Annotated in this window: 56 protein-coding genes, 3 tRNA genes and 1 riboswitch (2 of these 60 cut by a window edge); of the genes, 31 read left to right on the top strand and 28 right to left on the bottom strand. The window is 71.9% G+C overall.

Translation table 11 applies throughout. From position 1 onward, the window contains the following. Positions 1-170, bottom strand: partial view of a PTS transporter subunit EIIC gene (locus tag ACFZCD_RS24025; RefSeq protein WP_391834816.1) — the beginning only. 1042 nt of this gene lie to the left of the window's left edge; the window shows 170 of its 1212 coding nt (coding positions 1-170); it begins with the start codon at positions 168-170; the stop codon falls past the left edge of the window. Positions 171-577: 407 nt separating this feature from the next. Then, the gene (locus ACFZCD_RS24030; protein WP_391834133.1) at positions 578-1903 is read right to left on the bottom strand and encodes a PTS transporter subunit EIIC; all 1326 of its coding nucleotides are present in this window, start codon (positions 1901-1903) and stop codon (positions 578-580) included. 196 nt (positions 1904-2099) lie between these two features. On the opposite strand from ACFZCD_RS24030, the gene ACFZCD_RS24035 reads away from it, so the two are divergent. From ACFZCD_RS24035 to rdgB, 4 genes are all read left to right on the top strand, one after another. Beyond that, on the top strand, positions 2100-2339 hold the full coding sequence (locus ACFZCD_RS24035; protein ID WP_391834135.1) for a glucose PTS transporter subunit EIIB: 240 nt from the start codon (positions 2100-2102) through the stop codon (positions 2337-2339). 96 nt (positions 2340-2435) lie between these two features. Further along, positions 2436-3167, top strand: a complete 732-nt coding sequence (rph, locus tag ACFZCD_RS24040; protein ID WP_391834137.1) for a ribonuclease PH — start codon at positions 2436-2438, stop codon at positions 3165-3167. Positions 3168-3269: 102 nt separating this feature from the next. After that, complete coding sequence (locus ACFZCD_RS24045) at positions 3270-3650, top strand: hypothetical protein (RefSeq protein WP_391834139.1); 381 nt, start codon at positions 3270-3272, stop codon at positions 3648-3650. A 28-nt stretch (positions 3651-3678) separates the two neighbouring features. Continuing rightward, complete coding sequence (gene rdgB / locus ACFZCD_RS24050; protein WP_391834141.1) at positions 3679-4281, top strand: RdgB/HAM1 family non-canonical purine NTP pyrophosphatase; 603 nt, start codon at positions 3679-3681, stop codon at positions 4279-4281. An 85-nt stretch (positions 4282-4366) separates the two neighbouring features. Here rdgB and ACFZCD_RS24055 read toward each other — a convergent pair. Both ACFZCD_RS24055 and ACFZCD_RS24060 read right to left on the bottom strand, forming a co-directional pair. Next, a tRNA-Leu gene (locus tag ACFZCD_RS24055) sits at positions 4367-4450 on the bottom strand. A 70-nt stretch (positions 4451-4520) separates the two neighbouring features. After that, the gene (locus tag ACFZCD_RS24060) at positions 4521-6038 is read right to left on the bottom strand and encodes an MFS transporter (RefSeq protein WP_391834143.1); all 1518 of its coding nucleotides are present in this window, start codon (positions 6036-6038) and stop codon (positions 4521-4523) included. 246 nt (positions 6039-6284) lie between these two features. Here ACFZCD_RS24060 and ACFZCD_RS24065 point away from each other — a divergent pair, with 246 nt between their 5' ends. Continuing rightward, entirely contained in the window at positions 6285-6815 is a 531-nt protein-coding gene (locus ACFZCD_RS24065) for a hypothetical protein (protein ID WP_391834145.1), read from the top strand. Further along, a complete protein-coding gene (locus ACFZCD_RS24070; protein ID WP_391834147.1) occupies positions 6815-8056 on the top strand; it encodes a sensor histidine kinase in 1242 nt (413 codons plus the stop codon). Before ACFZCD_RS24065 ends, ACFZCD_RS24070 begins: the two co-directional genes overlap by 1 nt. Positions 8057-8165: 109 nt before the next feature. Here the strand turns inward: ACFZCD_RS24070 and bcp are convergent, their stop codons facing one another. Beyond that, complete coding sequence (gene bcp / locus ACFZCD_RS24075; protein ID WP_391834149.1) at positions 8166-8633, bottom strand: thioredoxin-dependent thiol peroxidase; 468 nt, start codon at positions 8631-8633, stop codon at positions 8166-8168. A gap of 177 nt (positions 8634-8810) precedes the next feature. On the opposite strand from bcp, the gene ACFZCD_RS24080 reads away from it, so the two are divergent. The 3 genes from ACFZCD_RS24080 to ACFZCD_RS24090 all read left to right on the top strand — a co-directional run bounded on the left by ACFZCD_RS24080 (position 8811) and on the right by ACFZCD_RS24090 (position 10053). Next, a complete protein-coding gene (locus ACFZCD_RS24080) occupies positions 8811-9131 on the top strand; it encodes a DUF3618 domain-containing protein (protein WP_391834151.1) in 321 nt (106 codons plus the stop codon). 161 nt (positions 9132-9292) lie between these two features. Beyond that, on the top strand, positions 9293-9595 hold the full coding sequence (locus ACFZCD_RS24085) for a co-chaperone GroES (RefSeq protein WP_058046871.1): 303 nt from the start codon (positions 9293-9295) through the stop codon (positions 9593-9595). Between the two features lie 42 nt (positions 9596-9637). Continuing rightward, positions 9638-9701, top strand: a riboswitch (guanidine-III (ykkC-III) riboswitch). Positions 9702-9732: 31 nt separating this feature from the next. Continuing rightward, the gene (locus ACFZCD_RS24090; RefSeq protein WP_391834153.1) at positions 9733-10053 is read left to right on the top strand and encodes a DMT family transporter; all 321 of its coding nucleotides are present in this window, start codon (positions 9733-9735) and stop codon (positions 10051-10053) included. 19 nt (positions 10054-10072) lie between these two features. On the opposite strand, the gene ACFZCD_RS24095 is transcribed toward ACFZCD_RS24090, so the two are convergent. Then, a complete protein-coding gene (locus ACFZCD_RS24095) occupies positions 10073-12475 on the bottom strand; it encodes a transglycosylase domain-containing protein (RefSeq protein WP_391834155.1) in 2403 nt (800 codons plus the stop codon). Between the two features lie 357 nt (positions 12476-12832). Here ACFZCD_RS24095 and ACFZCD_RS24100 point away from each other — a divergent pair, with 357 nt between their 5' ends. Next, entirely contained in the window at positions 12833-13507 is a 675-nt protein-coding gene (locus ACFZCD_RS24100) for a DUF1707 domain-containing protein (RefSeq protein ID WP_391834157.1), read from the top strand. 61 nt (positions 13508-13568) lie between these two features. Here the strand turns inward: ACFZCD_RS24100 and ACFZCD_RS24105 are convergent, their stop codons facing one another. Then, positions 13569-14894: an SGNH/GDSL hydrolase family protein gene (locus ACFZCD_RS24105; RefSeq protein ID WP_391834159.1), complete on the bottom strand. Its 1326-nt coding sequence runs from the start codon at positions 14892-14894 to the stop codon at positions 13569-13571. Between the two features lie 449 nt (positions 14895-15343). On the opposite strand from ACFZCD_RS24105, the gene ACFZCD_RS24110 reads away from it, so the two are divergent. The 6 genes from ACFZCD_RS24110 to ACFZCD_RS24135 all read left to right on the top strand — a co-directional run bounded on the left by ACFZCD_RS24110 (position 15344) and on the right by ACFZCD_RS24135 (position 21395). Next, positions 15344-16624 carry a DUF445 domain-containing protein gene (locus tag ACFZCD_RS24110; RefSeq protein ID WP_391834161.1) on the top strand — a complete coding sequence of 427 codons (1281 nt, stop codon included), beginning with the start codon at positions 15344-15346 and terminating at the stop codon, positions 16622-16624. A gap of 56 nt (positions 16625-16680) precedes the next feature. Next, a complete protein-coding gene (locus ACFZCD_RS24115; protein WP_391834163.1) occupies positions 16681-16878 on the top strand; it encodes a DUF3311 domain-containing protein in 198 nt (65 codons plus the stop codon). A gap of 41 nt (positions 16879-16919) precedes the next feature. Continuing rightward, positions 16920-18401, top strand: a complete 1482-nt coding sequence (locus tag ACFZCD_RS24120) for a sodium:solute symporter (RefSeq protein WP_391834818.1) — start codon at positions 16920-16922, stop codon at positions 18399-18401. A gap of 114 nt (positions 18402-18515) precedes the next feature. Beyond that, on the top strand, positions 18516-19025 hold the full coding sequence (locus ACFZCD_RS24125; protein WP_391834165.1) for an RICIN domain-containing protein: 510 nt from the start codon (positions 18516-18518) through the stop codon (positions 19023-19025). Positions 19026-19291: 266 nt separating this feature from the next. Then, on the top strand, positions 19292-20404 hold the full coding sequence (locus ACFZCD_RS24130) for an amidase domain-containing protein (protein ID WP_391834167.1): 1113 nt from the start codon (positions 19292-19294) through the stop codon (positions 20402-20404). A gap of 133 nt (positions 20405-20537) precedes the next feature. Further along, the gene (locus tag ACFZCD_RS24135) at positions 20538-21395 is read left to right on the top strand and encodes a fumarylacetoacetate hydrolase family protein (RefSeq protein WP_391834169.1); all 858 of its coding nucleotides are present in this window, start codon (positions 20538-20540) and stop codon (positions 21393-21395) included. Here ACFZCD_RS24135 and ACFZCD_RS24140 read toward each other — a convergent pair. Then, complete coding sequence (locus ACFZCD_RS24140; RefSeq protein WP_391834171.1) at positions 21382-21615, bottom strand: DUF397 domain-containing protein; 234 nt, start codon at positions 21613-21615, stop codon at positions 21382-21384. The two genes, ACFZCD_RS24135 and ACFZCD_RS24140, sit on opposite strands and share 14 nt — an antisense overlap. Before the next feature lie 13 nt (positions 21616-21628). Beyond that, on the bottom strand, positions 21629-22495 hold the full coding sequence (locus tag ACFZCD_RS24145; RefSeq protein ID WP_391834173.1) for a helix-turn-helix domain-containing protein: 867 nt from the start codon (positions 22493-22495) through the stop codon (positions 21629-21631). Positions 22496-22698: 203 nt separating this feature from the next. Here ACFZCD_RS24145 and ACFZCD_RS24150 point away from each other — a divergent pair, with 203 nt between their 5' ends. From ACFZCD_RS24150 to ACFZCD_RS24160, 3 genes are all read left to right on the top strand, one after another. Next, positions 22699-23046, top strand: coding sequence for a hypothetical protein (locus tag ACFZCD_RS24150; RefSeq protein WP_391834175.1), 348 nt, complete (start codon positions 22699-22701; stop codon positions 23044-23046). Beyond that, positions 23043-23279 carry a DUF6255 family natural product biosynthesis protein gene (locus ACFZCD_RS24155; RefSeq protein ID WP_391834177.1) on the top strand — a complete coding sequence of 79 codons (237 nt, stop codon included), beginning with the start codon at positions 23043-23045 and terminating at the stop codon, positions 23277-23279. Before ACFZCD_RS24150 ends, ACFZCD_RS24155 begins: the two co-directional genes overlap by 4 nt. 955 nt (positions 23280-24234) lie before the next feature. Beyond that, the gene (locus tag ACFZCD_RS24160) at positions 24235-25173 is read left to right on the top strand and encodes a MerR family transcriptional regulator (RefSeq protein ID WP_391834179.1); all 939 of its coding nucleotides are present in this window, start codon (positions 24235-24237) and stop codon (positions 25171-25173) included. A 146-nt stretch (positions 25174-25319) separates the two neighbouring features. Here the strand turns inward: ACFZCD_RS24160 and ACFZCD_RS24165 are convergent, their stop codons facing one another. The 6 genes from ACFZCD_RS24165 to ACFZCD_RS24190 all read right to left on the bottom strand — a co-directional run bounded on the left by ACFZCD_RS24165 (position 25320) and on the right by ACFZCD_RS24190 (position 31017). After that, the gene (locus ACFZCD_RS24165) at positions 25320-26195 is read right to left on the bottom strand and encodes a GyrI-like domain-containing protein (RefSeq protein ID WP_391834181.1); all 876 of its coding nucleotides are present in this window, start codon (positions 26193-26195) and stop codon (positions 25320-25322) included. Positions 26196-26305: 110 nt separating this feature from the next. Next, positions 26306-27094, bottom strand: coding sequence for an ABC transporter permease (locus tag ACFZCD_RS24170; RefSeq protein ID WP_391834183.1), 789 nt, complete (start codon positions 27092-27094; stop codon positions 26306-26308). Beyond that, positions 27091-28095: an ATP-binding cassette domain-containing protein gene (locus ACFZCD_RS24175; RefSeq protein ID WP_391834185.1), complete on the bottom strand. Its 1005-nt coding sequence runs from the start codon at positions 28093-28095 to the stop codon at positions 27091-27093. Before ACFZCD_RS24175 ends, ACFZCD_RS24170 begins: the two co-directional genes overlap by 4 nt. A gap of 115 nt (positions 28096-28210) precedes the next feature. Beyond that, complete coding sequence (locus ACFZCD_RS24180) at positions 28211-29056, bottom strand: DUF4097 domain-containing protein (RefSeq protein ID WP_391834188.1); 846 nt, start codon at positions 29054-29056, stop codon at positions 28211-28213. A gap of 89 nt (positions 29057-29145) precedes the next feature. Continuing rightward, positions 29146-29664 (bottom strand): hypothetical protein, encoded by a 519-nt coding sequence (locus ACFZCD_RS24185; RefSeq protein WP_391834190.1) that lies wholly within the window; start codon positions 29662-29664, stop codon positions 29146-29148. Positions 29665-29931: 267 nt separating this feature from the next. Beyond that, complete coding sequence (locus tag ACFZCD_RS24190; protein WP_391834192.1) at positions 29932-31017, bottom strand: PucR family transcriptional regulator; 1086 nt, start codon at positions 31015-31017, stop codon at positions 29932-29934. 272 nt (positions 31018-31289) lie between these two features. Between ACFZCD_RS24190 and ACFZCD_RS24195 the strand changes: the two genes are divergently transcribed. After that, entirely contained in the window at positions 31290-31793 is a 504-nt protein-coding gene (locus ACFZCD_RS24195) for a hypothetical protein (protein ID WP_391834194.1), read from the top strand. Positions 31794-31923: 130 nt separating this feature from the next. Next, on the top strand, positions 31924-33087 hold the full coding sequence (locus ACFZCD_RS24200; protein WP_391834196.1) for an AAA family ATPase: 1164 nt from the start codon (positions 31924-31926) through the stop codon (positions 33085-33087). Between the two features lie 78 nt (positions 33088-33165). Here ACFZCD_RS24200 and ACFZCD_RS24205 read toward each other — a convergent pair whose 3' ends face one another. Next, positions 33166-34287 carry a Gfo/Idh/MocA family oxidoreductase gene (locus tag ACFZCD_RS24205; protein ID WP_391834820.1) on the bottom strand — a complete coding sequence of 374 codons (1122 nt, stop codon included), beginning with the start codon at positions 34285-34287 and terminating at the stop codon, positions 33166-33168. 134 nt (positions 34288-34421) lie between these two features. Here ACFZCD_RS24205 and ACFZCD_RS24210 point away from each other — a divergent pair, with 134 nt between their 5' ends. Beyond that, positions 34422-35534: an ROK family protein gene (locus ACFZCD_RS24210; RefSeq protein WP_391834822.1), complete on the top strand. Its 1113-nt coding sequence runs from the start codon at positions 34422-34424 to the stop codon at positions 35532-35534. On the opposite strand, the gene ACFZCD_RS24215 is transcribed toward ACFZCD_RS24210, so the two are convergent. After that, positions 35500-35940, bottom strand: coding sequence for a hypothetical protein (locus ACFZCD_RS24215; RefSeq protein ID WP_391834198.1), 441 nt, complete (start codon positions 35938-35940; stop codon positions 35500-35502). The two genes, ACFZCD_RS24210 and ACFZCD_RS24215, sit on opposite strands and share 35 nt — an antisense overlap. A 2-nt stretch (positions 35941-35942) precedes the next feature. Further along, positions 35943-36149: a DUF5988 family protein gene (locus ACFZCD_RS24220; protein ID WP_391834200.1), complete on the bottom strand. Its 207-nt coding sequence runs from the start codon at positions 36147-36149 to the stop codon at positions 35943-35945. A 201-nt stretch (positions 36150-36350) separates the two neighbouring features. Here ACFZCD_RS24220 and ACFZCD_RS24225 point away from each other — a divergent pair, with 201 nt between their 5' ends. The 5 genes from ACFZCD_RS24225 (at position 36351) to ACFZCD_RS24245 (ending at position 40791) form a co-directional block, all read left to right on the top strand. Next, positions 36351-37151 (top strand): hypothetical protein, encoded by an 801-nt coding sequence (locus ACFZCD_RS24225; RefSeq protein ID WP_391834202.1) that lies wholly within the window; start codon positions 36351-36353, stop codon positions 37149-37151. A 119-nt stretch (positions 37152-37270) separates the two neighbouring features. Beyond that, positions 37271-38050, top strand: a complete 780-nt coding sequence (locus tag ACFZCD_RS24230; RefSeq protein WP_391834204.1) for an HAD-IIA family hydrolase — start codon at positions 37271-37273, stop codon at positions 38048-38050. A gap of 195 nt (positions 38051-38245) precedes the next feature. Beyond that, positions 38246-38893, top strand: coding sequence for a hypothetical protein (locus ACFZCD_RS24235; RefSeq protein ID WP_391834206.1), 648 nt, complete (start codon positions 38246-38248; stop codon positions 38891-38893). Between the two features lie 19 nt (positions 38894-38912). Continuing rightward, on the top strand, positions 38913-39590 hold the full coding sequence (locus ACFZCD_RS24240; protein WP_391834208.1) for a class F sortase: 678 nt from the start codon (positions 38913-38915) through the stop codon (positions 39588-39590). A 151-nt stretch (positions 39591-39741) separates the two neighbouring features. Then, on the top strand, positions 39742-40791 hold the full coding sequence (locus ACFZCD_RS24245; protein ID WP_391834210.1) for a glycoside hydrolase family 6 protein: 1050 nt from the start codon (positions 39742-39744) through the stop codon (positions 40789-40791). A 24-nt stretch (positions 40792-40815) separates the two neighbouring features. Here ACFZCD_RS24245 and ACFZCD_RS24250 read toward each other — a convergent pair whose 3' ends face one another. From ACFZCD_RS24250 to ACFZCD_RS24260, 3 genes are all read right to left on the bottom strand, one after another. Next, positions 40816-42771 carry a galactose oxidase-like domain-containing protein gene (locus tag ACFZCD_RS24250; RefSeq protein WP_391834212.1) on the bottom strand — a complete coding sequence of 652 codons (1956 nt, stop codon included), beginning with the start codon at positions 42769-42771 and terminating at the stop codon, positions 40816-40818. Continuing rightward, positions 42768-44708 (bottom strand): glycosyltransferase family 2 protein, encoded by a 1941-nt coding sequence (locus tag ACFZCD_RS24255; protein ID WP_391834214.1) that lies wholly within the window; start codon positions 44706-44708, stop codon positions 42768-42770. Before ACFZCD_RS24255 ends, ACFZCD_RS24250 begins: the two co-directional genes overlap by 4 nt. 304 nt (positions 44709-45012) lie before the next feature. Then, a tRNA-Lys gene (locus tag ACFZCD_RS24260) sits at positions 45013-45086 on the bottom strand. Positions 45087-45347: 261 nt separating this feature from the next. Here ACFZCD_RS24260 and ACFZCD_RS24265 point away from each other — a divergent pair. The 3 genes from ACFZCD_RS24265 (at position 45348) to ACFZCD_RS24275 (ending at position 47321) form a co-directional block, all read left to right on the top strand. Next, entirely contained in the window at positions 45348-45854 is a 507-nt protein-coding gene (locus ACFZCD_RS24265; RefSeq protein ID WP_391834824.1) for a C40 family peptidase, read from the top strand. A gap of 149 nt (positions 45855-46003) precedes the next feature. After that, positions 46004-46660, top strand: coding sequence for a nucleoside/nucleotide kinase family protein (locus ACFZCD_RS24270; protein ID WP_391834216.1), 657 nt, complete (start codon positions 46004-46006; stop codon positions 46658-46660). A gap of 70 nt (positions 46661-46730) precedes the next feature. Beyond that, positions 46731-47321 (top strand): lytic polysaccharide monooxygenase, encoded by a 591-nt coding sequence (locus ACFZCD_RS24275; protein ID WP_391834217.1) that lies wholly within the window; start codon positions 46731-46733, stop codon positions 47319-47321. An 87-nt stretch (positions 47322-47408) separates the two neighbouring features. Here ACFZCD_RS24275 and ACFZCD_RS24280 read toward each other — a convergent pair whose 3' ends face one another. The 6 genes from ACFZCD_RS24280 to ACFZCD_RS24305 form a co-directional block, all read right to left on the bottom strand. Continuing rightward, complete coding sequence (locus ACFZCD_RS24280) at positions 47409-48248, bottom strand: cytochrome c biogenesis CcdA family protein (protein ID WP_391834218.1); 840 nt, start codon at positions 48246-48248, stop codon at positions 47409-47411. A 9-nt stretch (positions 48249-48257) separates the two neighbouring features. Continuing rightward, on the bottom strand, positions 48258-49094 hold the full coding sequence (locus ACFZCD_RS24285; protein WP_391834220.1) for a DsbA family protein: 837 nt from the start codon (positions 49092-49094) through the stop codon (positions 48258-48260). A 76-nt stretch (positions 49095-49170) separates the two neighbouring features. Further along, positions 49171-49629: a hypothetical protein gene (locus ACFZCD_RS24290; RefSeq protein ID WP_391834221.1), complete on the bottom strand. Its 459-nt coding sequence runs from the start codon at positions 49627-49629 to the stop codon at positions 49171-49173. Between the two features lie 55 nt (positions 49630-49684). Continuing rightward, a complete protein-coding gene (locus tag ACFZCD_RS24295; protein ID WP_391834223.1) occupies positions 49685-50146 on the bottom strand; it encodes a hypothetical protein in 462 nt (153 codons plus the stop codon). Positions 50147-50301: 155 nt separating this feature from the next. Continuing rightward, a tRNA-Lys gene (locus ACFZCD_RS24300) sits at positions 50302-50375 on the bottom strand. A 114-nt stretch (positions 50376-50489) separates the two neighbouring features. After that, positions 50490-51248 carry an IclR family transcriptional regulator gene (locus ACFZCD_RS24305; RefSeq protein WP_391834225.1) on the bottom strand — a complete coding sequence of 253 codons (759 nt, stop codon included), beginning with the start codon at positions 51246-51248 and terminating at the stop codon, positions 50490-50492. Positions 51249-51546: 298 nt separating this feature from the next. On the opposite strand from ACFZCD_RS24305, the gene ACFZCD_RS24310 reads away from it, so the two are divergent. Continuing rightward, positions 51547-52638 carry an LLM class flavin-dependent oxidoreductase gene (locus ACFZCD_RS24310; protein ID WP_391834227.1) on the top strand — a complete coding sequence of 364 codons (1092 nt, stop codon included), beginning with the start codon at positions 51547-51549 and terminating at the stop codon, positions 52636-52638. 93 nt (positions 52639-52731) lie between these two features. Here the strand turns inward: ACFZCD_RS24310 and ACFZCD_RS24315 are convergent, their stop codons facing one another. Next, positions 52732-53866 carry the 3' portion of a putative bifunctional diguanylate cyclase/phosphodiesterase gene (locus tag ACFZCD_RS24315; RefSeq protein WP_391834229.1) on the bottom strand. The gene runs 638 nt beyond the window's last position, so the window shows 1135 of its 1773 coding nt (coding positions 639-1773); the start codon falls outside the window, past its right edge; its stop codon occupies positions 52732-52734.

Genomic DNA, 53866 nt, shown 5'->3' on the forward strand with positions numbered 1-53866 from the left:
AGGATGGCGCCGCCGCCGGCCGACATGAATTCGGCGATCTTGTTGAGGAAGGCCGGGAAGGAGGCCCTGCCCAGCATGTCGTCCTGGCCGAGGCGGACCATCAGCGCGGCGGCGGGGAGCACCGCGACGGGCAGCATCAGGCTGCGGCCGATGCGCTGGGCGATCGCCATGGCGCCGGAGCCGGGCTTCTTCTTCTCCGCCGGAGCCGCGTCCTTCTTCTTCGCGGGCTTGGCCGAGGCCTTCTCCGCGGCCTTCTCCGGGGTCTTCTCGGCGGGCTTGTCCGCGGGCTTGTCCGTGGTCTCGGCCGTGGTCTTCTCGTCCGCGGGCTTCTTCTCCGGCGAAGCGGCGTCGTCAGGCGCCGCCTTTGCCGCCTTGGCGCTCTTACTCATCGGATTCCTCCAGGTGAGGCGGGCGCTCGGGGGAAGGGGGACGGCCCGCTTTTGGTCTACACCACTGAGTGGTTTAGACCATGTTGTAGCACGTGAGTCCGGGATAAAGGAATCCGTGCTTCCCGGTGGCTTCCGACACAGCGGAAAGCCCCCGGGCGAACCGCCCGGGGGCCCGTGACAGGGAGCGATTAGTCCTTCACGTTCCCGCGCTCGATCTCCTCCGCGAGCTCTTCGGGCTCACGCCCCGGAGTCGCCAGGTCGAACTTCGTAATCGCGAACCGGAAAATCACGTAGTAGAGGACGGCGAAGCACAGCCCGATCGGAATGATCAGCCACGGCTTCGTCGCCAGCCCCCAGTTGATCACGTAGTCGATCAGGCCCGCCGAGAAGCTGAACCCGTCGTGCACCCCCAGCGCCCAGCTCACCGCCATCGACACGCCCGTGAGCAGCGCGTGCACCACGTACAGCGCCGGCGCGATGAAGAGGAACGAGTACTCGATCGGCTCCGTGATGCCCGTGACGAACGACGTCAGGCCCACCGACAGCATCATGCCCGCGATCTCCTTGCGCCGGTGCGGCTTCGCACAGTGCGCGATGGCCAGTGCCGCCGCCGGCAGCGCGAACATCATGATCGGGAAGAACCCCGTCGTGAACTGGCCCGCGTGCGGGTCACCCGCCAGGAAGCGGTTGATGTCGCCGTGCACCACCGTGCCGTCCGGCTTCGTGTAGTCGCCGAACTGGAACCACATGAAGGTGTTCAGGAACTGGTGGAGACCCACCACCAGCAGCGCACGGTTCGCGACGCCGAAGACGCCCGCACCCCCCGACCCCAGGTCCGACAGCCACTTGCTGAAGCTCGTCAGCGCGTCACCGACCGGCGGCCACACGAACAGGCAGACCACGGCGAAGAGCAGCGCGACGAATGACATCAGGATCGGCACGAGTCGGCGCCCGTTGAAGAAGCCCAGCCAGTCCACCAGCCGCACCCGGTGGAAGCGCATCCAGAACCACGCGCTCAGCAGACCGATCACGATCCCGCCGAACACCCCCGGATTCTGGAAGCTCGCCGGGGACAGCTGCCCGCCCATCGTGACGCACACCCCGCTCCACAGCCCCGCCCCGCCGAACACCGACTCGCGCGGGCAGTTCTCCGGGAACTGGTGCAGCACGGAGAAGTAGACGAGGAAGGCGACGACCGCGGCCAGGGCCGTCGAGCCGTCCGCCTTCTTCGCCATCCCGATCGCCACGCCCACGCAGAACAGCAGCGGCAGACCGAGCGCCGAGTCCAGCAGCGCGCCGCCCGCGCCCGCGAAGACCTTCGCCACGTCCGTCCAGCCCAGCCCGTCCTTGCCGAAGACGTCCGGCTGGCCGAGCCGGTTCAGGATGCCCGCCGCCGGGAGCACCGCGATCGGCAGCTGGAGGCTGCGGCCCATCTTCTGCAGGTTCGAGAAGAGGACCTGCCAGCGGTCCCGCCATCCGCTCCGGCGCCCTGCCGCCGCGGCGTCCGTGCTCATCTGCGTCCTCCCGGCCGCCGCCCGGGCGGCGGTCCACTCGGTGCTTGCCGCATACTGGTGTAGACCACTCATGCGGGGTGGTGCGTGTCGCCATCATTAGCCGGATGGCGGACCACCGCCCGCATAGTTGGGCTGAACGTGGTTTAGCGTGGGCAAGCCGGTCGGTGGTACCGCCGAAGGGCCGAAACAACCAGGAGTGCACATGGCCAGCAAGGCTGAGAAGATCGTCGCCGGCCTCGGCGGCATCGACAACATCGAGGAGATCGAGGGCTGCATCACCCGTCTCCGCACCGAGGTCGCCGACCCGGAGCTCGTCGACGAGGCCGCCCTCAAGGCCGCCGGTGCCCACGGCGTCGTGAAGATGGGCACCGCCATCCAGGTCGTCATCGGCACCGACGCCGACCCCATCGCCGGCGAGATCGAAGACATGATGTGAGCCACTGAGGCTCCCCCCCGAAGGGCCCCGACCCGGATCCAGTGCGAACCGGAACGGGGCCCTTCGCGCACTCCGCGAGACAGTAGGCTCATCACCATGTCTCGCATCGACGGCCGCACGCCCGACCAGCTCCGCCCCGTGACCATCCAGCGCGGCTGGAGCAAGCACGCCGAAGGATCCGTCCTCATCTCCTTCGGCGACACCAAGGTCTTCTGCACCGCCAGCGTCACCGAGGGCGTCCCCCGCTGGCGCAAGGGCACCGGCGAGGGCTGGGTCACCGCCGAGTACTCGATGCTGCCCCGCTCCACCAACACCCGCGGCGACCGCGAGTCCGTCCGCGGCAAGATCGGCGGCCGCACCCACGAGATCTCCCGCCTCATCGGCCGCTCCCTGCGCGCCGTGATCGACTTCAAGGCCCTCGGCGAGAACACCATCGTCCTCGACTGCGACGTCCTCCAGGCCGACGGCGGCACCCGCACCGCCGCCATCACCGGCGCCTACGTCGCCCTCGCCGACGCCATCACCTGGGCCCAGGGCAAGAAGCTCGTCAAGCACGGCCGCAAGCCGCTCACCGGCACCGTCTCCGCCGTCAGCGTCGGCATCGTCGACGGCGTCCCCCTCCTCGACCTCTGCTACGAGGAGGACGTCCGCGCCGAGACCGACATGAACGTCGTCTGCACCGGCGACGGCCGCTTCGTCGAGGTCCAGGGCACCGCCGAGGCCGAGCCCTTCGCCCGCCACGAGCTCGACGCCCTCCTCGACCTCGCCGTCACCGGCTGCACCGCCCTCGACGCCGCCCAGCGAGAGGCCCTCGCGGCGACGCTGTAAGGCCGGCAGGCAACCACCGGAGGGATCACACGCGTTCCTACGGGCGTACGGACGGGACGGCCCGGACGTACGCCCGTAGCCGTCTCAAGGGGAGGGGACCCCATGCCCGCACGCAAGACGACCCTGCTGGTGGCCGCCGCCGCACTCGCCCTGCCGCTCGCCACTGCCTGCTCCACCGCCCAGAAGGCCGTGGACTGCGCCCGCGTGGGCATCGAGATATCGAACGACGTCGACGACCTCCAGCGCAGCGTCACCGACACGGCGAGCGACACCGGCAACGCGAGCAGAATCCTCGACAACCTCGACAAGGACACGAAGAAGCTCAAGGACAAGAGCAGCAACGTCGACGTCGGCAAGGCCCTCGACCACCTCGGAACGGCCATCGGGAACGTCCGCGACGCCCTCCGCGACGACAAGACCCCGGACCTGACGCCGCTGACGGACGCGGCCGGGGAACTCTCGAAGGTGTGCACGTCGAAGTAGACCGGGAGCGGGCCGGGATAATCACCCCATGAAGCGTCTGATCCTCGCCACCCGCAACGCCAACAAGGTCACCGAGCTCCGCGCCATCCTGGAGGACGCCGGCCTCGACGTCGAACTCGTCGGCGCCGACGCCTACCCCGAGATCCCGGACGTCAAGGAGACCGGCGTCACCTTCGCCGAGAACGCCCTCCTCAAGGCCCACGCCCTCGCCCGCGCCACCGGCTTCCCCGCCGTCGCCGACGACTCCGGCCTGTGCGTCGACGTCCTCGGCGGCGCCCCCGGCATCTTCTCCGCCCGCTGGGCCGGCCGCCACGGCAACGACAAGGCCAACCTGGACCTCCTCCTGGCCCAGCTCGGCGACATCGCCGACGACCACCGCACCGCCCACTTCGCCTGCGCCGCGGCCCTGGCCCTCCCCGACGGCACGGAACGCGTCGTCGAGGGCCGCCTGGAAGGCACCCTCCGCCACGAACCGGCGGGCGGCGGCGGCTTCGGCTACGACCCGATCCTGCAGCCCCTGGGCGAGACCCGCACCTGCGCCGAACTGACCCCGGCCGAAAAGAACGCGATCAGCCACCGCGGCAAGGCCTTCCGCGCGCTGGTCCCGGTGGTCCGGGAGCTGCTGGGCTGAGCGCACACACCGGCCCGGGCGCACGCGCCGGCCGAGCGCACGCGAAGGGCCGCCCCGCCGGAACGGGACGGCCCTTCAACGTCTGTGCGGCCGGAGGGACTCGAACCCTCACGGGTGTTACCCCACTGGGACCTAAACCCAGCGTGACTGCCAATTCCACCACGGCCGCGAGGTGCTGACCATGGTATCGGGCCCGCCGCCGGCGCTGTAGGCGGATCGGGCCGGCCGGCCGCCGGGCGTCAGAACTTCGGTTCGGGGGACTGGGACGTCACGATTTCTTCCGCCTCCTCGCGGGTCGCCACCGCCGGCGGGGAGCCCTCCAGGGGCTGCCGGGCCGTCTCGCGCATGAAGGCGATGGCGATCACGCCGACCAGGGCCGCGCCCGCCGTGTAGAACGCCGGGGTCATGTCGCTGCCCGTGGCGTGGATCAGGGCCGTGATCACCAGGGGGGTGGTGCCGCCGAAGAGGGAGGTGGAGAGGTTGTAGCCGATGGCGAGGGAGCCGTAGCGGACGGGGGTGGGGAAGAGGGCGGGGAGGACCGCGGACATCGTGCCCAGGAGGCAGACCAGCGGGAGGCCCAGCATCAGCATGCCGCCGAGGACCGCGGGCAGGCTGCCCTGCTTGAGGAGCAGGAACGCCGGGGCCGAGAGGGCCACGAAGCCGCCCATGCCCGCCATCAGCAGGGGCTTGCGGCCCACCCGGTCGCTCAGCCGTCCCACGCGGGTGATCACGACCATCAGCAGCGCCATCGTGGCGATGAGGATCAGCAGACCGTGCGTGTCGTCGTAGCCGAGCTGGTCGGTCAGGTACGTCGGCATGTAGGAGAGCAGCATGTAGTCGGTGATGCCGTACGCGCCGGCCAGGACCACGCAGAGCAGCAGCCTCGCCCACTGGGTGGTGAAGATCTGCTTGAGCTCCGTCCCGGTGTGCTCTTCCTCCTCCAGCTTCTGGAAGGCCGGGGTGTCCTCCAGCCGCAGCCGCAGGTACAGGCCGACGAGTCCGAGCGGGCCGGCGACGAGGAAGGGCACGCGCCAGCCCCAGTCGGTCATCGCCGTGCTGCTCAGGGCGGAGTTCATCGCGGTGACGAGGCCGGCCGCGCCGATGTAGCCCGCGAGGGTGCCGCATTCGAGGAAGCTGCCGAAGTAGCCGCGGCGCTTGTCGGGCGCGTACTCGGCGATGAAGGTCGCGGCGCCCCCGTACTCCCCGCCCGTCGAGAAGCCCTGCAGCATCCGGAAGCAGATCAGCAGCACCGGTGACCAGAAACCGATGGCCGCGTACGACGGGATCAGGCCGATGGCGAAGGTGCCGGAGGCCATCAGCACCATCGTCAGGGCCAGGACGCGCTTGCGCCCGACCCGGTCGCCGAGCGGGCCGAAGAACATGCCGCCCAGGGGGCGGACGAGGAAGGCGACGGCGAAGGTGGCGAGGGACGACAGCAGCCGCACCGTGTCGTCGCCCGAGGGAAAGAAAACGTCCCCGAGGGTGACGGCGAGGTAGCTGTAGATGCCGAAGTCGAACCACTCCATGGCGTTGCCGAGGGCGGCCGCCTTGACGGCCCGTCTCACGGTGCGTTCGTCCGTGACGGTGATGTCCGTGCGCCGCAGGCGGGGGTTGCGGCGGCGGGCGACGGCCCGGAAGAGGGCGGGGTGGCGTCTGACGGCGGCCGGGTCGTGGCCGTTGCCGTTCCCGTTCCCCTGCCCGTTCCCGTTCCCCGTGCCGTTTCCGGTCTCGGCCTCGGTGCTGCTGCCGTTCGGCACGGCTCGGCCCCCTCACGCTTCGGCGGTGACGTGTGTACGCGCCTGCGTCTGCACGCTGTGCCGCGGCTCAAACCGGTGGGGCCCCCGATAGGGATATTGGTCACGCCGGGCGGACGGTGGGCGGCGGAAGCTGATATAGGCATGAAGGGAACGCGCGGCCCGATTTCACCGTCCCTCACAGCAGGGGAAGCACAGCCGGGCCCCGGACGACCTGCAGGACCCGCAAGACACCAGAGAGAGAGGCCGATGGCCGACCGTGTGGCGCCTCGCCGGCCCGGCATGCGCACCGTCCTGGCGATCTTCGCGGCGGTGACGGTACTGGTGATCGGCGGCGTGTGGTTCAGCGCGGCCGGGGACCGCTCGGACACGGTGGCCAACGCCCCCAAGACGGCGGCGGCGCAGAAGTCGCACCCGGCCCGGGACCCGCAGGAGGCGAAGGCCGACGACACGGCGGCGCCGCGGGAGCTGCCGGGCGTGCGGGAGTGCGGGGTCGGCAAGCCGGTCGTGGAGCCGAAGATCATCACGCTGAACTGCTCGAACGCGGGCGTGGTGGCCAGCGACATCAAGTGGGACTCCTTCACGGCCGACGGTGCGGACGGCTCCGGCACGGTGCTGGTCTCGGGCACGGCCGGCGGTTCGCCCGCCTCCTTCCCGGCGCGGCTGCGGCTCTACGACGTCACGAAGGTCGACGGGATGATGGCCTTCACGGGCATCGAGGTCAGTTACACGGGTGCCACTCCCCATGCGAAGGCGAAAGAGGTGTACACGATCGCGTGATGGGTATCCGTGGCCGGATCGCCCTCGCGATCTCCTTCGTCACCGCGCTCGCCGTCGTGGTGCTGGGACTGGCCGTGCACCACATCTCGGCGGCGGAGCGCGACCGGCAGGCCCAGGCCTACCAGGACGACCTGCTGAGTTCTGCCCTGCAGATCTACCAGCGCGACAGCACGCTCGCGCTGGGGGCCCAACTGGACGACGCCGCGTTGCCGTTGCCGCTGGCGAAGGCGGTGGAGCGGGGCCGTTCGGGCACGTTCATCAGCGGCGGGGAGGATCCGCGGGTGTGGGCGGCCACGGCCGTCGGCGGTGACAAGGTGCTGTCGGTGTCGGCGCCGTACCCGAGCCGGGACCCGCTGATGACGGCGCTGGACAAGGCGCTGGTGGTGGCGGGTGCGGCGACGGTGGCGCTGATGGCGGTCGTCGCGTGGTTCGTGGCGCAGAGCCTGTCGCGGCGGTTGCGGCTCAGTGCGGCCGCGGCGCGGCGGATCGCGGCGGGTGAGCCGCCGGACGCGGAGGCGCTGGCGGCGGGCGGCCGGGACGAGGTCGCGGAGCTGGGCCGCTCGGTGCACCACATGGCGACGTCGCTGGCGGCGCGGGTGGAGGCGGAGCGCGAGTTCACGGCGGACGTGGCGCACGAGTTGCGGACGCCGGTCGCGGGCCTGGTGGCGTCGGCGGAGCTGCTGCCGCACCCGCGCGCGGTGGAGATGGTGCGCGAGCGCGCGCAGACGATGCGGTCGCTGGTGGAGGACCTGCTGGAGGTCTCCCGGCTGGACTCGGGTGTGGAGCGGGCGCAGCTGGACCCGGTGGAGCTGCCGTCGCTGGTGCGGGGGATCGTCAAGCGGGCGCAGGGCCAGCGCGGTGTGGACGACGTTGCGGTCGAGGTGGTCGGCGAGGGCCGGATCGTGGCGACGGACGCGCGTCGGGTGGAGCGCATTTTGGTGAACATCCTGGCCAACGCGGCGAAGCACGGGAAGCCGCCGATCGAGGTCACGGTGGAGGGCACCCGGATCGTGGTGCGGGATCACGGTGACGGTTATCCGCCGGATCTGGTGGACCAGGGGCCGCGCCGGTTCCGTACGGCGGCTCCGGAGCGGGGCACGGGTCATGGCCTGGGGCTGACGATCGCCGTGGGCCAGGCGGTGGTGCTGGGGGCGCGGCTGGAGTTCGGCGAGGCGGAGGGCGGCGGCGCGCGGGCGGTCCTGGACCTGCCCGAGGCGGAGTCTCCTGCGGAGGGCGAGTAACGGGTTCCCGTGCGGGGCGTGTGCTCCCTGCGGGTTCGTTGCGCCTGCGGCGGGCGTCCTCAAACGCCGGACGGGCTGACTTTTTCGAGAGCCCGTCCGGCGTGCGGGGCTACAGGCCCAGGTCCTTGATGATCTTGGCGACGTGCCCGGTGGCCTTGACGTTGTAGAGCGCGCGCTCGACCTTGCCGTCCTCGTCCACGATCACCGTCGAGCGGATCACGCCGGTGACGGTCTTCCCGTACAGCTTCTTCTCGCCGTACGCCCCGTACGCCTCCAGCACCTTCTTCTCGGGGTCGCCGACGAGGGTGACCTTGAGGCTCTCCTTCTCGCGGAACTTCGCGAGCTTCTCCGGCTTGTCGGGGGAGACGCCGATGACGTCGTAGCCGTGGCCGGTGAGGAAGTCGAGGTTGTCGGTGAAGTCGCAGGCCTGCTTGGTGCAGCCCGGGGTGAGGGCGGCGGGGTAGAAGTAGACGATCACCTTGCGGCCCTTGCGGTCCGCGAGCGAGACCGGGTTGCCGTCGGCGTCGGGAAGGGTGAAGGCGGGGGCGGTGTCGCCGGGCTGCAGTCGCTCGCTCATGGCTCTCCTCGGGGCGGTGGCTGGTCGGTGGCCACCGGTCGGCTTCCGGTGCCGAGCGTAGCCACCGGTACGGGTCGCCGGGCCGATCGGGGGTGCCGCGGGGCACGGGGTCCGGTGAGCTGACAGACTGTCGTCATCACTCATCATCACTCTTATCGAGACGACGGAGGCAGCGCGGTGTCGGATGCCAGGACCCCTGCGCAGATCGAGGCGGACATCGCCCGCAGGCGGAGCGAGCTCGCCGTGACGCTCGACGAGATCGGCGTGCGCATGCACCCGAGCACGATCATGGGCGACGCGAAGGCGAAGGTGGCCGCGAAGGTGGACCACACCGCGGGCCGCGCCTGCGCCGCCGCGCACCGGCTGGTGTCGGATGTGAAGGAGCGCTTCACGACGGAGGAGGGCGCGCCGCGGCTGGAGCGGATCGTGCCGGTGGCCATGGTCGCGGTGGGTGTGATCGGGCTGATCGCGGTGTCCTCGCGCAAGCGCGGCGCCTAGAGCGGGAGCCGCCCGGGACCCGGCGCGGGGCCCGTGCGGAACGCGGCGCGGGTCGCAGGTCACATCCACGGATCCGCGATCTGTGGCCGCGGGCCCGTGCGCGGGCGGGTACGGTCGTCTGCGTGAGTACGAACCCCACCCACGACAAGCTGCCCATCCGGATGCTGCACGACCGCGTGCTGGTCCGGACCGACATCCCCGAGGGCGAGCGCCGGTCCTCCGGCGGCATCGTCATCCCCGCGACGGCGGCCGTGGGCCGCCGGCTGGCCTGGGCCGAGGTCGTGGCGGTCGGGCAGAGCGTCCGGACGGTGGAGCCGGGCGACCGGGTGCTGTACGACCCCGAGGACCGCGCGGAGGTGGAGGTCCGGGGCGTGGCGTACGTGCTGATGCGCGAGCGCGACCTGCACGCGGTGGCGGCGGAGCGGCTGGAGGGGTCCGAGGACTCCACGGGGCTCTACCTCTGAGTTTGCCGCGTCAGCGTTTGCTGTCTCTGCTGCTGTCTCTGCGTTTGCTACGGTCGTAGGTACCCGACGAGACGCGCCGTACCGGGTCAGGACAAGACGACGCACCCCTGGAAGCTCTTCTCCACGGAGGTGCCGTCATGGCATGGGTCCTGCTCGTCGTCGCCGGTCTGCTCGAGGTCGGCTGGTCGATCGGCATGAAGTTCACCGAGGGGTTCACGCGGCTGTGGCCGAGCGTGTTCACCGTCGCGGGCATCGCCGCCAGCATGCTGCTGCTGTCGCAGGCGGCGAAGTCGCTGCCCATCGGTACGGCCTACGGGGTGTGGGTGGGCATCGGCGCGGCCGGCGCGGCCGTCCTGGGCATGGTGGTCCTGGGCGAGCCGGCGACGGCGGCGCGGATCTTCTTCGTCGTGCTGCTGCTGGTGGCGGTGGTGGGCCTGAAGGCGACCTCGGGCCACTGACGGCCCCGCCACCGCCCGCTCAGTAGTCGCCCAGCAGGTCCCGTTCCAGCCCGCCCCCGCGCCCGTCCTTCGGCTCGTTCGGGAGGAACGTGGGAAGCCCCGGGATCGACGGCGGCCCCGTGGGCGGCCTGGGCGGGAAGCCCGTTGGCGGTCCCGTCGGCGGCAGCGGCGGGATCGACGGCTCCGGCGGCCCGGTGGGCGGCGGCGGGACCGACGGCGGCGCGGACGTCGTGGGCGGCGCCGGGATCGTCGGCTCCATCGTGGGCAGCCGGGCCCCGCTCTCCAGCTCCAGGTCGAAGTCCTTGACGGAGGTGCCGGAGAGCGCGGCGGAGGTGTAGGCGGCCCAGATGTCGGCGGGGAACCCGCCGCCGTTGATCCGGGCCTGCCCGGCCGCCCCGTAGAGCGACTTGTGCTCGCCGGTCTCGGAGTCCTGCCCCATCACGGCGACGACGGTCGCGAGGTCGGGGGTGAAGCCGGCGAACCAGGCCGCCTTGTCGTCCTCCGCCGTGCCCGTCTTGCCCGCCGCCGGCCGCCCCGCGGCCTGCGCGCCCCGCCCGGTGCCGTTGTCGACGACGCTCTCCAGGACCGAGGTGGTGGTGTCGGCGGCCGTGCGCGTGACGGCCTGCTTGACCTCCTTGTTCGGCAGCGGAACGACCTCGGCGCCCTTGGTGACCCGGTCGACGAGGGTGAACGCGCCGTGCCGCCCGTGGTTGGCGAGCGTCGCGTACGCCTGGGTCATGTCCAGGACGCTGGCGTTGGCGACGCCGAGCGCGATGGAGGGGGTCGCCGTCAGGTCGGGGGTGTTCTCGGGGATGCCGAGGGCGACGGCGGTGTCCTTGACCTTGGCCGGGCCGACGTCCTGGGCCATCTGCGCGTACACGGCGTTGACGGACAGGTCGGTGGCCTTGGTGACGGTGATCTGCCCGTAGGAGACGTCGTCCTCGTTGGCGGGCGCGTAGCCGACGGGCCCGTTCGGCCCCTGCACGGGGCGCTTGTTCGTGCCGTCGTAGAGCGTGTTGGGGGTGATGGTGCGCCCGTCCTGCGTGGAGGCGTCGTTGGCGACGGCCGAGGTGAAGACGAACGGCTTGAAGGTGGAGCCGACCTGGAAGTCGCGGCGGGTGGCGTTGTTGACGAACTGCTTGGTGTAGTCGATGCCGCCGTAGAGGGCGACGACCCGGCCCGTCCGCGGGTCGATGGAGGCGCCGCCGGCCCGTACGTACCGGTCGACCGCGCGGTCGTCGCTGAGCTCGTCCATCAGCTGCTTCTGCACGGCGCTGACGAACGCGTCCTGCTTCTTCTTCTCGACGGTGGTGGTGATGCGGTAGCCGCCGCGGGCGAGCGTCTGCTCGTCGACGATCTTGTTGCTGGTGAGGTAGTCCTTGACGGCCTCGACCAGATAGCCGCGCTGGCCGGACATGCCGAGCCGGGCCCGTGCCTTGCCGGGGGCGGGGAACTTCATGGCGTCGCGCTCGGGCTTGGCCAGCCAGTTCTTCTTGACCATGCCGTCGAGGACGTAGTTCCAGCGGGCGGTGGCGCGCGCCTGGTTCTCGGGGTGGGCGCCGACGTCGTAGAGGCTGGGGGCGTTGAGGAGCGTGGCCAGGTAGGCGCCCTCGGCGGTGTTGAGCTTGTCGGAGTCCTTTCCGTAGTACGCCTGCGCGGCGGCCTGGATTCCGTATGCATTGCGGCCGAAGTAACTGGTGTTCAAATAGCCTTCGAGGATGTCGTCCTTGCTCTCCTCGCGGTCCAGCTTGATGGCGATGAAGAATTCCTTCACCTTGCGGCTGATCGTCTGTTCCTGGCCCAGGTAGTAATTCTTGACGTACTGCTGGGTGATGGTGGAGCCGGACTGCTTTCCCTTGCCGGTGACCGTGTTCCAGGCGGCGCGCAGCATCGCCTCGGGGTTCACGGCGGATTCGGAGTAGAAGTCGCGGTCCTCGGCGGCGAGCACGGCGTGCTGCACGTCCCGGGGCACCTTGCTGAGCGGCACGCTCTCGCGGTTGACCTCGCCGTCGCGGGCCAGCTGGCTGCCGTCGGCGTAGAGGAAGACGTTGCTCTCGGCGACCGCGGCCTGGTTGGCGGCGGGGATCTGCACGAGCATGTAGCCGGCGATGAGGGCGCCCGCGACGAGCAGGACGACGAGGAGGACGCCGCCGACCAGCATGCGCCAGGTGGGCAGGAAGCGGCGCCAGCCGGTGCGGCGGGGGTGGCGGCCGTTGCCGTTCCCGCCCGGCCCGCGCCCCGGTGCGCTCTGCCCGCCGTCCTGTCCGCCGTCGGCCCCGCCGCCGGGCCGGCCGGGCCGTCCGGGATCGCCCGGCCTGCTGCCGTTCCCGCCGCGACCCGGGCCGTTGCCTGCCCTCGGCGCCCAGCCCGCCGGTGCACCCCGGCCGCCCCCGGCGGCCCGCTGTGCGTGCTCGTCGCTCATGTCTGTAGGGACTCCTCGGCCGCCGCCGTTGGTTCAGTCACGGCGGCGCGGTCTCGTGTCGGGCGGTCCGCTGTGCTCCGTGCACGTCGTGCACCCCGTCGAACACTGTCGCATCATGCGTTCCGCGCCAATGGCGCGTACCGCACACCGGCCCGTCCCGGCTCGGCCGTCCGGTCGCGGGCCGCCCACTCCGGCGGGTGAAAAACCCGTGGTCGGCGCTTTTCTGGTTCAACGACGGGATGCGGTACGAGATGCGCCCGTGCGGGGCCGTTGCGGTGAATGTCCTCTATCGGTGTCCTTTCCGGCTCTTGCCGGTCAATGGGCTGAATCGATAATTCCGCTCGCTACGCTGTTCGTATGATGAGCGAACTTCCAGAAATGCGCGCCTCGGACGCCGAGCGGGAGCGGGTCGCGGAGGCCCTGCGCGAGGGGGTCGCCGAGGGGCGGCTGACCATGGAGGAGTTCGAGGAGCGCCTGGAAGCGGCCTACAAGGCCCGCACGCACGGAGAGCTGGAGCCGCTCGTACGGGACCTGCCGGCGCCCGGCGGCCACGCGGCCGTCTCCCTCACCAAGCGGGCGGGCGAGTCCGCACCGGCCGGGCGGGACTGGGCCGGCCGGATCGGAGGCCCCGCCGGCGGCACGGTGGCCGTCGGCGTCATGGGCGGCTTCCAGCGCAAGGGCGCCTGGACCGTGCCCCGCCGCTTCACCGCCTTCGCCTTCTGGGGCGGCGGCGAGATCGACCTGCGCGACGCGCGCTTCGAGGACGGCGAGATCGTCATCCACTGCATCGCCGTCATGGGCGGCATACAGGTCGTCGTCCCGCCGGACCTCGACGTGCACGTCGGCGGCATCGGCATCATGGGCGGCTTCGACGACAAGGCCTCCGGCCCCGGAACGCCCGGCTCCCCGCGGGTCCGGGTGACCGGCTTCGCCTTCTGGGGCGGGGTGGGCGTGGACCGCAAGGTGAGCAGGGAGGAACGGAAGCGGCTCCGCGAGGAGCGGCGCGAGGACCGCCGCAAGTCGCTGGGGTAGGCCCGGCCCGTTCCACGCGAGGTACGGCACCGCCGGCCGGGCCCGCGCGTCCCCCGGAGGGTCAGAGCGCCGCCGCCGCCTCGCCCTTGAGCGTTTCCAGGTCCAGCGCCCGGGCCATCGCCTCGTACCCCGCGTCGGTCGGATGCAGGTGGTCCCCCGAGTCGTACGCCGGGAGGAGCCGCTCCGGGTCCGCCGGGTCCCGCAGGGTCCGGTCGAAGTCCACGACCGAGTCGAAGACGCCGCCCGCGCGGATGATCTGGTTCACGCCCTGCCGCGTCACCTGCTGCCGCTCCACCACGCCCTTGTGCCCGGCGATGGGCGTCAGCGTCGAGCCGACCACGCGCAGGCCGCGCGCGTGCGCGCGCTGCACCATGTCGCGCAGCCCGCTGATGATCTGCTGCGGGTTGTCCACCTGCGGCTTGCGCAGGATGTCGTTGATGCCGAGCGCGATGACGACGACCCGGGCGCCCGTACGGCCGAGCACGTCGCGGTCGAAGCGCGAGAGGCCGCTGAGGTTGTTGGCGAGCGGCGGTCCCGAGTTGCTCAGGAGTATGCGGTTGCCGCTGATGCCCTCGTTGAGGACGCCGTAGCGCGGCGCACCGGGCTCCGTGCGCAGCCGGGCGGCCAGGAAGTCCGTCCAGCGGTGGTTGGCGCCGACGGACGAGGTGATGCCGTCGGTGATGGAGTCACCGAGGGCGACGACGGCGCCGTGCGCCTCCTGGGACCACACGTCGACGGCCGAGACGTAGCGCCAGTACGGCGTCTGCGTCGTGTACGCCGTGCCGAGCGGCTCCTCGGTGTGGTCGCCGCGGGCGATGAAGGAGGTCTGCCGGGCGTGCGGGTGGTAGGTGACCGGCCCGGACGGCGTCGGCGAGTACGTGGTGACGAGCAGGTCGGCCCCCGCCGGGACGGCCACCCGCACCGGGTCGCTGAGCAGCGAGCCGCCCGCCGGGATCGTGGCCGTGGGCTGCCCGGCGAAGCTCAGGCGCTGCATGGTGCCGGGCGCGGCGGTGGGGGAGCCGGGCGCCGCGGCGACGGCGAGCGAGGCGTGGGTGACCGCGAGCGGCAGGGCGCCGTACAGGTTGGAAAGCTGGATGCGGGCACCCGTGCCGCCGACGCTGGTGTGGACCACGTTGCGGATCGACATGCCCGCGAAGCCCTTGGCGGTGTTCGGCTCGGCGGCCGCCGGTGCCGTGGCCCAGGAGCCCACCCATCCCCCGGACGCGGCGGGTTCGGCGGAGCCGCGGTTCTCGTGCGAGCCGGTCACGGCCCGCCCGTCGTGACCGTCGACCCCGACGAATATCGCGGTCGAGACGATGATCACCACAGCCGCCAGCGCGGCGAGTACGGCGTAGGCCGTACCGCGGGGCAGGGGTGGCCTGTTCATTGCGGGTGTCTCCTGGAAGAGGCGGAGGGGTCAGCTCCGGGTGCGGAACCGGGGACGGAAACAGCGACTGATCAGCAACAGCGCCCTCGCGGTCCGATCGCCGTTCCATGATCCCACGGTGCTCTCGGGGTGCGCCCGCGGGGAGGAGCGCCCGTTGGTCCGGGGGGTCACGCAACGTGTCACATGCGACTTGTCAGACGCGGGGAACTCCCGGTCCGTTCCAGGAGTAGGCCGGGTAAGGAGATTGCACGGGAAATCGGCTGGAACGGGTGGTGCGGATGAATCGGTCGCCTGATGGCGGGGCGCGCGGCGGGCCGGAGGACGCCCCGGGGAACGGCCCCGGGGGCGGGCCTCGTGGCCGGGGTGACGGGCCTCGTGAGCCGGGGAGCGGGTTTCGTGAGGCGCCTCGCGGCGCGCCGGGTGGCGGTGGGGGTACCGCCGAACGGGTGATGCCCGCTCCGCCGGCCGGTCTCACCTACAGCGCGGCCGACGAGGAGAAGCGCCGCGGCGTCCGCCGGATGAAGACCCTGGCCACCGGCCTCCTGCTCGGAGTCGCACTGGTGTACGGACTGGCGAAGTGGTGCCAGTCGGCGGGCGCGGGGGCCTGGGCCGGCTACGTGGCCGCCGCCGCCGAGGCCGGCATGGTCGGCGCCCTCGCCGACTGGTTCGCCGTCACCGCCCTCTTCCGGCGCCCGATGGGCCTGCCCATCCCGCACACCGCCATCATCCCCACCAAGAAGGACCAGCTCGGGCAGAGCCTCGGCGACTTCGTCGGCGAGAACTTCCTCTCCGGCGCCGTCGTCCGGCTCCGGCTGCGCGCCGTCGGCATCGCCTCCCGCCTCGGCGCCTGGCTCTCCCGCCCCGAGCACGCCGACCGCGTCACCGCCGAGCTGGCCACGGCCGTGCGCGGCGCGCTCACCGTCCTGCGGGACTCCGACGTCCAGGCCGTCGTCGGCGAGGCCATCACCCGGCGCGCCGACGCCGCCGAAATCGCGCCCGGCATCGGCGCCATGCTGCAGAAGGTCGTCGCGGACGGCGGGCACCGGCGCGTCGTGGACCTCGTCTGCGTCCGGGCGCACGACTGGCTCGTCACCCACGGCGACTCCGTGATGGGCGCCGTGACCGGGGGCGCGCCCGGGTGGACGCCGCGGTTCGTCGACCGCAAGGTCGGCGAACGGGTGTACAAGGAGCTCCTGCGGTTCGCCGCCGAGATGCGGGACATGCCCGACCACCCGGCGCGGGGCGCCGTCGACCGCTTCCTCGCGGACTTCGCCCGCGACCTGCAGTCGGACGCGGACACCCGGGCGCGGGTCGAGCGGCTGAAGTCCGACCTGCTGGCACGGGGCGAGGTCCAGGACGTCATCGCGTCGGTGTGGGCACCGGTCCGCGCCATGATCGTCGCCGCGGCCGAGGACGAGCGGAGCGAGCTGCGGCTGCGGGTGCGGGCGGGCATCCTCTCGCTGGGGTCGCGGATGGCGGGCGACGACCGGCTGCGGCAGAAGATCGACGGGTGGCTGGAGGACGCGGCGGTCTACGTCGTGACGACGTACCGGGACGAGATCACGTCGCTGATCACCGACACCATCGCCGGCTGGGACGCGGAGCACACGACGAAGAAGATCGAGGCCCACATCGGCCGGGACCTCCAGTTCATCAGGATCAACGGAACGGTGGTGGGGGCGCTGGCGGGGCTGTGCATTTATGGAGTGACGCGGGGGGTGGGGGGCTGAGCCACTCCGTGCGGGGGAGGCGCCGGGGCCCGCAGCGGCCCGGTTAGGGTCGGGCCGTGCTGAAACGTCCCACCTTGCTGTGGTTGCTCGCCCCGTACGTCCTCTTCCTCGGCTCTCTGCCGCTCGCCGACCGCGTGCGGCCGACGGTCATGGGCCTGCCCTTCCTCTTCTTCTGGCTGCTGCTGGCCACGCTGCTGACACCCGCCGCCGTCTTCCTCGCCTGGCGCGGCGACCGCAAGCGAGGGCGCGTGTGAACGGCAACGCGGCGGTCGCGACGACCGTCTTCGGCGTCTTCATGGTGCTCACCGTGGCCCTCGGCCTCCTCGCGGTCCGCGGCCACGGACGCACCACCGGCCTCGCCGAGTGGTCCGTGGGCGGCCGCTCCCTCGGCACCGTCTTCATCTGGGTGCTGATGGCCGGTGAGGGCTACACGAGCTTCAGCTACCTGGGCGCCGCCGGATGGGGGTACAACCACGGCGCCCCCGTCCTCTACGTCATCGCGTACATGTCCTGCGGCTACGCGATCGGTTACGTCGTCGGCCCGACGCTCTGGTCGTACGCGCGCCGCCACGGCCTCGTCACCATCACCGACATGGTCGCCCACCGCTACGGCCGCCCCTGGCTCGGCACGGCGGTCGCGATCCTGGCCACGGTGTGCCTGCTGCCGTACATCCAGCTGCAGATCACGGGGATGGGCGTCGTCGTCTCGACGATCTCGTACGGCGCCATCAGCCTGAACTGGGCCTACTTCATCGCCTTCGCCGTGACGACCGGCTTCGTGGTGGTGAGCGGGCTGCGGGGGAGCGCCTGGGTGTCGGTGCTCAAGGACGTGCTCGTCATCGCCACGCTGGGTTTCCTGGCGTTCTACGTCCCCCACCACTACTTCGACGGCTACGGGCCCTTCCTGGACCGGCTGGTGGCGGAGAAGCCCGACTGGCTGACGCTCACCGGCCACGGCGGCAGCGGCCTCGACACCACCTGGTTCGCGACCACGAGCCTCCTCAACTCGCTGACGGTCGTCATCTTCCCGACCACCGTCGCGGGCTACCTCGGCGCCCGCAGCGCCGGCGCCCTGCGCCGCAACGCCATGCTCCTGCCGTTCTACAACGTGCTGCTGTTCGTGCCGATGCTGCTGGGGATGGCGGCCCTCTTCGTGGTGCCGGGCCTGACCGGCGCGGGGTCGAACCTCGCCATGTTCAAGCTCGTCGTGGACTCGCTGCCCGCGTGGGCGGTCGGTGTGACGGGGGTGGCCGCGGCGCTCTCCTCCATCGTCCCCATGGCGGTCTTCATGCTGGTCATCGGCACGATGTGGGGGAGGAGCGTCCTCGGGACGGTCCCCGCCCTCGCCGGCCGCCCGCGGCGGCAGCGGCTCGCGGCCCAGGTCGTGGTGGTCGCGGCGGGCGGGCTCGCGCTCGTCCTGACGTACCTGACGCCCAACACGCTCGTACGCCTCTCCCTCATCTCGTACGAGGGGATGGCCCAGCTCGTGCCCATGGTCCTGCTGGGGCTGGTGTGGCGCCGGCTGACGCTGTGGGGCGCGGTGAGCGGCCTCGTGGCGGGAGGCGGCCTCGTGTGCGCCCTGGTCTTCACGGAGCACGACCCGCTGTGGGGCGTGAACGCGGGGGCGCTCGCGCTGGGCGTGAACCTCGTCGTGGCCCTCGCGGTCTCGTGGCTCGGGCCACAGCCGGTTGACGACCGCCCGGACGCGGAGGTGCTGGCCACGGACCCGCAGCCGGAAGAGTCGGCCCCGCAACCGGAAGGGCCGATTCCGGCATAAGGGGCGAATTGGTGAGCGCGCTTGGCCGGTTACGGCACTTGCCATGAGCAAAAGCGAATGGAAATCTTCGCGCTGTTCTCCGGATCGCATGTTTCGACCGAATGGAGCGATGCAATGCGTATCACCGGCAAGACGATCTTTGCGGCCGCGGCGACGACCCTGCTGACGGGGGCTCTCGTTGCGGCCGGGAACCCGGCCGGAGCCGCGGCCGCGCCCCCCGACTCCTTCACCAAGTCCGTCCAGTCGTACCTCGACAACACCAACCTCGACGCCCACGAAGGGGCCGAGGTGTGGACGAGAGACGGCAGCTTCGCGGACCAGGTCTGGACGTTCGGCAGGGTGGCCACCCAGCCCGACGGCATGGGTGTCTACACGATCAAGAACACCCGGTTCGGCACGTGCGTCACCGCCACGGCCGTGTCCGCCAAGGTGCAGTTGGCGAAGTGCGACGCGAACAACCTGGCCCAGCGCTGGCTCGTGGACACCGCACAGGACCAGACGGAGATCATCAACAAGAAGTTCGCGGACGCGGCCCTCCAGGCGAACGGCGCCGACAAGCCCGTGACGACGGAGGAGCAGGGGGACGGGCCCAACAACCAGCTGTGGACCTTCTACGACAAGTAGGGGCTGGGTACGGACCCGGTGGGAGCCAAGTGGTGGCCCCAACCGGCCGGCTGACGAATTGAGACCAGGCCGATGAGACCGACTCGTCGGCCTGGACCAATTTTGACCATACGTGTTCGGGAGATGACGCAGATCCATGCAATGATCCCCCGTACCTCTAGTAATCCGAGGTTTGTGCGAAGATTCCGTCCCCGGTCCGCTCGGACCGGGCGACAAGGGGAAACATCGTGCACATAACGAGATTCAGAGCCGCTGTTGGGGCGGCTGTGACGGTGGCCGCCACGGCCGCTCTCCTGCCCACGTCGGCCGCGTTCGCGGCGGGCAACCCGGACTCCCGCACGGCGGACAGCGCCACGGTCGAAGCCTTCGGCCGAATAGCCGACGCCGTCCTCAAGGACCGCACCTCCGTCCTGCTGGACACCCGCTCGACGGCCGATCGCAAGACGGCCGGGCTCAGTGGGAAGGTCGGTCTCTCCTCCCGCCTCTCGCGAGCCGAGGACACCGGACTGTCCTCGCTGAAGACCCGCAAGGCGTGGCTCGCCGCCCTCGGCGAGGCGTACACCGCCGCCGAGACCAGGACGTCGGTCGACAAGACCACCGTCAAGGGCAACCGCGCCACGGTCCGGGTCACCGAGACCACGGAGCTCACGTACAAGAAGATCCGCGGTGACGAGCCGTCGACCACCGGCTTCACCGCCCACCACCAGCTCACCTTCTCCCTCGCCAAGGGCGGGAAGTGGGAGCTCACGGACATCCGCCCCGAGGACGACGGCCCCGGCGCCATCAACGAGCCCCGCACCGCGGTGGCCGCGACCGGCAGCATCGACCTCAACGGCAGCCCGGCCTCGACCCGGTACCCCGGCAGCAGGAACGCCCAGCCGAAGAACCTGACCCCCACCAAGGGCGGTCTGGACTACAAGGCGATGGCCGCCTACGCCGAGAAGTACTGGCGCAACTACAACCCCGCCTACCGCAGCTTCAACGTCGCGGGCGGCGACTGCACCAACTTCATCAGCCAGTCCCTGAAGGCCGGCGGCTGGAAGGACGTGCCGGGTTCGGACACCTCCGACTACCACAAGTGGTGGTACAACAAGTCGAGCCAGTCCGACTCCTGGGTCGGCGCCAACGAGTGGGCGTGGCACACGCTGTCCACCAAGCGCGCGACCAACCTGCCGAACGTCTACCAGATGGACGTCGGCGACATCCTGCAGATGGACTTCGACGGTGACGGGTCCAAGGACCACTCCATGATCGTCACCTACCGGAGCCGGATGGGCGTCCCGTACGTGACGTACCACTCCACCAACACCTACCGGAAGTCGGTCGCGAGCATCATCGCGTCCTACCCGGGAGCGGTCTACTACGCCTACCGCACGTGATGCGGCGTGGGCCACGGCCCGGCGGGAACTCCGGAGGTTCTCCGGAGGGACTCCGGGCCGTGGCCCACAATTCGCTGTTCGCAGTCCGAAACGTCCCTTGCGGAGAGCGCCTCCGCTCTTGGACGATCAAGCGATGAGATTGCTGCGTGTGGGGCCCGCGGGGGCGGAACGCCCGGCGCTGCTGGACGAGGACGGCACCCTCCGCGACCTGTCGGCGCTGGTGACGGACGTCGACGGCGCACTGCTGGCGGACGCGTCCGCCCTGGAGCGGATCCGCGCCGCGGTCGGCGCGCGCATCCTTCCCGCCCTCGACCCTGCGGGACTGCGGTACGGGCCTCCGGTCAACCGCATCGGCAAGATCGTCGGCGTGGGTCTGAACTACCGTGGCCTGGCCGCCGAGACGCGGTCAGTGATCCCCTCCGAACCCGTCTTGTTCTTGAAGGCCGCGGACACGGTCGCCGGCCCGGACGACACGGTGCTCATTCCCCGCGGGAGCGAGAAGACCGACTGGGAAGTCGAGCTGGGCGTCGTCATCGGCCGCACGGCACGCCGCCTGGAGACGAACAAGGCGGCGCTGGCCGCCGTGGGGGGCTACCTGCTCGCCCACGACGTCTCCGAGCGCGAGTACCAGTTCGACCGCGGCGGCGCGTGGGTCAAGGGCAAGAACTACGAGACCTTCACCCCGCTGGGGCCGTGGCTGGCGACCCCCGAGGAGATCCCCGACCCGCAGCGGCTGAGGCTGCGGCTCTGGGTGAACGGCGACCTCAAGCAGGACGACACGACGGCCGACCAGATCTTCCCGGTCGGGGACGTCATCCGTTACGTCAGCCGCTTCATGACCCTGTACCCGGGCGACGTGATCCTCACGGGCACGCCGGCGGGCGTCGCCCTGAGCCACCCGGAGCCGAAGCCGTATCTGCGGGCCGGGGATGTGGTGGAGCTGGAGATCGAGGGACTGGGCAGGCAACGGCAGGTCCTCAAGGACGGGTAGACGCCGCCGAGTTGGGCCCGAGGGTGCCTTCGCGTATGGAGTGGAGGAAGGCGGCCCAGGTGCGGGGCGGGAAGAGGAATGCGCCTCTGGGGCGGGCTTTGCTGTCGCCTATGGCGATGAATCTATCTTGGGTGGCTTGCATCTCGATGCAAGTAGCACCGGTGTCTCCGCTGTAGGTGGACTTGCGCCATTCGCCCTCGGGCAGGTCGTGACGTATCACGGGGAGTAGTCCTTCACTGGTGTTCAAGTCCGCGTGCAATCGACGCGATCAGCTCCATGGACGGCCCTGGTGGCAGCGCCGACGCCCGCAACCGGTCCAGGGCGCGGCGGTACTTCGCCACGGTTTCATCATCTTCCATGCATAGGGCACCGTCGAGGTGCTCGACCTGTACGACGTCCAAGTCGAGTGTGTCGGGGTAGGAGTACAGAGCGAACGATCCCCCGGTGTCGGTGAACGATGTCAGGGAGAAGGGGACTACCTGGATCGTGATGTCGGGTGACTGGCTCAAGTGCTCAAGGTGCCGCAGCTGTTCAGCCAGCACTGCGGGACCACCGATCTGCTGATGAAGTACGCCTTCCGCCACGAGTGCCGTGTACTGCGGTGGATTTCCGCGCAGGAAGATGTTCTGCCGACTCATCCTGAAATCGACGAAGAAGTCGAGCTGCTCTTTGGTCAGGGTGGTCGCGCTGCCTGCGATGAGTGCAGTCGCGTAGGCCTGGGTCTGCAGAAGTCCCGGCACGACCTGCGACTGGAACGCCGAGATCCGCGCGGCTTCGGATTCCAGGTCCAAGAGCTCCTTGAAGCCGTCGGGGAGCTTATCGCTGTGGCGGCGCCACCACGTGCGCTTGGGGCCCTCGGATGCGAGCGCGATCAGCCATTCCCGCAACTTCTCGCTATCGGCTCCGTAGAGGTCGAGCAGGACTTCGAGCTCAAGTCGTGTGACGCGGTGCTGCCCTGTCTCTTGTCGGCTGATCTTCGTCCGGTCGCCGTGGATCGCGCGAGCCGCGTCTTCGAACGAGACTCCAGCGGCCTCCCGGAGCGCTCTCAGCTCGGAGCCCAGTTTGCGACGACGGGCTGTGCGGCGTGCAGCGTGTCTCATGCTTCCTCCCCTGCCTGAGGCTGTGCCAGCCCAGTGTGCTGCACAAGATCAGGGGCCTTGCTGGCCGGCTGCGAGTGTCACCCACAGGGATGAAGTACTGCACGGTGAGGCTCAATTTGTTGCGGGGCTGCGATGAGCGGGGCCATCGTGAGCGCATGGCTACGGCAGGTAGTCGTGGGTGCCGGGGGAAGGTGGCGGGAGCGGTGACGTACAGGAACGGCGCGTTCGTAGTGGACACCCGGGAAGGGCGGATGGCGCAGGTCGTCGGCGGGGAAGGGCATCGCGTGCGGGTGCGGCAGCCCGGCGGCGGGCCGGAGTGGGAAGTCCCGCTGTCCGTCCTGCGGTTGGCGACCGGCGCGGAGCGGGCGGAGGCTCGCAAGAACCCGGAACCCGGGCGCAAGCCGTCGATCGCGGACTGCCCGACATGCCCGGCGCTAAAGGCGACCTGGTGGGAGGCGGAGGCCGGGGGAGACGCGGCCAAGGCGGGCGACGCGCTCGTCGCGGTGAGGCGCCACTGGCGGGAACACCTGTCGTACGAGGTGACGCCATGAGGCCCCGCTGCAGCCACGCCGCAGGCTGGACGCACCCCGCTCCGGGGGAGGCGCGTTGCAGGACCTGCGGAGTGACCCGCTTCACGGAGTACGGGGCCGTCCGCCCGCCGGGCCTGCCCCATGCGCTGACCCCGAAGCCGAGGGACGCCCGCAAGGCGGACCGCGCCGCCGCCCTGCAGATCGCGAGGTTGCCCCGCAGGCGGGTGTGGTGGGGGCTGGCACCCGTGGCATAGGTGCGGGTCAGAACAGGCTGGCAGCAGGGGAGGGGTGGGGGGTGCGGGTTCGGTGGCTTTTGCCTGGGGCGGGTGGGTAGCTGGGCGCCGTACTCGTGCCGTCACGGATGCGGGTGCGTGAGGAGACCGGTCTCTCCGGCCGTGGCTGAGGGGGAGCTGGCTGCTGCCGCGATGTGTCTGGGCCCGTCGTGGGCGCTTCGCTCAGTTTCTCGCCGTTGTGGTTGAGCGGGCGGGTGCGGAGGGGAGGGGGTTGGCGGCGGTGGGCTGTTCTTGGCAGGGAATCCACCGGCCGGGGCGTGATCCTGGCGGATAAGGGGGCTCAACTGCCTGTTGGCGGCCTTTTTGCCCTTCTCGGCACGGTAATCAACCGGCCTGAGCGTCGTAGGGGTGGATATCGGGGCCCCAGCTGCTCTCTGGCGGCTTGTTTGCCGTTCTCAGTCCCACTATCAACCGGCCCAGCCCTCAGACGGGTGGATAACGGTGCTTAGCTGCCCGCCGACGACCTCCGCTGTCCCACCAGCTCCGCCCCCTCCCACCAGCCCCCACTCAGGGACAGTCGCCCGCTCAACCACGACGCTGGCGAGCTGAGCGAAGCGCCCACGACGGCAGGCACCACATCGCGGCAGCTGCCAGCTCCCCGCCAGCCACAACCTCAGCGCAAGGTCTCCTCACGCTCCCGCATCCGTGACGGCAGGAGTACGGCGCCCAGCTCCCCACCCGCCCCAGGCAAAAGCCACCGAACCCGCACCCCCCACCCCTCCCCCTGCTGCCAGCCTGTCTTGACCCCAGCCCCTCCCAGCAAGCCGCCAGAACTCGGAAGCCCAGGCCGTCCCCTAGAGGAATGAGGCCAAGGGCTCGTAGCCATAGGTCACCAGCGAGCGGTGACGCATGTCGCTGCCATAGCTCGCCCAAATAGCCTTGAGCCTCCAGTGACTGGAGACAGCAGAGTGGGGCTATGGACGTTACGACCCTCTACTCGATCGGGGAGCTTTCCCGGCGGACCGGCTTGTCCGTGAGGACCATCCGGTTCTACTCCGATGCGGGGGTGGTAGCGCCGACGACCCGAAGTCCCGCCGGTTATCGGCTCTACGACCTCGACGCACTGCTCCGTTTGGAGCTCCTCCGCACACTGCGCGAGCTGGGCGTGGACCTGGCCACGATTCAACGGGTACTGGACCGCGAGCTCTCGGTGGCGGAAGTCGCCGCGGCGCAGGCCGATGCCCTGGACGTCCAGATCCGGATGCTGCAACTGCGCCGGAGCGTTCTGCGAGTCGTGGCCAGCCGCGGGTCCAGCCCTGAGGAGACCAAGCTCATGCACAGGCTCACGCAGTTGACCGGCGAGGAACGCCGACGTCTGATCGACGATTTCATGGAGGGCACCTTCGGCACAGTGGATGCCGCCCCGGCCGCGGTGGCCATGGTTCGCGTTGCCACTCCCGACCTCCCCGATGATCCGTCCAGCGAGCAGGTCGCTGCGTGGGTGGAACTCGCCGAGCTGATCGGCGACGAGGACTTCCGGGCCCGGATGCGCCGGACAGCCATGTGCCAGGCCGCCGGGCGCACGCTCGACATCGAGAGCGAGGCCGGGGAGGAACTGATGGAGTTCACCCGTCAGAAGGTGGTCGAGGCCAGGGAGGCGGGCCTCGACCCGCTCAACGACAGGGTCGCACCCGTCATCGACGACCTCGTGCACCGCTTCGCCGAGGTGTTCGCGCGCACCCCTGACGCGGAATTCCGGGCCTGGATGGCCCAGCAGTTCGAAGAGGCGCACGATCCCCGGGTGGACCGGTACTGGCGGCTGGTGTGGATCATCAACGGCTGGCAGGTCGTACCGAACCTGGTCCCGGTATACCCCTGGCTTGTCCAGGCTCTGCGAAATGACCGCGACGCATAAGTCACTGCAACGGAGAGCCCCCCGGAGCCCTGAGTGAGCCAAGGGGGCGGCCTGCGGACATGGCGCGAGGGTGCCCAATGTCGGTGTGTGATCACAGACTTGGGCACCCCCGTGCTCGCTCAGTCAACCCGTACAACAAACAACGGTCAAACCGCCGCGCGTTCCACAGGGATCCACAGCGCCGCATCGGCCTCGGTGCCGTCCGCCGAGGGCCTCACGCGGAGGATCTCGGGGCCCGGCCTGCTCCGGTACGGGTTGGACGGGAACCACTGGGTGAAGACGTCGCGCCACAGGTACTGGAGCGCCTGCGGGAACGCGCCGGAGTTCTCGAAGACGGCCCACGTCCCCGCCGGGACGTCGAGGACGTCCATGTCCTCGGGCACCTCCGCACGCGGCAGGCCCGTCACCACGCCGTGGTAGTAGTCGAGTTCGGTGCCCTCGGCCCGGCTCGGATCGAGATTGTCGCTCACCGCGACTATGCCCTCCGGCTGCTGGTCGGACAGGGCGGTGATGCGTCCCAGCATCTCGGGCCCGATGCCCCGGATGAACTCGGCGATGGCCGGGTTGATCCCCTGGTGGACGAGTGGCACGCGCGCCTTCTTTCCCGCCACGCGGAACGCGTCCTTCTCCACGATCTTGTATTGCATGCTGCTGCTCCCTTCGATGATGAGGCGGAAGGACATCCGGGGCTGGGAGCACAGGGCCGCGCCCGTGCGCCGGGCATCGCCCGGCCCCACGCCGTGGACGGCGCGGAACGCACGCGCGAACGCTTCTCCCGAGCCGTAGCCGTAGCGGATCGCGACCTCCAGCAGCGTCCGTTCGCCGGCCAGTACCTCCGCGCCGGCGACGGTGAGCCGTCTGCGGCGGATGTACTCCGACAGCGGGAGGCCCGCCAGCGCGGAGAACAGCCGGCGGAAGTGGTACTCCGACGTCACTGCGATGCGCGCGAGATCGGCCACGTCGATCGGCTGCTCCAGATGCGCCTCGATGTGCTCCATGGCCTCGTTCAGCCGCTCCAGCATCCCGGTCTCCTTCCCTTTCGATCACTCACGTTAGGAAGGAACCACCTTGCCGGACCCGACATCCTGTGCCCGGCACAGTCGGGTCCGGCGAGCGAAGAGAGTTCCGGTCCTCAGCCCTTGGTCGTGCTGTTGAACAGCGAGCGCGACCAGACGTAGCCGATCACGGCGATGCCGGCGCACCAGGCGAGCGAGATCCAGCCGGCGTTGCCGATCTCCGTACCGGTGAGCAGGCCGCGCAGCGTCTCGGTCATCGGCGTGAACGGCTGGTACTCGGCGAACGAGCGCAGGCCCGGCGACATCGAGTCGGCCGGCACGAAGGCGGAGCCGAGGAACGGCAGGAACTGGACCAGCAGCGGCTTGTTGCTCGCGGACTCGACCGTCTTGGAGATCATGCCGAGCGCAGCCGACAGCCAGGTCACCGCGAACGCGATGGCCGCGAGGAGGCCGGCCGCCGCCAGCCATTCGACCGCGTTCGCGTCCGAGCGGAAGCCGAGCGCGAGGGCCACGCCCACGACCAGGACGAGGCTCACCATCGTCTGGATGACGCTGCCGATGACATGACCGGTCATGAACGACGAGCGCGTGATGTTCATGGTGCGGAAGCGGTTGATGATGCCCTCGGTCATGTCGGAGCAGACCGCGATCGAGGTCGACATGGCCCCGGCCGCCACTCCCATGATGATGACGCCGGGTGTCAGGTAGTTCAGGTAGGTGTCCCGGCCGCCGCCTCCCGGGAGGCCGGCGCCGATCGAGTCCCCGAAGGCGTACACGAAGAGCAGCAGCATCAGGATCGGCATCATGGCCGAGCCGAGCGACACGCTCGGATAGCGGATCGCGTGCTTCAGGTTGCGCCGCAGCATCGTCATCGAGTCGTGCACGGCGTAGCCGAGGGTGCTCATCGCAGGGTCTCCTTCACGGGGTGGGACGTGCCGGTGCTGCCGTGGCCGGTCAGGGCGAGGAACACGTCGTCGAGGTCGGGGGTGTGCACGGAGAAGTCGGCGGCCCGGATGCCGGTGGCGTCGAGGCGGTCGAGCAGGCCCCGCAGCGCGTCGAGGCCGCCGTCACCCGCCACGCGCAGGGCGAGGTTCTCGTCGTCCCGGGTCGCGCCGGGGAAGGCGGCGATCGCGAGTCTGTACTCGGTGGGCTCGGTGAACCGCAGCCGTACGTGGCTGCCGGGGATCTGCGCCTTGAGTTCGTCGGCGGTGCCTTCGGCGACGATCCGGCCGCCGTCGAGCACGGCGATCCGGTCGGCCAGCTGGTCGGCCTCTTCCAGGTACTGGGTCGTGAGGAAGACGGTGGTGCCGCCCGCGACCAGCGAGCGCACCGTTTCCCACATGGTGCGCCGGCTGCGCGGATCGAGGCCGGTCGTCGGCTCGTCCAGGAAGATCACCTGGGGGGCGCCGACCAGCGTCATGGCGATGTCGAGCCGGCGCCGCATGCCGCCGGAGAAGGTCGCGGCCCGCTTCTGCGCGACGTCCGCGATGTCGAACCGCTGCAGCAACTCCCTGGTGCGGGACCGCCCTTCCCGCTTGCCGAGGCGCAGCAGGTCGGCCATGAGGAGGAGGTTCTCCTCGGCGGTGAGCAGGTCGTCGAGCGCGGCGAACTGCCCGGTGACGCCGATCGCGGCACGCACTCCGTCCGGTGACGTGGCGACGTCGTGGCCCGCGACCTGCGCCTGCCCGCCGTCGGCGGCGATGAGCGTGGACAGGATCTGCACGGTGGTGGTCTTGCCCGCGCCGTTCGGTCCGAGCAGTGCGAACACGGAACCGGCGGGGATGCGCAGATCGATGCCGTCGAGCACGGTCTTGTCGCCGTACGACTTGCGCAGGCCGAGGGCGGAGACGGCGGCGGGCGGCTGCAGGCCCGGCTGACTTGGTGTGGGCATGACAGAAGAAGGCATGGAGCCCTCCGTTCGAAGGCAGGAGTGGTGAGGTGACCGGGGAGCGCGAAGGGGGGAGCAGGGAGCGAGGAGCGAGGAGCGGGGCCCGGGCGAGCCGATGGACCCGGGCCGGTGCTCAGGCCCGGGCGCGGAGCACGTCGATGTTGCCGAAGCGGGTCCGGGCGCGAACCTTGACGGCGTCCTCGGCCTCCTCCGGGGACTCGGAGGCGGTGAGCCCGTTGCGCACCTGCCCGGAGCCGGAGCTGACGTCGAGCCAGGCGGCGGAGCCCTCGCGGATGCCGACCTCGATGGCGCCGTAGGAGGTCTCCAGCTGAACGGTGCCGCGGGCGACGTCGGCCACGCGCAGGGTGCCGTGGGCGGTGGTGGCGGTGACCGAGCTCTCGGCACGCGCGATGTCGATGTCGCCGTTGGCTCCGCTCACCCGCAGGTCGCCGGTCGCGGCGCCGACGGTCGTGGAGCCGTGCGAGTTCTTCAGCACGGCGGGGCCGTCGACGGTGCCGACGCGCAGGCTGCCGGAGCTGGTGGTGATCTCGGCCATGCCCTCGACCCGGTCGACGGTGATCGACCCGTGGGAGGCGGTCAGGTGCAGCGGCCCGGTCGTGTCGAGGCGGACGTCACCGGACGAGGTCTTCACGCGGACCTCGCCGAGCCGGCCCTCGCCGAGCACCTGGGCCCAGGCGCCGGCCATGTCGACGCTCGAACCCGTGGGCAGTTCGACGGTCACGTCGACGGTGCCGGTGGGCCCGACGAGATAGCGCTGCTTGGGGGTCCTGACGGTCAGGACGCCGCCTGCGTACGTGACCTCGGTCTGCTCGGCCGCCCGCACGTCCCGGTCCTTCTTCGGGTCGCGGGGCCGCACCTCGACGACCGTGTCGGAGCGGTCGCCCGCGGTGAACTGGATGGAGCCGGCGGACACCTGAGCGGTGACCGAAATCGGTGCGGGAGTGTCGAAAGAAGGCATGGCTGTACCGTCCTCTTGGGTCTTGGGTCTTTGGGGCGTCCCGCTGGTGGGACGTGGTGTCGTGTGGTGCCGTGTGAGTCGCGGCGCGGCTAGCGCACCCAGCCCGTGAAGCTCTGTCCGACGGTGTGGGTCTTCTCCGTCGTACGGGGCCGCGCGCCGCCGTCGACCGCGGCCGACACGGCTCGCACCAGCCACGCGTTGACCGAGAGGCCCTCGCGGCTCGCGGCCTCCTCGGCGCGCGTCTTGAGGTGGGCCGGCAGGCGCAGGTTGACGCGGGCGGTGCCGCCCTCGTCGCCGTCGGCGGGCGTCGGCGCCTTGAGCGGTTCCACGGGCGGGGCGGCCGCTTCCACGGGGCCGCGGTCGGCGGGCGGCGGGGTCACCACGAAGTCGGGGTCCAGCCCGCGCAGCCGTACGTCGACCGAGCCGGGGGCGAGCTCGCGGGTGATCTCGTCCATGGCGGCGGAGAGCACGTTGAGCATGGTCAGCCGGGTCGCCGACTCCAGGGGAGCGGTGAGCCGCTCGGCCAGCTCGCGGGCTTCTTCTCCACCGGCCTCGGCGGCCACCGCGAGTTCGCGGCGGAGGGTGTCGACATACGGGGTGAGGTCCATGGCTTTAGTTTGGCACCACTGTGGTGCCACATGCAAGCCTGAATGGCGCCACTTGTGGTGCGGCGCTGGGTGCAGCGCCCTTGACCTGCGGAAACGCTAGAAATTTGGGCTGGGGTACCGTGGCGTGGAGGGTGTCTCTGTGCTCTTACGGGCGCGTGATGACACCGGGTGGCACCGGATGGCACCGTGTGGCATCAAGTGGCGCCATCAGGTGCCACCAGGTGCCACCCGGCGCCGCCCGGTTGCGCCCCGGTTCGCCGTCCCGCCTCAGATCTCCTGCCCCGGCCACCCCAGCAGCCGGGCCCCGATGACCGCCGTCTGCAGGGTGTAGCGCTGCATCGCGTCGGACGGGTCCGCGCCCGTGTACTGGTGGATGCGTTCCAGGCGGTAGGTGAGGGCGCGGACGCTCAGGGAGAGGCGGCGTGCGGCCTCGGCGGCCGTGCAGCCCGCGTCGAAGTAGGCGCTCAGTGTTTCGAGGAGGGGCTCCGCGCCGCCGCGGGCCTGGCGGAGGGGGCCGAGGGTGGTGCGGACGAGGTCGGCCATGGCCTGCCGGTCGCGGGTGAGGACGGGGAAGACGAGGAGGTCGGCGGTGCGCAGGACCGGGGCGGTGAGGGCCATGCGGTCGGCGAGGTCGAGGGCGTTGAGGGCTTCCTCGTAGGAGTGGACGACACCGCCGGCGCCGGGGTGGGGGCGGCCGATGGCGACCTGGCCGCCGCCGGTGGCGTCGTGGGCGTGCTTGGCGAAGTGGGCGAGGACGTCGTCCTGGTTGCCGGGGGCGATGCAGACCAGCCGGCCGGCCTTGGTGGTGAGGAGGATCTGGCGGTCGCCGAAGCGGGTGGTGAGCGCGGACTCGACGCGGTGGGTGACCGGGTGCAGGTCGTCGTACGGGTCGGGGCCGGACGCGACGGCGACCGCGTGGGCGTGGGCGAGGCGCAGTCCGAAGCGTTCGGCACGCTCGGAGAGGTGGCCGGGGTCGCTGCGGCCGTGCAGGAGGTCGTCGATGAACTCGCGGCGCGCGGCCTCGGCCTGGCGGACGGCCAGGCGCTGGGCCTGTTCGTAGCCCTCGGCGAAGGCGTCGACGGCCTGTTCGGCCGCCGCGAGGAGGCTGTCGGTGAGGGCTTGCGCCTCACGGGCGCCCGCGGGGACGGGGAGGGAGCGCCAGATGGTGCGGGTGGCGGACAGGTGGCCGACGACGAGCTGCCGCAGGCCGTGGCCGCCGCGGGCGGCGAGCTCGCCGAGGGCGCGGCGTGATTCCAGTTCGTCGCGGGTCAGGCGGCGGCCGGTGGCCGAGGCGTCGACGAGTATGCCGGCATAGCCGGACGCATACTCCTCGGGCAGCTCCCATTGCGTCACGCGTTCTCTCCCGGTCCTGACACGCTGCTGATGCGTTCTTAGCGCGGACCAGGGTTGCAGACGGCTCCGGATGCGCCGCACTCCGGCATCAGGAACGCGTAAAGACTGCCGGGTTACGGCAATGCGGACGCACGTTCGTGCAGGTCATGATGCGGGCACGGGGAAACGGGGGTGACCTTGGTGCCGGATTCCGGCAAGCGGTTCCGCCGGAACGTCCGGTACCAAGGTCCCGGTCCTCTCCCCGGCGGTTCCCACGAAGCGGAGAGACACCCGTGAGCAGCAACCCGGAGTCCGGTAACCCGGACAGCAGCAGCCCGTTCCCGGCCGGATACCCGGCGCCGTACGCCACGCCCCCGGCCCCGGTACAGATGCCGGCGCAGATGCCGATGCCCAGCCGGGTCAAGACCGCGCGCACCATGCTCTTCGTCCTCGGCGGGCTCCAGACCCTGGGCGGGGTCCTTCTCACGGCCCTGGCCGCGGTCGGCGCGCCCGACGGTCAGGAGCTGACCCGGGGTCAGGCGTACGCCACCGGCGTCGTCGGCCTCGTGCTCGGTGTCGCGTCCTTCGTCGTCGCGTCCAGGTTCCGCAGCGGCGGCAACGGCGTACGGATCGCGGCGGCGGTCATCGGCGGGCTCATCCTGGCCAATGCCCTGATCAGCCTCGCGATGGGCAAGCTCACGGGCGGGCCGGGCCTCGCGCTGGGCGCGCTGGTGCTGGTCAACTGCCTGGCGAAGGAGTCCGCCGCCTGGTTCCGGCGGCCGCCGGTGGCCCGCTGAACTTCCGCCGTCCTTCCGCTGACCGTCCGCGGGCCGTCTGCCGACCGCCCGTGGGCCGTTTCGCGAAGGCGTTGTCAGTGCCTCTTGGCAGACTGGCGGGAGCATGTACCGCTATGTACCGAGAGGTCCGATGCTCACCACCGTCGCCGTCGAGAACTACCGCTCCCTGCGCCGCCTGATCGTCCCCCTGGGGCGGCTGAACGTGGTCACCGGAGCCAACGCCACCGGGAAGTCCAGCCTCTACCGGGCCCTGCGGCTGCTCGCCGATTCGGCGCGGGGCGGTGCCGTCGCGGCGCTCGCGCGGGAGGGCGGGCTGGCCTCCACGCTGTGGGCGGGGGAGAGGAAGGGCAGCGGCCGTTCCCCGGCGGCGAGCCTCCGGCTCGGCTTCGCCGGGGACGAGTTCGGGTACGCGGTCGACTTCGGGCACCCGATACCGACCGCGGGCAGCGGTGGCGCGCCGTCCATGTTCAACCTGGACCCCGAGATCAAGCGGGAGTGCACCTGGGCCGGGCCGGTGCTGCGCCCCGCCGCCCTGCTCTCGGACCGCTCCGGCCCCGCCGTCCGCACCCGCACCGCGAACGGCACCTGGCACAGCTCGGTGAACGCCGTCCGCCCCTACGACAGCATGCTCAGCGAGCTCGCCGACCCGCAGCTCGCCCCCGACCTGCTGCGGCTGCGCGAGCACATGAGGTCCTGGCGGTTCTACGACCACGTGCGGACCGATGCGCACGCCCCCGCCCGCAGCGCGCAGACCGGCACCCGTACGCCGGTGCTCGGGCACGACGGCTCGGACGTCGCGGCCGCCCTGCAGACGATCCGCGAGACCGGAGACCACGAGGCGCTGGGCGCCGCCGTGGACGCGGCGTTCCCCGGCAGCGAGGTGGAGATCGTCAGCGAGGGCGGCCGGTTCGAGCTGAAGCTGCACCAGCGCGGCCTGCTGCGGCCGCTCGGCGCGGCCGAGCTCTCCGACGGCACCCTGCGCTACCTGCTGTGGACGGCAGCGCTGCTCACCCCGCGCCCGCCCGCGCTGCTGGTCCTCAACGAGCCGGAGTCCAGCCTCCATCCGGACCTGCTGGCCCCGCTGGCCGACCTGATCCTCACCGCGGCCCGGGACACCCAGATCGTGGTGGTCACGCACGCGCCGGGCCTGGCCGAGGCCCTCACCCACGGCGCCGGCCGCCACCGCATCGACGTCAACCCGATCGCCCTCGTCAAGGACGCCTCCGGACAGACGGACGTCGCGGGCCGCGAGGGCATGCTGGACGAGCCGCTCTGGCACTGGCCCAAACGCTGACGCGTCCGCACCTGCCCCCGGACACCTGTCACACCGGCGTAGACGGCGAGCTCGACCAAGCGCGAAGTCCCCTAAGTCCTAAGTCCCCTGAACCCCCTGCTCGATCCGCACCGTCCGGCCCTCGGCCGCCGACACCCGCGCCGCCTCCAGCACCCGCAGCGCCGCCGCCGCCTCCCACGCCGTCACCGGGGGTTCGGCGCCCGTGCGCAGGGACGTTGCGACGGCCGCGTAATAGGCGGGGTAGTCGCCCGGCAGCGTCGGTACGGGGTCGCCGCCGCCCGTCTGGGGGGACTCGCCCGCGCCCAGGCGGCCCCACAGGGACTCGGGTTCGACGCCCCAGGCGGAGTTGCCGGCGCCGGGGCGCAGGCCTTCCCGGAGGGCGGCCTCCTGCGGGTCCAGGCCGTACTTGACGTAGCCCGCCTCGCTGCCGAGCACCCGGAAGCGGGGGCCGAGCTGGGCCGTGGTGGCGCTGACCCACAGGTGGGAGCGGACGCCGTTCGCGTGGGTCACGGCGATGAACGTGTCGTCGTCGGCCTCGGCGCCCGGGCGGCGCACGTCCGCTTCGGCGTAGACCGACGCGGCGGGCCCGAAGAGGGCGAGGGCCTGGTCCACGACGTGGCTGCCCAGGTCGTAGAGGAGCCCGCCGATCTCCGCCGGGTCGCCCGACTCGCGCCAGCCGCCCTTCGGCCGGGGCCGCCAGCGCTCGAAGCGCGACTCGAAGCGCAGGACGCTGCCGAGGGCGCCGTCGGCCAGGAGCTGCTGCACGGTGCGGAAGTCGTTGTCCCAGCGGCGGTTCTGGAAGACGCTCAGCAGCAGGCCGCGTTCGTCGGCCAGGCCGGCCAGCGCCTCCGCCTCGGCGGCCGTCCCCGCGAGCGGCTTGTCGACCACGACGGGGAGGCCGGCTTCGAGGGCGACGCGGGCCAGCGGCACGTGGGTGCGGTTGGGGGAGGCGATGACGACCAGGTCCAGCTCCCCGGCCCGCTCGAAGAGCGCGTCGCTGCCGGCCACCGTCCGCACCCCGGGGTGCTCGGCCGCGGCCTGCTGCTGCCGGTCCGCGTTGGCGGTGACGACGGTGTCGAGGACGAGGCCGTCCGTGGCCGCGATCAGCGGGGCGTGGAAGACGGAGCCCGCGAGCCCGTAGCCGATCAGGCCCACCCGGAAGCCCTCGCGCGGGGCGGTCCCGCTCTCGCCGCTGCTCATGCCGACCATGCTGTCCATGCCTTCGTTGCCCTCGCCGCCCTCGGTGTCCCTGCCATCCATGCCGTCCATGCCCTCCACTTTGGCAACGCTGTTGCAAAACTGCAAGCGGCAGCGACAATGGAGCCGTGAACGTCATGCCGCCCCCGCCTCCCGGCGCCAACCTCACCGCCCTGCGCGACCACAACACCGCCCTCCTCCTGGGCCTGTTGCGCGACGCCGGGCCGGACGGCACGAGCCGGGCCGAGCTGGCCGCCCGCACGGGCCTCACCCCCCAGGCGGTCAGCAAGATCACCGCACGGCTGCGGACCGCCGGCCTGGCCGCCGAGGCGGGCCGCCGGGCGTCCACGGGCGGCAAGCCGCCCACCGTCCTGCGCCTCGTCCCGGAGGCCGCGCACGCCCTCGGCGTGCACCTCGACCGCGACGCCCTGACGGTCACGCTCGTCGACCTCTCCGGCGCGGAGACCGTGACCCGTACGTCCCCCCTCGACCTCGGGGCGGGCGCGGAGGCGGTCCTCGACGCGGTCACGGCGGAGGTCACCCGCGTACGGGCCGGAGCGGCCGGCGCGCTCCTCGGCGCGGGCGTCGCCCTGCCCGGCCCGCTCGACCACCGCACCGGCGTCCTGCACCGCGTCACCGGCTTCCCCCGGTGGGACGGCTTCCCGCTGCGCGACGCGCTCGCCGAGCGGCTCGGCCTGCCCGTCGTCGTCGACAAGGACACCAACGCCGCCGCCCTCGGCCTCGTGCTCCGCGGCTGCGTCGGCGCGGCCGGCTCCTTCGCGTACCTCCACCTCGGTACGGGCCTGGGCGCCGGGCTCGTGCTGGGCGGCGCGGTGCACCGGGGGGCGCGGACGGGCGCGGGGGAGTTCGGTCACCAGGTGCTCCGGCTGGACGGCCCGCCCTGCCCCTGCGGCGACCGCGGCTGCATCGAGGCGCTGTGCCTGGAGGCCGTCGCCCGCGGCGACGGCCCGGAGGCGGCCCGGCTGCTCGGCGTCGGCGCCGCCAACCTCGTACGGCTGCTGGACATCGACCTCGTGCTGCTCGGGGGCAGCGCCCTGCTGAAGGACCCCGGCACCTACGCGGCCGGAGTGCGGAAGGTGCTCGGCGGCGCGGCCCCGGTGGCCGTCACCCCGGCCGGCGGGCGCACCGTCGTCGAAGGGGCGGCCGAGCTCGTCCTGGCGTCGCTGTTCGGGCGGGACCGGCGGCCGGGCGGCCTCACGAGCCCGGCCCCAGGAACTTCTCGACCTTGACCGAGGAGACCGCGGCGGCGAAGTCCTCCGGCAACTCCGAGGCGTCGTCGCCCTCTTCGAACCGCATGCTCGCACCCGTCAGGTGCGGCCCGGTGCACAGGGTGACCACCCAGCGCGGGCGCGGCCCCTTGCCCGGCCGGCCGCGCCGCTCCGGCACCAGCACGGACCGCACGGGGCCGCCGTGCTCGTGCGTGCCGGGGGTCAGCTCCGCCCAGCGGCCGCGGAAGTGCGGCGCGGAGAAGACCGCGGGCAGGTCCTTGCCGGGGTAGTGCCCCAGGAAGGGCTCCAGCAGGTCCCCGACCAGGGGCAGCCCGGCCAGGCTCTTGAGGGGGTTCCTCCGGTACGTCTCGGCGTCGTCGCCGCTCCTCGGGCCCTGCGCCCCGCGGCTGCCGCGCTCCTCCGTCACCGCTACTCCGCCACCTCCGTGCGGCCCGCCCACTCGTAGACCGGCAACCGGCCCCCGGGCGTGTCCCACTGCCGTGAGGTGGGCCGGAAATGTTCGTAACCGCCCCGGAAGGGCACCTTCACTTCCTCTCCCGGCGCCGGGACCGGGACGATGTGCTCCGGGAGACCCTCCGGCCCGCCCTGGAGGACGCATTTCTCAGCAGTGGCCATGCCCCGATCCTGACCGGGCGGTGCCCGGCCGGCACGGCCAGGCGCACCGGCTCCACTCGGATGACACGAAAATAGGCTCATCGGGGGGTATGTGACGGCCGGCCGGGGTACGCGGCCGCGCCGGGCCGGGCCCCGCGGGCGGGCGGTGGGAGGTTCGAGGCAGCAACCGGACCCCACGACCCCCACCGCAAAGGTCCCGCGATGCCCAAGCCCCGTGCGCTCGTCCTCGGCGCCACCGCGCTCGCGATCGTCTCGACGGCGGCCCCCGCCCCCGCGATCCCGGCGGCCGGAACGGACCCCGCGCGCCCCCGCTGCGCCGCACCCGGAGCCCCCGGCTTCCCCGTCGCCGCGCGGCTGAGCGGCGGCCCCGGGACGTACGAGCGCGGTGCCGAGCCCCGCACCTGGCAGCTGGAGCTGCGCAACGGCTCCGGCGCCGAGTGCCGCGCCGTGCACCCCGTCGTGGTCCTCGCCGGCCACGGCCGAGCGCTGCGGCCGGAGGACGTCCGCCTCGACTTCTACGACGCCCGGGCCGCGCGCTGGCGCCCCGTCCGGTTCGAGCGGACCGGCGCGGCGGAGACCGTGGGCGTCCTCGGCGACGGCGCCCCGGACGACCACCGCACCGATCGCACAGGCCGCACCGACCGCACCGGCCGTGCCGCCGGCGCCCCCGGGTTCGGCGGCTTCTCCGTCCCCGCGCACGGGAGCGTGCCCGTCCGCGTGCGCCTCGGCTTCGCCGCGGGCGCCCCCGAAGAGCCCGTGACCGCCCACGCGGCGACCGTGCGGCAGCGCGGCGCCGGCGGCGAGCGGGCGGGGGAGTCCGGCGCCTACACGTTCGGCATCGGCAAGGCCTCCGGCCGGGCCGCCGGCGCCGCACAGCCCGTACAACCCGTCCTGGCCGAGGCGGGATCCCGGCGGCCCCTCCTCGCCATCGCGGCGGCGGGCGGCGCCCTGCTCCTGGCAGGGGCGTCCCTTGTCGTGGGCGCGAGGCGCTCGGGCCGCTGAGGCGGCGGGCGGGCACCCGGCGGGGACTGTTTACGCTGGGAGGCAGGCCGTGGCACGAAGAGGTGCGAGCCGGCGTCCCCCAGCCCCGCGAAGCGGGCGTGTACGGCAGGAGTCCCCGCATGGCAGAGCGCAAGCCGATCGAGTCCTGGCTCACCGACATGGACGGCGTCCTGATGCACGAGGGCGTCCCCGTCCCCGGCGCCGACGCCTTCATCAAGCGGCTCAGAGAATCCGGCAAGCCCTTCCTCGTCCTGACCAACAACTCCATCTACACCCCCCGCGACCTGCACGCCCGCCTCGCCCGCATCGGCCTGGACGTGCCGGTCCAGAACATCTGGACGTCCGCCCTGGCCACCGCCCAGTTCCTGGACGACCAGCGGCCCGGCGGCACCGCGTACGTCATCGGGGAGGCGGGCCTGACCACCGCCCTGCACGACATCGGCTACGTCCTCACCGACGCCGAGCCCGACTACGTCGTCCTGGGCGAGACCCGGACCTACTCCTTCGAGGCGCTCACCAAGGCCATCCGCCTGATCAACGCCGGTGCGCGCTTCATCGCCACCAACCCCGACGAGACGGGCCCGTCCGCCGAGGGCGCCCTCCCCGCCACCGGCTCCGTGGCCGCGCTGATCACCAAGGCGACCGGCCGCGAGCCGTACTTCGTCGGCAAGCCCAACCCCCTGATGATGCGGGCCGGTCTCAACGCCATCGGCGCCCACTCCGAGGGCAGCGCCATGATCGGCGACCGGATGGACACCGACATCCTGGCCGGGCTGGAGGCGGGCATGCAGACCTTCCTCGTCCTGACCGGGCTGACCCGGCCCGAGGACGTCGACCTCCACCCCTTCCGGCCCTCCCGCGTCGTCGACTCGATCGCCGACCTGGTCGACCTCGTCTGACGCCCGGTCCGGCAGCGCTTGGTGACGCCCCGTCCGGCAACGCCCGGCCGCCCGGCTCGGCGGTCCTGTCCGGCGGTCCCGCCCCGGGCCTGACCTGAACGGGCCCCGTCCGGCACCGAACGGAGCAACCCGCCCACGGAGCGGATGCGCCCGCCGGGAATAGCGGGTGAATCTCTGACTGTCAGGAGGTTCACCATGGACGCTGTCCGCCTTGCCCTGTGCGGGGCCCTCGCGGCCGTCGCCGTCTGCGCGCCCCCCGCGCACGCCGGCGACGAGCCCGCCACCATGTCCGGGACGATCGAACTCACCCCCGTCAGCAGCCACCCCGGCGGGCGGGTGCACCTGCGCGTCGCCGGCTGCTCGGGCGACAAGGCCACCGCCGCGTCCGAGGCGTTCGTGGCCGACGCCCGGCTCGCCAAGGACTCGGCCGGCCTGTTCGCCGAGGCCGCCGTCCGCTCGTCCGTGGACCCCGGCGTCTATCCCGTACGGGTCACCTGCGACGGCGACGACGCGACGGCCGAGGGCAAGCTCACCGTCGTCCCCCACGGCAAGCCCCTGCCGCCCCCGTCCGGCCACGAGCAGGTGCCGCCGCCCTCCCCGGCGCCGCAGTCCGACCGCGACCGGGCCCTCGACAGCCGGCCCGCCGTCCACCCGCAGCCGCCCCGGCAGCAGGCGCCGCACGAGCCGCCGGCCCCCGTGGCGCCCGTCCCCGCGGGCGGCGGCGCCACCGCCGCCGAGAACGCCCCCGGCACCCCCGGCCTCGTCCTCGCGGGCGTCACGGCGCTCATCGCCACCGGCCTGATCTGGCACCGGCGCCGCACCGAGTCCTCCCGGCAGCAGTGAGCGAAAGCGGTTCCCCACCATGTCCGACCCCGCCTCGCACCCCCGCCCCGGCAGCCGCGGCCGGCTCCTGACCGGCGCGGTGTGGATCACCCTGCTGATCGGCCTGTGGCTGTGGGGGCGCGAGATCACCGAGGGACACGGGTCCTCCGTCACCCCCACGACCGGCGACGTCGCCGCGGCCGGCCGCCCCGTCCCCGCACCGCTGCCCCCGGCCCGCCCGCCCCTCCCCGCCGCCGAGCCCCGCACGCTCACCATCAAGGCCGCCGGCGTGGACGCCCCCGTCGAGCCCCGGGGGCTCAACCCGGCCGGCGCCGTCGACCCGCCCCCGTACGACCGGGCCGGCACCGTCGGCTGGTACCGCCGCGGGCCCCAGCCCGGCACGCCCGGCGCCGCCGTCCTCGTCGGCCACGTCGACACCGACAACGCGCCCGCCGTCTTCTACGACCTCGGCAGCCTCAAACCCGGCGACACCGTCGCGGTCGGCCGCGCGGACGGCAGCACCGCCGACTTCACCGTCGAGGACGTCTCCGTCTTCACCAAGGAGCGCTTCGACGCCGCCAAGGCCTACGGGCCGCGCGACGGGAAGCGCGCCGAGCTGCGCCTGATCACCTGCGGCGGCGACTTCGACCGCGCCCGCCGCTCGTACAGCGCGAACATCGTCGTCTCGGCCTATCTGACCGGAACCGGACGGGGATGAGCGGATGCGTGCTCCAACCGAGCGAATTGACTCCCCGTCATCCACAGATCACTCACGGTCCGGCACCGAGGTGTGCCAGCATTGCAGGGACCGGTCATGTCCCGTGGGGGCGTGGGGACACCCCTACAGGAATGCACCCGAGGGGGAATCGATGTACGGCAGGCACACCGGCCGCGCCCGCAGGGCGCGCGCGGCTCTGAGCACCGCCGGGGCCGCCGCGGGGGCGGTGCTGCTGCTCGCAGGCTGTTCCTCCTCCTCGTCCTCCGCCGCACCGCCCAAGGAAGCCCCGCCCCCGCAGGCCCCCGCCCAGCAGCCCAAGGACCGGGTGCCCTTCTGGGTGAACCCCGAGTCCACCGCCGCCAAGCGGGCCTCCGAGCTCCGCCGGGGCGGCCGCAGCAGCCAGGCCCAGCTCCTCAGCAAGATCGCGGCGCAGCCCGTCGCCGAGTGGATCGGCCCGGACGACCCCGAGGGGCAGACCCGCGGCTTCACCGAAGCCGCCGCCAAGTCCGACCGCATCGCCCTCCTCGTGCTCTACAACATCCCGCACCGCGACTGCGGCCAGTACTCCCAGGGCGGTGCCTCCGACGGCAATGCCTACCGGGGCTGGCTGGACGGCGCCGTCCGGGGCATCGGCAACCGCGGCGCGACGGTGATCCTGGAGCCCGACGCCCTGCCGCACATCTCCGACGGCTGCACCCCCCAGCAGTACCACGAGGAGCGGTTCGCGCTCCTGAAGGAGGCGGTGGGCCGCCTCAAGGACCTCCCGCACACCAAGGTCTACCTCGACGCGGGCAACCCCAGCTGGGTCAATCCGCCCGACCGGATGGCGGAGCCGCTGCGCCGGGCCGGCATCGACCGGGCCGACGGCTTCGCGCTGAACGTGTCGAACTTCCAGACCACCAAGGCCAGCAAGGACTACGGCCACCGGCTGTCCGGCCTGCTGGGCGGCAAGCACTTCGTCATCGACACCAGCCGCAACGGCAACGGCCCGCTGAACGCCCCCGACCACGAAAAGGCCTGGTGCAACCCCCGCGGCCGCGCCCTCGGCTCCCCTCCCACCACCCGCACCGGGGACTCCAAGGTGGACGCGTATCTGTGGGTCAAGCGCCCCGGCGAGTCCGACGGCACGTGCAAGGGCGGCCCGGGCGCCGGCAAGTGGTGGGAGACCTACGCCCTGGACCTCGCGCGCAACGCACACTGACCCCGGCTACGGCTACGGCGTCGGCTACGACTTCGCCACCGGCACCTTCACCCACACCGCCGGCGAAGGTACGCCCCGGCCGTCCACGGCCGTGAGCATGTACCACCCGGGGGGCACCAGCGAGGGGTCCTCCGGCAGGGTGACCGTGATCCCGTCCGCGGAGCGCTTGAACTCCAGGGCGATCGACCGCTGTTCCACGTTGGTGACGTGCGTGAACGCCCCCGGCCTGATCAGACGCGCCTTGGCGATGTCCTGCGGGCGGTCCGTGCGGTACGTGGCCGAGCCGCCGAGCTCCACGGTCCGGGGAGCGGTGTCCTTCAGCTCGGGCCGGTCCTTCTTGTAGAGGTAGGACGGGGTGTAGAGGTCGATCTGCTGCTGGAAGACGCCCGGCTTGGTGTTGGCCTTGTCGCCGAAGAGCGAGTCGGAGCCGAACGTCATCACGCGGCCGTCGGGCAGCAGCAGCGCCCCCGAGTGGTAGTTGCGGCCCACCAGCGGATCGGCGACGGCGTGCGTGCTGTTGTCCGCCGGGTCGTAGATCTCGGCCTTGAGGACGTTGGAGTCGCTGCGGCCGCGGTAGTCGCCCGAGCCGTTGGTGGTCAGCACCGTGTCGTCCGGGAGGATGACGCTGCTGGGATAGCGGGCCTTGGCGTAGAGGTCGGGCCCGTCGTGGAAGCGCGGCCGGTCGGCGTGCAGGTCGACGATGCGGGTCTTGGCGGTGGCCCGGGCGTCCTCGCCGACGCCGCCGCCGCCGAGGACCATGTACCGCTGGTCCTGGGCGGGGGGCAGCAGCACGGACATCGAGGTCTCCAGGGTGTCCGGGTCGCTCATGCCGGGCACCTCGGTGAACTGGTTGCTCGACAGGTCCCACAGGCCGGGCACCCGCCCCTTGTCCGCCGGGCCGTAGCCCGCGTTGGAACCGGTGTAGAAGATCCGGCCCTTGTCGGTGAGGAAGAGGGCGGGATAGGTCGGGAAGAAGCGCTCCTTGGTCAGGTACGTCCACTTCTTGGTCTTCGGGTCGTAGATCTCGTTCTTCCCCGGGACGACCTGCCCGATCTCGTCGAGCCCGGAGACCGAGAGGACCCTGCCGTCCTGCAGCGTGGTCAGGGTCGGATACCAGCGGGCCTCGTTCATCGGATCGACCGTGATGTAGCGCTCGGCCACGGGGTCGAACTCGAAGGAGTCCTTGATGCCCTGGAAGTCCTTCTTGTCGAAGGAGAGTTTGTTGGCGATGCCGTAGACGTTCTGGGCGTCCTTGCCGGTGAGACCCTCGACCCGGTAATTGTCGGTGAGGCCCGTCTCGAACTCGTGCCCCTTCTCCAGCGCCTCGACATAGACGCGGGCGGTGGAGACCGTGACGGTGACTCTGTGGGTCTCCTTGTTCTGCTCCTTCTTGGCGCGGGGGACGAGCAGCGCGTCCTTCGACTCGAAGGTCTTGCCGTTCTTGCGGCCGGTGAAGCGGGTGCCCGCGGGCAGCGTCATCGGCTTGTCCGGGTCCTCGTTGTGGACCACCATCAGGCCGCCGGCCTTGGTGATGTCACCCTCCAGCTTCTCGTAGCGCTGGGTGCCGCCGGCCACCAGGAGGCGGCCGTCGGGCAGCTGGGTGTGGCCGGCACAGAAGAGGTCCTTCGGGGTGGGAATGTCCTTGTAGGTGTTCCGCACCGGATCCCACAGGACCGTGCGGAAGGACTTCGCCCGGAAATTCGCCGCGTTGTTCCCCGAGCCGGCGACGAGGAGGACCTTTCCCGTGTGCAGCAGGGCCGCGTGGATCGTATTGATGCGATACCGCTCGGGGACGTCGACCACGGACCAGTGGCCGTTCTTCGCCTTGTATTCCGGCTGGTTGATCGTGTAGTCGTGGTACTGGTGGGATGCGTAGCCCCAGATGGCCGGCCCGTTCATGCCCGCCAGGGCGAGCACCACCCCCGACCCGACCGCGAAGCGGCGGGTGCGGCGGCTGACACGGTAACGCCGGAAGTTCATCGAGGGGCCTCCACGGCTTTCTTGGCGTTACGCGTGGTCCACCACCACGCGACGATCGGGGCGACGTTGATCGCGAGGGCCAGCGTCGCCCACGTGCGCATCGCCACGTGCGTGTGGCCGAGCCAGAAGGAGGCCACCAGCGAGCCGCCGAAGACTCCCAGGAAGAACAGGTGGATGCGGAAGGTCCCGAAAAGGGTGTCGGGGCTGGCGGAATCACCCTTGGGCGTGACGACGAAGCGGCTCTTGCGGCGGAGCACGGCATCCATCAGCGAGCGGGCGTAGACCGGGGCGGAGAGCGCGGACATCACCATGCCGGCCAGCCCGCCCGAACCCTCGGGCTCGTGCGGCGAGACATTGTGCCGGCGGTTCCAGATGTACAGCCCGATCTGCAGGGCGGCCGCGTCGCTGTAGAGCATCATCCAGACTTCGGAGTTGATCTGGATCCCGGAGGCGCCGAGCCCGAGGAAGAGGGCGCAGCTGAGCGCGCCGAGCATCCAGTTGAGTGCGGTCATCGGATAATAGATGACCAGCAGGCTGTAATTGAGGAGTTTCCCCGGGGAAAGTGACCAGGGCCCTTTCCAGAACTGCTTGAGAATGGTCTCGTAGGTGCCCCGGGACCAGCGCAGTTGCTGGGTGAAGAAGTCCGTCCAGGCGTTGGGTCCTTCGCCGACCGCGAGGACGTCCGGGGTGTAGACCGAGCGCCACTTCCGGCCGGTTGCCGGATTGCGGTGACGGTGCAGTTCGAAGCCGGTGGCCATGTCCTCCGTGATGGAGTCGTAGAGGCCGCCGATTCCCTTCAGGGCGCTGATCCGGACCGCGTTGTTGGTGCCGACGAACATGGGTGCGCCGTAGCGGTTTCCGGCGCGTTGGATCAGGGCGTGGAAAAGGAACTGCTGGCTTTCTGCGGCCTTGGTCACGGCCGCATCGTAGTTCCCGTAGACCTGAGGACCAACGACAAACGCGATATCGGGGTCACGGAAGTACCCGAGCATGCGTTCCAGGAAGTTGGGCAGCGGTACGTGGTCGGTGTCGACCGAGGCGAAGAAGTCGTACGCGTCGCCGTGGGCGTCCAGCCAGGAGTTGTAGTTGCCGTGTTTGGTCTTGGCGCGGAACGCGCCCTTGGGCCGGTTCCACTTCTCGACGCCCTTGCGGGAGAAGTGGTGCACGCCGAGCCGCTTGCAGACGGCCTTCACGGCGGGGTCGTCGCCCTCGTCGAGCAGCCAGACGTCGAGCGGGCCGCGGTGGCGCACCCGGACCGCCGCCTCCAGGGTCCGGGTGACCATCTCGAGCGGCTCCTTGCCGGGCACGAACGAGGTCAGGAAGGCCACCTTGGTGCCGGTCTCGGGCACCACCGGGACGGGGTCGCGCGCGACGAGGGTGGCATGGGCGTTCGAGGCGACGTTCATCGTGCGGAAGAGCTCGATGAGGCCGATCGACACCAGCATCACCGTGTCCAGCGCCCGCATCAGGGGCGTGGCGTGGTCGCGCTGCGTCCAGTGGGCGGGCTGCATCAGCCAGATCAGCAGGGCGAGCGAGACGACGGGTGCGGCCCCGAGGAGGACCGCGCCGAGGACGCGGTGCGTCTCCTCGGCGAGCAGGCTGCGGTAGCGCACCCGGTACGGACGGTCCGGGCCGGGCTGGGTGAGCGGGCCGGCCAGGCGGCTGTAGTGCTCGTAGTCGAACCGGGGCCGGGCTCTCGGCGGGCGCGAGGGCAGCGCCCGGTCGTTACCGGGCTGACCGCGCCCGGGCCGGCCGGGCCGGAGCTGATCCTGCTCGGGCCGGCTGCGGCCCGGCAGGTCCTGCCCGGGCTGTCTGGGCTCGGGCTGGTGATGGCCGGGTTGCTGAGGAATGGTCCCCGGGCGGACGGGTGTACGTGGCCTGGCCGCTGCCGTCGGGTCGTGGAGCTGCCGCCGGGCGCCGGCAGGAGTGGACGTCATGGTCATTTCCCCCCGCACGCATGCTGACTGCGTGTGTCAGATCGCGGGTCTCGTCCGGCCCCCCACGGCCGCACGGACCCCAAGAGCACCGGCCCCCCCGGCGCCACCCAACTCAACTCAATGGTCACTCATTGATGTTGGGTCATCGCTGTCCGTTCAGGATCTCGGACGCCGGGTCATGATCGCAAGGGTGAAACAAGGTGTTTACCGGGCAAAGTGGTGCGACCTGTCGTGATGAGGCATGTCATTGACCGGAAAATGACTCAAGGCCCCTCACCGAGAGTGAGGAGCCTTGAGATTCGCGTGCGCCGCCAGGGACTCGAACCCCGGACCCGCTGATTAAGAGTCAGCTGCTCTAACCAACTGAGCTAGCGGCGCCTGCTGACAGAGAAAACTCTACCCGATCCCGAGGGGTGCTCCCGACCACCCGCCCGGCCGCCTGCCCGCTGTCCGCCCGGCTACCGGTCCGGGCGCCCGCCCGGACGGCCCCCGTACGACCACGGCGGCCGAGCCCCGGGTCACCCGCCCGCCCGCTCCGGCATGCGGTTCCCCCGGGCCGCTGGGAGGCTGTGGCCGAGTACTGGCAGGGCGCCGGGCGACGGCCGGGCGACGGCCCGAGGGAAGGTGCAGCGCGCTTTGGTGCGAATACGCGGCGCGGTCGTGGCGGCCGTGTGGGCGGCGGTGCTGGCCGGGCCCGGTGCGGGTCCGGCGGCGGCCGCACCCGCACCGGCGCCCGGGCGTGGCGGCCCCCGGGTGGTGTTCCCCGCGGCCCCGCCCGCCGACCACCGACTGGAACCGGCCATCCGCTTCGCCATGGGCCATCTGGGGGACCCCTTCGTCATGGGCGGTGACGGCCCCCGCCGCTGGGACTGCTCCGGCCTCGTACAGCAGGCCTACCGTCGCGCGGGCGTGCGACTCCCGCGCGTCGCCGCCGACCAGTACCGCGCGACGAAACGGATCTCCCGGCGGTCGCTGCGCCGCGGCGACCTCGTCTTCTGGTCCGGCGACGGCCGGGCCTCCGGCGTCCACCACGTGGCGCTCTACCTGGGCGGGGAGCGCTACATCGAGGCGCCGCGGCGCGGGCTCAAGGTGCGGATCTCGTCCTTCTCGCACTACCGGCCGAATCTCTACGGGCGGGTGCGGTGAGCCCGTCATCTTTACTGGCGGGTGCGGTGAGTCCGCCGGCGGATCCCCGGCCGGTCCGGCCTTGCGCCCCGGGTGCCGCCGGGGCCCGGCGGACGGCGCGAGCGGTGGAGCCCCCGTACGCCCCTGAAGCGCGGCGCTAGCGTGCCCGCATGATGATCAGCGAAATGGCCGCCGCCGCGTGGACCCTCGCCGGCACGCCCGGCCGGACCGTCCTCGGGCTCGCCGGGCCGCCCGGCGCCGGCAAGTCGACCCTCGCCCGCGCCCTGGTCGCCGAACTGGAGCGGAAGTACGGCGCCGGTTCGGCCGCGTACCTGCCCCTCGACGGCTTCCACCTCTCCAACGCCCAGCTGGAGCGCCTCGGCCTGACCGGCCGCAAGGGTTCCGCGCCGAGCTTCGACGTCTGGGGCTACGCCGATCTGCTGCGCCGGGTGGTGGAGGAGCGGGATCGGGACATCTACGTGCCGGACTACGACCGCACGCTGCACGAGCCGGTCGCCGCCCGGCACCTCGTCCCGCCGTCCGCCCGGCTGGTGGTGACCGAGGGCAATTACCTGGCCTGCGACGAGCCGGGCTGGCGCGACGCCCGCCGGTACCTCGCGGAGGTCTGGTACCTGGAGACGCCTGACGAAGTGCGTCAAGGGCGCCTCCTTGAACGGCAAATGACCGGAGGCCGGGACGCGGCCGCCGCGCGGGCATGGGTGCAGGGCAACGACGCTCCCAATGGAGAGAAGGTGAAGGCGTCGCGTACGGGGTGCGACCGGATCCTTTCGACCGTTGGCCTAGACATGCCAAACGGCCGGTACTAGCCTCCGCCTTGGTCTAGACCGCATTTCACTCGGCTCACAGAACCCCCCACGTTCTCCGAGGAGCAAAGGCATGCGCAAAAAGATCAGTGCGGCGATCATCGGCATCGGCGTCGCCTGTGTGTCCGTGTTCGCCACCGGCAGCGCCAGCAGCCACGGCTATACCGACACGCCCACCAGCCGGCAGGTGTACTGCGCCAACGGCACCGTCGAGGACTGCGGCGAGATCCAGTGGGAGCCGCAGAGCGTCGAGGGCTCCAAGGGCTTCCCCGCCCGCGGGCCCGCCGACGGCACCCTGTGCGCCGGCGGCAACAGCCGCTTCGCGGAGCTCGACGACCCGCGGGGCGGGCAGTGGCCCAGCACGAAGGTCACCTCGGGCCAGAGCTATACGTTCCGGTGGCGGCTCACCGCGCGCCACGCCACGACCGACTTCCGCTACTACCTCACCAAGCCCACCTACGACCCGAGCCGGCCGCTGACCCGGGCCGATCTCGAACTCCAGCCGTTCCTGACCGTGCCCTACGGCGGCCGGGTGCCCGACGCCACCGTCTCCCACCAGGGCACCTTCCCCGCCGGCCGGACGGGCAAGCAGCTCGTCCTCGCCGTGTGGACCGTCGCGGACACGGGCAACGCGTTCTACGCCTGCTCCGACGTCCAGTTCTGACGGACGACGGAGCCTCCCGGCGCCTCCCCGGCCCCACCCCGGGGAGGCGCCGCCGTTCCGGCCCGGCCCGTCCGCGGCCCGGCTCGCTCACTCCGTCCCGGAGTCGCCCTTCTTGGCCGGCCGCAGGGCGAACCTCGCGAGCACCCCCGCAACCACCAGCGCCACCCCCGCCAGCAGGGCGTAGTCCGGGACCGCGCCGCCCACCCGGGACGCCAGCTCCTCCAGGCGGAACTCCTGGTCGGCGTCCAGGACGCCGGGCAGCCCCGTCGTCCCGTCGTAGGCGAGGAAGAGCACCCCGATGCCGATGAAGAACAGGCCCGAGGCCAGCGACGTCGTGTGCAGTCGCACCGGCCCGAGCCGCAGTTCGCGCCCGCGCAGCCACCGCCGGCCGCCGAGCCGGAAGCGGTCCCAGAAGACGGCCAGCAGGAACAGCGGCAGCGCCATCCCCAGCGCGTAGACGGCCAGCATCGAGCCGCCGTACACCGGGTTGCCGTTGACCGCGGTCACGGTCAGCACCGCGCCGAGGATGGGCCCGGCGCAGAACCCGGCCAGCCCGTAGACGCAGCCCAGCAGGAACGTCGACGCGGCCGTGCGCGGGGTGATGCGCCCGGCCGCCGCCTGCGCCTTCTTCGAGGCGAAGCCGAGGCCCGCGATCTGGGCGACGCCCATGGCGATCACGATCCAGCCGCCGGCGGTCACCAGCAGGTCGCGGTGGCCGTTGAAGAGCCGGCTGGCGGCGGTGGAGGCGACGCCGAGCGGGACGAGCGTCGTCGCGAGGCCGGCGTAGAAGACGCCGGTGCGGGCGAGCAGCCGGCCCGGGCTCGCCAGGGAGTACGCGAAGAAGGCCGGCAGCAGCAGCGCGCTGCACGGGCTGACCAGGGCGAGGGCGCCGCCGAGGAACGCGGCGAGGTAGCCGATGTCGGTCACGCCGGCTCCTTACTTCCCGCTCTTCTTCGCGGCAGCGGCGTCCCGGGCCTGCGCGATGGCGTCGTCGAAGGCGGCCATCGGCTGGGCGCCGGCGATGGGGCGGCCGCCGACGAGGAAGGAGGGGGTGGAGGTGACACCGAGGCGGTACCCCTCCTCCTGGTCCTTCTTGACCGCTTCCTCGGAGGCCGGCCCGTTCAGGTCGGAGCGGAAGCGGTCGATGTCGGTGACGCCGGCCTTGCCCGCCAGGTCGGCGAGCTTGTCCTCGGCGAGGGCGTCGCCCTTGCGCAGCTTGGCGTAGACCTCGTCGTGGAACTGCCAGAACTTCCCCTGCTGCCCGGCCGCCCAGGAGGCGCGGGCGGCGCGCTCGGAGTCCTTGCCGAAGATCGGGAAGTTGCGGAACTCGATCCGGAGCACGCCCTCGTCCACGTACTTCCTGACCAGCTCGGGCTGGCTGTCGCGGGTGAACTTGCCGCAGTACGAGCACTGGTAGTCGGCGTACTCGACGAGCACGACCGGCGCGTCCTTCCGGCCGAGCGCCAGGGGGTCGCCGTCCTGGCGGCGGCTGGTGGCCTGCTCGGCGCGCTCGTACGCGCCCTGCATCGGGTCGGCGGAGGAGGAGCCGGAGGGCCCGCGCTTGCCGGAGCCGCTGCCGCTCCTGCCGATGGCCATGCCGACCGCGACGACGGCGGCGACGAGGGCGAGGATCGCGCCGAGGGCGGCGATGCGGCGGGAGAGGGGGACGGAGGGCGCGGCCTTGGCCTTCGAGGGCTTCGGCGCCTTCGCGCCCTTCGCAGCCTGCGGGGACTTCGGCGCCGGCTTCGGGGACTTCGAGGACTTTACGGACATAGAGGAGAAAGCTCCCTGGAGCGTGCGGAATCTGGGTATGCCGAAACACGGCCCGGCGGGGCCGTGCGGGCCGGATCTAGATCCGCAGGACGGGGAGCAGCTCGGCGCAGCCCGCGACGGAGGCGGGCGGCGCGCGCGGCGCGGTCGCCCGGGGCGCGGGGGCCTGGGGGAGCGGGGCGCGGGCGGTGCCCGGCGCGGTGACGGGGTCGGTGTGCGCGGAGGGGACGGCGGTCTCGGCGTCCTTCAGCGGCACGTCCTGCTGCCGGCAGCTGGAGCCGGGGTCCGGGGCGTCGGCCCGTACGGGTTCGCCGGTGTGCGCGGCCGCCGGGTCCGCGTGCCGTGCGGGCTCCGTGGCGCGTACGGGTTCCGTGGCGCGTGCGGGCTGCGTGGTGCTTACGGACTCGGTGGCGCGTACGGGCGGGACGGCCGCCGCGGACGGCTGTGCGCCGCCCGGGACCGGTCCGAAGAGGACCGCGAGGAGGAGCAGGAGCACGGCCGCGGCCGCCGGCCGATGACGCTCGGTCGTGCTGGTCACGGTGCTCCTCTCCTGGTGCGCGGCGGGACGGACGGCCCCATGCTACGGGCCCCGGTCAGGCGCCCGCGGCCGCGAGCGCGCGCAGCGAGACGCGCTGGGCGTACCAGAGCAGGGCGACGGTCGTGGCGGACATCACGACGGCGAAGGCCAGGTGGCCGGCGGTGGAGACCACGGCGAACCCGGCGAGGGAGAGGGCCAGGTGGGCGCCGAGCCGCAGGCCGACCAGGCCGATGGCCACCTTGCGGGTGCTCTTGCCGCGCCACATGCGCTTGGCCAGGCGCAGCCGCGAGCGCATGACGGTCAGGGACACGACGAGGTTGACCACGCCCAGGGCGCCCAGCGCCCACAGCGCCCGGTGGTCGGCCTGGAAGAGGTCGTAGGCGGCGGACATCAGGCCCTCGAAGGCGAAGAACCACGTCGGCAGCGGCTTGATCTCGTCCTCGGCGGGGGCGACGGCAGCCGCGGCGGCGGGGGCGGTGGCGAGCGGGGCGGCGGCGGAGAGCGTCATCGTGTCCATGCCCATAACTCTGTCGTTCCGGCGCGCCGGCGGGCAGATCCGCCGATCACGGGTCCCCGATGACATAAGTCATCGGCGGCCGGGAAGAGCCGGGAAGCGCCGGGAGCGGACACGGCGAAGGCCCCCACCTGACGGTGAGGGCCTTCGTCTGTCTGTGCGCCGCCAGGGACTCGAACCCCGGACCCGCTGATTAAGAGTCAGCTGCTCTAACCAACTGAGCTAGCGGCGCCTGCTGACAGAGATAAATATACCTGGTCCGCGGAGGTGCTCCCGACCACCCCCGTTCCGGGAGGTGCTCCTGGGGCGCGCGGGGGCCGGAGAGGCCGTGCTGAGGCTGCCGAGGCTAGAGAGCCATCGACAGCAGCAGCGGCGCGGCCCGCCGGTTCAGGGTCTCGGCCGCGTGCCGCAGCCGGTGGGCGTGGGCCAGGGGGAGGGAGAAGGCGACGCAGCCGACCGAGCTGCCCGCCGTGACCGGGACGGCCGCGCAGACCGTGCCGACGGCGTACTCCTGGAGATCGAGGACGGGGACGCTCGCGGGCTGCCGGTCGAGCGTGCTGAGGAGCACCTTCTCGCTGGTGATCGTCCGCGAGGTGAGCCGGGCGGCCCGGTGGCGCGAGAGGTGGTCCCGGCGGTCGTCGTGGTCGAGCTGGGTGAGCAGGCACTTCCCGACCGCGCTGGCGTGGGCGGCGGAGCGGAAGTCGACCCATTCGTTGACCCGGGGCGCGTGCGGTGCGTCCGCGTACTGGGTGATCCGGACCTCGCCGTCGATGTAGCGGCTGAGGTAGACGGCCGCGCCGAGCGAGTCGCGCAGCTCGGACAGGGCCTGCTGCAGCTTGTGGCGCAGGGCGGCGCTGCGGTCGCCCCCGGAGCCGAGCAGGACGAGGGCGTCGCCGGTGACGTAGCCGCCGTCGCCGGTCTGCTGCACGTACTCCTCGCGGCGGAGCATCGGCAGGAGGTGTGCCAGGTGGGCGGCGGGCAGGCCGGTCTCCCGGGCGATCTGGGCTTCCGTCACGCCGCCGGAGTGCCGGGCGACGGCTTCGAGGACCCGCAGGGCGTACTGCACCGAGTGGAACGGCGCGGTCGGGTCGGGCTTGAGCGCCACGGTCTCCCCCTACGGGCTTCCGGCGAGTCTCCCGCCGACCACGATAACCGCGAAACATGTGGGATGAAGAGGGTGTTGCCGGTCCGGCATATGCCGCTGCCATGCCGGGCGGCAGGCTTTGCCGGGGCGGGGCGGGAATAACCGGAGAGGATCTCCGGCTGCCACTTCCGGCCGGTCACAGCGGACCGGCAGGCCCGGTGCGGTGCCGCGGAGGCGCCGCAGACGATCACGGGCCCGTCGGGGACGGGCGAGGGACCGGTCGAGGGCCGAACCATCAGGAACAGGAAGGCGGACCACCGTGCCCGACGCGCAGGACGACTTCATCCGGGGGCAGGCCCTGGGCAGCGCCCCCGTACCCCTGTCCGTACTGGACCTGGCGACCGTGGGGGCGGGACGGACCGCCCGGCAGGCGCTCGGCACCACCGTCGAGCTGGCCCGGCTGGCCGAGCGCCGCGGCTACCACCGCTTCTGGGTCGCCGAGCACCACTCGATGCCCGCGGTCGCCAGCTCCTCGCCGGCCGTCGTCCTCGCCCACATCGCCGCCCGCACCGAGCGTATCCGCCTCGGCTCCGGCGGCGTCATGCTGCCCAACCACGCGCCGCTGGTGATAGCCGAGCAGTTCGGCACGCTGGAGGCGTTCGCGCCCGGGCGGGTGGACCTCGGCCTCGGCCGCGCCCCCGGGACGGACGGCGCCACCGCGGCCGCGCTGCGCCGCACGGACCGGCTCAGCGAGGGCGCGGACGAGTTCCCGCAGCAGCTCGCGGAGCTCATCCGCTTCCTCGACGACGACTTCCCCGAGGGGCACCGCTACGCCGGCGTGCACGCCGTGCCGGGGCCGGTGCAGGGCCGGGTCCCCGGCGGCGTGCAGCGCGCCGACCGGCCCTCGGTGTGGCTGCTCGGCTCGTCCGGTTTCAGCGCGCGCCTCGCGGGGGCGCTGGGCCTGCCGTTCTCCTTCGCGCACCACTTCTCCCCGGAGAACACGGTCGCGGCGCTGGAGCTGTACCGGCAGTGCTTCCGTCCGTCCGCGGTCCTCGACCGCCCCTACGCCAAGATCGGCGTGCAGGCCTTCGCGGCGGAGGACGCGGCGGAGGCCCGCCGCCAGGTGCTCACCTCGGCGCTGTCGATGCTGCGGTTGCGCACGGGGCGGCCGGGGCTGGTGCCGACGCCGGAGGAGGCCGAGTCGTACGACTACAGCCCGGCGGAGCGGGAGTTCGTGGACGGCCGGCTGGCGCACGCGGTGTACGGGACCCCCGAGACGGTCAGGGAGGGCCTGAACCACCTCGTGAAGGTGACCGGGGTCGACGAGCTGATGCTCACGGCGAACGTGCACGGGCCCGCCGCGCGGCTGCGCAGCTACGAACTGATCGCGGACGCGTACGGGATGGACTAGCGGATGCGTACGGGATGGACCAGCGGACGCGTACGGGCTCGACCAGCGTTCCGTCCGCGGGCGGATGGCGGTCCGCCCGCGGCGGAGCTCGTCCTACGGCCGCACCCCTGCCGTCAGCAGTGACGAGATCGAGTCCGCCGGCACCGGCCGGGAGTAGAACCACCCCTGTCCGGTGTCGCAGCCGATCCGCCCCAGCCGCTCCGCCTGCTCCGCGCTCTCCACGCACTCCGCCGTCACCGTGATCCCCAGCCGGTGCGCGAGCTGGACGAGGGCCTCGACGATCGTCTCGTCCGCCGGGTTCGGCGGCTCCTCGGCGCGGAAGCCCCGGACGAAGGAACCGTCGAGCTTGAGCGTGGAGACCGGCAGGCGGCTGAGGTAGGCGAGGTTGGAGTAGCCCGTGCCGAAGTCGTCGATGGCGATGGCCACGCCCATGTCGCTGAGCTGGCGCAGCTGTTGCAGCGGCCGGCCCGCCGAGCCCATCACCGCCGATTCGGTGAGCTCCAGCTGCAGCAGCCGCGGCGGCAGCCCCGTCTCGGCGAGGATGGCCGCCACCTCGGAGACCAGGTCGGAGTCCCACACCTGCCGCACCGCGACGTTGACGCTGACGACGATCGGCTCCGCGGGGTGGGCGAGCTGCCAGCGCCTGGCCTGGCGGCAGGCGGTCTCCAGCACCCAGCGGCCGAGGGGGACGATGGCGCCGGTCTCCTCGGCGAGGCCGATGAACCGATTCGGCGGAAGCATCCCGAACTGCGGGTGCCGCCAGCGGACCAGCGCCTCCACGCCCCGGACGACCCCGTCGACCAGGCCCACCAGCGGCTGGTACTGGAGCACGAACTCGCCCCGCTCGACCGCGGGCCGCAGCGTGCTGGACAGGGCCTGACGGGTCATCCGGTGGGCGTTGCGCTCGGGGTCGAAGAGCGTCCAGCGGGCCTTGCCGTCGGCCTTCGCCCAGTACAGCGTGGTGTCGGCGGCCTGCATCAGCTCGGTGGCGTGGGTGCCGGCCGCCGGGCGCTCCACGACGCCGATGCTCGCCGAGACCGACAGCTGCTGGCCGGCCACCTCGAACGGCCGCTGGAGCCGGTCCTGGACACAGGCGGCGAGGTCGACGAGCTGCTCCGTGCCCGCCGACTCCTCCACCAGCAGGGCGAACTCGTCGCCGCCGAGGCGGGCGACGAGATGGCCGCCGGGCGCCGCGCACTCGCTCAGCCGCCGGGCCACCGCGCCCAGG

This window comes from Streptomyces sp. NPDC008001, assembly GCF_042958085.1.
Lineage (GTDB): Bacteria > Actinomycetota > Actinomycetes > Streptomycetales > Streptomycetaceae > Streptomyces.

What these genes read in the sequence shown, in the direction of transcription:
- ACFZCD_RS24030 (WP_391834133.1), bottom strand. Translation starts at nt 1,903, where the DNA reads ATGAGCACGGACGCCGCGGCGGCAGGGCGCCGGAGCGGATGGCGGGAC.
- rph (WP_391834137.1), top strand. Translation starts at nt 2,436, where the DNA reads ATGTCTCGCATCGACGGCCGCACGCCCGACCAGCTCCGCCCCGTGACC.
- ACFZCD_RS24045 (WP_391834139.1), top strand. Translation starts at nt 3,270, where the DNA reads ATGCCCGCACGCAAGACGACCCTGCTGGTGGCCGCCGCCGCACTCGCC.
- rdgB (WP_391834141.1), top strand. Translation starts at nt 3,679, where the DNA reads ATGAAGCGTCTGATCCTCGCCACCCGCAACGCCAACAAGGTCACCGAG.
- ACFZCD_RS24065 (WP_391834145.1), top strand. Translation starts at nt 6,285, where the DNA reads ATGGCCGACCGTGTGGCGCCTCGCCGGCCCGGCATGCGCACCGTCCTG.
- ACFZCD_RS24070 (WP_391834147.1), top strand. Translation starts at nt 6,815, where the DNA reads ATGGGTATCCGTGGCCGGATCGCCCTCGCGATCTCCTTCGTCACCGCG.
- bcp (WP_391834149.1), bottom strand. Translation starts at nt 8,633, where the DNA reads ATGAGCGAGCGACTGCAGCCCGGCGACACCGCCCCCGCCTTCACCCTT.
- ACFZCD_RS24085 (WP_058046871.1), top strand. Translation starts at nt 9,293, where the DNA reads ATGCTGCACGACCGCGTGCTGGTCCGGACCGACATCCCCGAGGGCGAG.
- ACFZCD_RS24090 (WP_391834153.1), top strand. Translation starts at nt 9,733, where the DNA reads ATGGCATGGGTCCTGCTCGTCGTCGCCGGTCTGCTCGAGGTCGGCTGG.
- ACFZCD_RS24095 (WP_391834155.1), bottom strand. Translation starts at nt 12,475, where the DNA reads ATGAGCGACGAGCACGCACAGCGGGCCGCCGGGGGCGGCCGGGGTGCA.
- ACFZCD_RS24100 (WP_391834157.1), top strand. Translation starts at nt 12,833, where the DNA reads ATGATGAGCGAACTTCCAGAAATGCGCGCCTCGGACGCCGAGCGGGAG.
- ACFZCD_RS24105 (WP_391834159.1), bottom strand. Translation starts at nt 14,894, where the DNA reads ATGAACAGGCCACCCCTGCCCCGCGGTACGGCCTACGCCGTACTCGCC.
- ACFZCD_RS24110 (WP_391834161.1), top strand. Translation starts at nt 15,344, where the DNA reads ATGCCCGCTCCGCCGGCCGGTCTCACCTACAGCGCGGCCGACGAGGAG.
- ACFZCD_RS24120 (WP_391834818.1), top strand. Translation starts at nt 16,920, where the DNA reads ATGGTGCTCACCGTGGCCCTCGGCCTCCTCGCGGTCCGCGGCCACGGA.
- ACFZCD_RS24125 (WP_391834165.1), top strand. Translation starts at nt 18,516, where the DNA reads ATGCGTATCACCGGCAAGACGATCTTTGCGGCCGCGGCGACGACCCTG.
- ACFZCD_RS24135 (WP_391834169.1), top strand. Translation starts at nt 20,538, where the DNA reads ATGAGATTGCTGCGTGTGGGGCCCGCGGGGGCGGAACGCCCGGCGCTG.
- ACFZCD_RS24145 (WP_391834173.1), bottom strand. Translation starts at nt 22,495, where the DNA reads ATGAGACACGCTGCACGCCGCACAGCCCGTCGTCGCAAACTGGGCTCC.
- ACFZCD_RS24155 (WP_391834177.1), top strand. Translation starts at nt 23,043, where the DNA reads ATGAGGCCCCGCTGCAGCCACGCCGCAGGCTGGACGCACCCCGCTCCG.
- ACFZCD_RS24160 (WP_391834179.1), top strand. Translation starts at nt 24,235, where the DNA reads ATGGACGTTACGACCCTCTACTCGATCGGGGAGCTTTCCCGGCGGACC.
- ACFZCD_RS24165 (WP_391834181.1), bottom strand. Translation starts at nt 26,195, where the DNA reads ATGCTGGAGCGGCTGAACGAGGCCATGGAGCACATCGAGGCGCATCTG.
- ACFZCD_RS24170 (WP_391834183.1), bottom strand. Translation starts at nt 27,094, where the DNA reads ATGAGCACCCTCGGCTACGCCGTGCACGACTCGATGACGATGCTGCGG.
- ACFZCD_RS24175 (WP_391834185.1), bottom strand. Translation starts at nt 28,095, where the DNA reads ATGCCTTCTTCTGTCATGCCCACACCAAGTCAGCCGGGCCTGCAGCCG.
- ACFZCD_RS24180 (WP_391834188.1), bottom strand. Translation starts at nt 29,056, where the DNA reads ATGCCTTCTTTCGACACTCCCGCACCGATTTCGGTCACCGCTCAGGTG.
- ACFZCD_RS24185 (WP_391834190.1), bottom strand. Translation starts at nt 29,664, where the DNA reads ATGGACCTCACCCCGTATGTCGACACCCTCCGCCGCGAACTCGCGGTG.
- ACFZCD_RS24200 (WP_391834196.1), top strand. Translation starts at nt 31,924, where the DNA reads ATGCTCACCACCGTCGCCGTCGAGAACTACCGCTCCCTGCGCCGCCTG.
- ACFZCD_RS24205 (WP_391834820.1), bottom strand. Translation starts at nt 34,287, where the DNA reads ATGAGCAGCGGCGAGAGCGGGACCGCCCCGCGCGAGGGCTTCCGGGTG.
- ACFZCD_RS24210 (WP_391834822.1), top strand. Translation starts at nt 34,422, where the DNA reads ATGCCGCCCCCGCCTCCCGGCGCCAACCTCACCGCCCTGCGCGACCAC.
- ACFZCD_RS24220 (WP_391834200.1), bottom strand. Translation starts at nt 36,149, where the DNA reads ATGGCCACTGCTGAGAAATGCGTCCTCCAGGGCGGGCCGGAGGGTCTC.
- ACFZCD_RS24225 (WP_391834202.1), top strand. Translation starts at nt 36,351, where the DNA reads ATGCCCAAGCCCCGTGCGCTCGTCCTCGGCGCCACCGCGCTCGCGATC.
- ACFZCD_RS24230 (WP_391834204.1), top strand. Translation starts at nt 37,271, where the DNA reads ATGGCAGAGCGCAAGCCGATCGAGTCCTGGCTCACCGACATGGACGGC.
- ACFZCD_RS24235 (WP_391834206.1), top strand. Translation starts at nt 38,246, where the DNA reads ATGGACGCTGTCCGCCTTGCCCTGTGCGGGGCCCTCGCGGCCGTCGCC.
- ACFZCD_RS24240 (WP_391834208.1), top strand. Translation starts at nt 38,913, where the DNA reads ATGTCCGACCCCGCCTCGCACCCCCGCCCCGGCAGCCGCGGCCGGCTC.
- ACFZCD_RS24245 (WP_391834210.1), top strand. Translation starts at nt 39,742, where the DNA reads ATGTACGGCAGGCACACCGGCCGCGCCCGCAGGGCGCGCGCGGCTCTG.
- ACFZCD_RS24250 (WP_391834212.1), bottom strand. Translation starts at nt 42,771, where the DNA reads ATGAACTTCCGGCGTTACCGTGTCAGCCGCCGCACCCGCCGCTTCGCG.
- ACFZCD_RS24255 (WP_391834214.1), bottom strand. Translation starts at nt 44,708, where the DNA reads ATGACGTCCACTCCTGCCGGCGCCCGGCGGCAGCTCCACGACCCGACG.
- ACFZCD_RS24270 (WP_391834216.1), top strand. Translation starts at nt 46,004, where the DNA reads ATGATGATCAGCGAAATGGCCGCCGCCGCGTGGACCCTCGCCGGCACG.
- ACFZCD_RS24275 (WP_391834217.1), top strand. Translation starts at nt 46,731, where the DNA reads ATGCGCAAAAAGATCAGTGCGGCGATCATCGGCATCGGCGTCGCCTGT.
- ACFZCD_RS24285 (WP_391834220.1), bottom strand. Translation starts at nt 49,094, where the DNA reads ATGTCCGTAAAGTCCTCGAAGTCCCCGAAGCCGGCGCCGAAGTCCCCG.
- ACFZCD_RS24295 (WP_391834223.1), bottom strand. Translation starts at nt 50,146, where the DNA reads ATGGACACGATGACGCTCTCCGCCGCCGCCCCGCTCGCCACCGCCCCC.